The organism is Stutzerimonas sp. KH-1 (genome assembly GCF_054483855.1).
Genome location: NZ_CM137011.1, coordinates 1,686,977 through 1,743,891 on the forward strand (window position 1 = coordinate 1,686,977; position 56,915 = coordinate 1,743,891).

50 protein-coding genes (1 of these 50 cut by a window edge) are annotated in these 56,915 nt (G+C 63.2%); 25 read left to right on the top strand and 25 right to left on the bottom strand.

The features are described 5' to 3' along the window. The 5 genes from ACX1DW_RS08015 to ACX1DW_RS08035 all read right to left on the bottom strand — a co-directional run. Window positions 1–330, bottom strand: the 5' portion of a protein-coding gene (locus tag ACX1DW_RS08015; protein ID WP_125869188.1) for a crotonase/enoyl-CoA hydratase family protein. 483 nt of this gene lie to the left of the window's left edge; the window shows 330 of its 813 coding nt (coding positions 1–330); the start codon lies at window positions 328–330; its stop codon lies off the left edge, out of view. Window positions 331–507: 177 nt separating this feature from the next. Next, window positions 508–2,760 carry an Orn/Lys/Arg family decarboxylase gene (locus ACX1DW_RS08020; protein WP_125869187.1) on the bottom strand — a complete coding sequence of 751 codons (2,253 nt, stop codon included), beginning with the start codon at window positions 2,758–2,760 and terminating at the stop codon, window positions 508–510. 83 nt (window positions 2,761–2,843) lie between these two features. Further along, window positions 2,844–3,569: a DNA polymerase III subunit epsilon gene (gene dnaQ / locus ACX1DW_RS08025; protein WP_102841005.1), complete on the bottom strand. Its 726-nt coding sequence runs from the start codon at window positions 3,567–3,569 to the stop codon at window positions 2,844–2,846. Between the two features lie 14 nt (window positions 3,570–3,583). Continuing rightward, a complete protein-coding gene (gene rnhA, locus ACX1DW_RS08030; protein ID WP_063540624.1) occupies window positions 3,584–4,039 on the bottom strand; it encodes a ribonuclease HI in 456 nt (151 codons plus the stop codon). Window positions 4,040–4,073: 34 nt separating this feature from the next. Further along, the gene (locus ACX1DW_RS08035) at window positions 4,074–4,844 is read right to left on the bottom strand and encodes a class I SAM-dependent methyltransferase (protein ID WP_063540625.1); all 771 of its coding nucleotides are present in this window, start codon (window positions 4,842–4,844) and stop codon (window positions 4,074–4,076) included. A gap of 161 nt (window positions 4,845–5,005) precedes the next feature. Between ACX1DW_RS08035 and gloB the strand changes: the two genes are divergently transcribed. After that, a complete protein-coding gene (gene gloB, locus ACX1DW_RS08040; protein WP_133457258.1) occupies window positions 5,006–5,785 on the top strand; it encodes a hydroxyacylglutathione hydrolase in 780 nt (259 codons plus the stop codon). Between the two features lie 100 nt (window positions 5,786–5,885). Then, complete coding sequence (locus ACX1DW_RS08045) at window positions 5,886–7,448, top strand: LysM peptidoglycan-binding domain-containing protein (RefSeq protein ID WP_458993167.1); 1,563 nt, start codon at window positions 5,886–5,888, stop codon at window positions 7,446–7,448. Window positions 7,449–7,459: 11 nt separating this feature from the next. Here the strand turns inward: ACX1DW_RS08045 and ACX1DW_RS08050 are convergent, their stop codons facing one another. Further along, window positions 7,460–8,911 carry an HDOD domain-containing protein gene (locus ACX1DW_RS08050; protein WP_458993168.1) on the bottom strand — a complete coding sequence of 484 codons (1,452 nt, stop codon included), beginning with the start codon at window positions 8,909–8,911 and terminating at the stop codon, window positions 7,460–7,462. Between the two features lie 138 nt (window positions 8,912–9,049). Between ACX1DW_RS08050 and ACX1DW_RS08055 the strand changes: the two genes are divergently transcribed. Genes ACX1DW_RS08055 through fabI form a run of 6 tightly spaced genes read left to right on the top strand, consistent with a single transcriptional unit; the run spans window position 9,050 to window position 17,296 of the window. Further along, window positions 9,050–10,879, top strand: coding sequence for an extracellular solute-binding protein (locus ACX1DW_RS08055; protein ID WP_458993169.1), 1,830 nt, complete (start codon window positions 9,050–9,052; stop codon window positions 10,877–10,879). Further along, window positions 10,876–12,762, top strand: a complete 1,887-nt coding sequence (locus ACX1DW_RS08060; RefSeq protein ID WP_458993170.1) for an extracellular solute-binding protein — start codon at window positions 10,876–10,878, stop codon at window positions 12,760–12,762. Before ACX1DW_RS08055 ends, ACX1DW_RS08060 begins: the two co-directional genes overlap by 4 nt. Before the next feature lie 2 nt (window positions 12,763–12,764). Next, window positions 12,765–13,838: a microcin C ABC transporter permease YejB gene (locus ACX1DW_RS08065; RefSeq protein WP_063540630.1), complete on the top strand. Its 1,074-nt coding sequence runs from the start codon at window positions 12,765–12,767 to the stop codon at window positions 13,836–13,838. Next, entirely contained in the window at window positions 13,839–14,858 is a 1,020-nt protein-coding gene (locus ACX1DW_RS08070; RefSeq protein ID WP_011913386.1) for an ABC transporter permease, read from the top strand. 1 nt (window position 14,859) lies between these two features. After that, window positions 14,860–16,521: an ABC transporter ATP-binding protein gene (locus ACX1DW_RS08075; RefSeq protein WP_458993171.1), complete on the top strand. Its 1,662-nt coding sequence runs from the start codon at window positions 14,860–14,862 to the stop codon at window positions 16,519–16,521. Continuing rightward, window positions 16,502–17,296 (top strand): enoyl-ACP reductase FabI, encoded by a 795-nt coding sequence (fabI, locus tag ACX1DW_RS08080; RefSeq protein ID WP_458993172.1) that lies wholly within the window; start codon window positions 16,502–16,504, stop codon window positions 17,294–17,296. Before ACX1DW_RS08075 ends, fabI begins: the two co-directional genes overlap by 20 nt. A gap of 68 nt (window positions 17,297–17,364) precedes the next feature. On the opposite strand, the gene ACX1DW_RS08085 is transcribed toward fabI, so the two are convergent. Next, window positions 17,365–18,129 carry an SDR family NAD(P)-dependent oxidoreductase gene (locus tag ACX1DW_RS08085; protein WP_458993173.1) on the bottom strand — a complete coding sequence of 255 codons (765 nt, stop codon included), beginning with the start codon at window positions 18,127–18,129 and terminating at the stop codon, window positions 17,365–17,367. Between the two features lie 249 nt (window positions 18,130–18,378). On the opposite strand from ACX1DW_RS08085, the gene ACX1DW_RS08090 reads away from it, so the two are divergent. Then, complete coding sequence (locus ACX1DW_RS08090) at window positions 18,379–19,248, top strand: helix-turn-helix domain-containing protein (protein WP_458993174.1); 870 nt, start codon at window positions 18,379–18,381, stop codon at window positions 19,246–19,248. A gap of 102 nt (window positions 19,249–19,350) precedes the next feature. Here ACX1DW_RS08090 and ACX1DW_RS08095 read toward each other — a convergent pair whose 3' ends face one another. Further along, window positions 19,351–21,126: a PQQ-dependent methanol/ethanol family dehydrogenase gene (locus ACX1DW_RS08095; protein WP_102840997.1), complete on the bottom strand. Its 1,776-nt coding sequence runs from the start codon at window positions 21,124–21,126 to the stop codon at window positions 19,351–19,353. Between the two features lie 279 nt (window positions 21,127–21,405). Here ACX1DW_RS08095 and ACX1DW_RS08100 point away from each other — a divergent pair, with 279 nt between their 5' ends. Beyond that, window positions 21,406–22,644 carry a substrate-binding protein gene (locus ACX1DW_RS08100; RefSeq protein ID WP_458993175.1) on the top strand — a complete coding sequence of 413 codons (1,239 nt, stop codon included), beginning with the start codon at window positions 21,406–21,408 and terminating at the stop codon, window positions 22,642–22,644. A gap of 52 nt (window positions 22,645–22,696) precedes the next feature. Here the strand turns inward: ACX1DW_RS08100 and ACX1DW_RS08105 are convergent, their stop codons facing one another. The 4 genes from ACX1DW_RS08105 to pedF are packed head-to-tail and all read right to left on the bottom strand — an operon-like array spanning window position 22,697 to window position 25,828. Continuing rightward, window positions 22,697–23,626 carry a quinoprotein relay system zinc metallohydrolase 1 gene (locus tag ACX1DW_RS08105; protein WP_458993176.1) on the bottom strand — a complete coding sequence of 310 codons (930 nt, stop codon included), beginning with the start codon at window positions 23,624–23,626 and terminating at the stop codon, window positions 22,697–22,699. A gap of 53 nt (window positions 23,627–23,679) precedes the next feature. Continuing rightward, window positions 23,680–24,426: a quinoprotein dehydrogenase-associated SoxYZ-like carrier gene (locus ACX1DW_RS08110; protein ID WP_063540636.1), complete on the bottom strand. Its 747-nt coding sequence runs from the start codon at window positions 24,424–24,426 to the stop codon at window positions 23,680–23,682. Window positions 24,427–24,476: 50 nt separating this feature from the next. After that, a complete protein-coding gene (locus ACX1DW_RS08115) occupies window positions 24,477–25,391 on the bottom strand; it encodes a substrate-binding periplasmic protein (protein WP_458993177.1) in 915 nt (304 codons plus the stop codon). Then, a complete protein-coding gene (gene pedF / locus ACX1DW_RS08120; protein ID WP_046618948.1) occupies window positions 25,391–25,828 on the bottom strand; it encodes a cytochrome c-550 PedF in 438 nt (145 codons plus the stop codon). Before pedF ends, ACX1DW_RS08115 begins: the two co-directional genes overlap by 1 nt. Window positions 25,829–26,137: 309 nt before the next feature. Between pedF and exaA the strand changes: the two genes are divergently transcribed. The 4 genes from exaA (at window position 26,138) to ACX1DW_RS08140 (ending at window position 31,016) form a co-directional block, all read left to right on the top strand. Then, complete coding sequence (gene exaA / locus ACX1DW_RS08125) at window positions 26,138–28,009, top strand: quinoprotein ethanol dehydrogenase (RefSeq protein WP_267934474.1); 1,872 nt, start codon at window positions 26,138–26,140, stop codon at window positions 28,007–28,009. A gap of 165 nt (window positions 28,010–28,174) precedes the next feature. Next, entirely contained in the window at window positions 28,175–28,828 is a 654-nt protein-coding gene (locus ACX1DW_RS08130; protein ID WP_046618944.1) for a pentapeptide repeat-containing protein, read from the top strand. A gap of 126 nt (window positions 28,829–28,954) precedes the next feature. Then, window positions 28,955–30,271, top strand: a complete 1,317-nt coding sequence (locus tag ACX1DW_RS08135) for a methyl-accepting chemotaxis protein (protein WP_458993178.1) — start codon at window positions 28,955–28,957, stop codon at window positions 30,269–30,271. A gap of 109 nt (window positions 30,272–30,380) precedes the next feature. Then, window positions 30,381–31,016: a 3'-5' exonuclease gene (locus tag ACX1DW_RS08140; protein WP_458993179.1), complete on the top strand. Its 636-nt coding sequence runs from the start codon at window positions 30,381–30,383 to the stop codon at window positions 31,014–31,016. Between the two features lie 26 nt (window positions 31,017–31,042). Here ACX1DW_RS08140 and ACX1DW_RS08145 read toward each other — a convergent pair whose 3' ends face one another. The 5 genes from ACX1DW_RS08145 to ACX1DW_RS08165 all read right to left on the bottom strand — a co-directional run bounded on the left by ACX1DW_RS08145 (window position 31,043) and on the right by ACX1DW_RS08165 (window position 37,502). Next, entirely contained in the window at window positions 31,043–32,206 is a 1,164-nt protein-coding gene (locus tag ACX1DW_RS08145) for an MFS transporter (RefSeq protein WP_458993180.1), read from the bottom strand. Between the two features lie 237 nt (window positions 32,207–32,443). Then, on the bottom strand, window positions 32,444–34,744 hold the full coding sequence (locus tag ACX1DW_RS08150) for a TonB-dependent receptor (RefSeq protein WP_458993181.1): 2,301 nt from the start codon (window positions 34,742–34,744) through the stop codon (window positions 32,444–32,446). Window positions 34,745–35,101: 357 nt separating this feature from the next. Then, entirely contained in the window at window positions 35,102–35,761 is a 660-nt protein-coding gene (locus tag ACX1DW_RS08155; RefSeq protein WP_458993182.1) for a response regulator transcription factor, read from the bottom strand. Next, window positions 35,758–37,023, bottom strand: coding sequence for a HAMP domain-containing sensor histidine kinase (locus tag ACX1DW_RS08160; protein ID WP_458993183.1), 1,266 nt, complete (start codon window positions 37,021–37,023; stop codon window positions 35,758–35,760). The genes ACX1DW_RS08155 and ACX1DW_RS08160 overlap by 4 nt, the downstream gene beginning before the upstream one ends. Window positions 37,024–37,064: 41 nt before the next feature. Next, window positions 37,065–37,502 carry a cupredoxin domain-containing protein gene (locus ACX1DW_RS08165; RefSeq protein WP_102840986.1) on the bottom strand — a complete coding sequence of 146 codons (438 nt, stop codon included), beginning with the start codon at window positions 37,500–37,502 and terminating at the stop codon, window positions 37,065–37,067. Between the two features lie 155 nt (window positions 37,503–37,657). Here ACX1DW_RS08165 and ACX1DW_RS08170 point away from each other — a divergent pair, with 155 nt between their 5' ends. The 7 genes from ACX1DW_RS08170 to ACX1DW_RS08200 all read left to right on the top strand — a co-directional run bounded on the left by ACX1DW_RS08170 (window position 37,658) and on the right by ACX1DW_RS08200 (window position 43,363). Beyond that, window positions 37,658–38,845, top strand: coding sequence for an ABC transporter substrate-binding protein (locus ACX1DW_RS08170; protein ID WP_444815153.1), 1,188 nt, complete (start codon window positions 37,658–37,660; stop codon window positions 38,843–38,845). Further along, the gene (locus ACX1DW_RS08175) at window positions 38,842–39,330 is read left to right on the top strand and encodes a tetratricopeptide repeat protein (protein WP_458993184.1); all 489 of its coding nucleotides are present in this window, start codon (window positions 38,842–38,844) and stop codon (window positions 39,328–39,330) included. Before ACX1DW_RS08170 ends, ACX1DW_RS08175 begins: the two co-directional genes overlap by 4 nt. Window positions 39,331–39,348: 18 nt before the next feature. Beyond that, a complete protein-coding gene (locus ACX1DW_RS08180) occupies window positions 39,349–40,320 on the top strand; it encodes a YVTN family beta-propeller repeat protein (RefSeq protein ID WP_458993185.1) in 972 nt (323 codons plus the stop codon). Then, complete coding sequence (locus ACX1DW_RS08185) at window positions 40,317–41,189, top strand: ABC transporter ATP-binding protein (RefSeq protein WP_458993186.1); 873 nt, start codon at window positions 40,317–40,319, stop codon at window positions 41,187–41,189. Before ACX1DW_RS08180 ends, ACX1DW_RS08185 begins: the two co-directional genes overlap by 4 nt. Continuing rightward, window positions 41,186–41,977 (top strand): ABC transporter permease, encoded by a 792-nt coding sequence (locus tag ACX1DW_RS08190; protein WP_102840981.1) that lies wholly within the window; start codon window positions 41,186–41,188, stop codon window positions 41,975–41,977. The genes ACX1DW_RS08185 and ACX1DW_RS08190 overlap by 4 nt, the downstream gene beginning before the upstream one ends. 103 nt (window positions 41,978–42,080) lie before the next feature. Beyond that, window positions 42,081–42,644 (top strand): PQQ-dependent catabolism-associated CXXCW motif protein, encoded by a 564-nt coding sequence (locus tag ACX1DW_RS08195; RefSeq protein WP_458993187.1) that lies wholly within the window; start codon window positions 42,081–42,083, stop codon window positions 42,642–42,644. A 53-nt stretch (window positions 42,645–42,697) separates the two neighbouring features. Then, entirely contained in the window at window positions 42,698–43,363 is a 666-nt protein-coding gene (locus ACX1DW_RS08200) for a response regulator transcription factor (RefSeq protein ID WP_003298847.1), read from the top strand. A 27-nt stretch (window positions 43,364–43,390) separates the two neighbouring features. Here ACX1DW_RS08200 and cysG read toward each other — a convergent pair whose 3' ends face one another. The 6 genes from cysG to ftsK form a co-directional block, all read right to left on the bottom strand. Beyond that, window positions 43,391–44,785 carry a siroheme synthase CysG gene (gene cysG, locus ACX1DW_RS08205; protein WP_458993188.1) on the bottom strand — a complete coding sequence of 465 codons (1,395 nt, stop codon included), beginning with the start codon at window positions 44,783–44,785 and terminating at the stop codon, window positions 43,391–43,393. A gap of 120 nt (window positions 44,786–44,905) precedes the next feature. Further along, window positions 44,906–46,186: a serine--tRNA ligase gene (gene serS, locus ACX1DW_RS08210; protein WP_003298845.1), complete on the bottom strand. Its 1,281-nt coding sequence runs from the start codon at window positions 46,184–46,186 to the stop codon at window positions 44,906–44,908. Window positions 46,187–46,258: 72 nt separating this feature from the next. Continuing rightward, the gene (gene crcB, locus ACX1DW_RS08215; protein WP_458993189.1) at window positions 46,259–46,633 is read right to left on the bottom strand and encodes a fluoride efflux transporter CrcB; all 375 of its coding nucleotides are present in this window, start codon (window positions 46,631–46,633) and stop codon (window positions 46,259–46,261) included. Next, the gene (locus ACX1DW_RS08220; protein WP_458993190.1) at window positions 46,630–47,955 is read right to left on the bottom strand and encodes a replication-associated recombination protein A; all 1,326 of its coding nucleotides are present in this window, start codon (window positions 47,953–47,955) and stop codon (window positions 46,630–46,632) included. Before ACX1DW_RS08220 ends, crcB begins: the two co-directional genes overlap by 4 nt. 70 nt (window positions 47,956–48,025) lie before the next feature. After that, the gene (gene lolA, locus ACX1DW_RS08225; protein WP_458993191.1) at window positions 48,026–48,652 is read right to left on the bottom strand and encodes an outer membrane lipoprotein chaperone LolA; all 627 of its coding nucleotides are present in this window, start codon (window positions 48,650–48,652) and stop codon (window positions 48,026–48,028) included. A gap of 17 nt (window positions 48,653–48,669) precedes the next feature. Then, window positions 48,670–51,075 (bottom strand): DNA translocase FtsK, encoded by a 2,406-nt coding sequence (gene ftsK, locus ACX1DW_RS08230; protein WP_267930564.1) that lies wholly within the window; start codon window positions 51,073–51,075, stop codon window positions 48,670–48,672. Window positions 51,076–51,284: 209 nt separating this feature from the next. Between ftsK and trxB the strand changes: the two genes are divergently transcribed. From trxB to infA, 4 genes are all read left to right on the top strand, one after another. Beyond that, window positions 51,285–52,232: a thioredoxin-disulfide reductase gene (gene trxB, locus ACX1DW_RS08235; RefSeq protein ID WP_013982938.1), complete on the top strand. Its 948-nt coding sequence runs from the start codon at window positions 51,285–51,287 to the stop codon at window positions 52,230–52,232. A 45-nt stretch (window positions 52,233–52,277) separates the two neighbouring features. Next, complete coding sequence (gene aat, locus ACX1DW_RS08240; RefSeq protein ID WP_458993192.1) at window positions 52,278–52,958, top strand: leucyl/phenylalanyl-tRNA--protein transferase; 681 nt, start codon at window positions 52,278–52,280, stop codon at window positions 52,956–52,958. 52 nt (window positions 52,959–53,010) lie between these two features. Then, window positions 53,011–53,718, top strand: coding sequence for an arginyltransferase (locus ACX1DW_RS08245; protein ID WP_102840973.1), 708 nt, complete (start codon window positions 53,011–53,013; stop codon window positions 53,716–53,718). A 95-nt stretch (window positions 53,719–53,813) separates the two neighbouring features. After that, window positions 53,814–54,032, top strand: coding sequence for a translation initiation factor IF-1 (gene infA, locus ACX1DW_RS08250; RefSeq protein WP_002553999.1), 219 nt, complete (start codon window positions 53,814–53,816; stop codon window positions 54,030–54,032). A 125-nt stretch (window positions 54,033–54,157) separates the two neighbouring features. Here the strand turns inward: infA and clpA are convergent, their stop codons facing one another. Then, entirely contained in the window at window positions 54,158–56,428 is a 2,271-nt protein-coding gene (gene clpA, locus ACX1DW_RS08255; RefSeq protein WP_125869157.1) for an ATP-dependent Clp protease ATP-binding subunit ClpA, read from the bottom strand. 29 nt (window positions 56,429–56,457) lie between these two features. After that, a complete protein-coding gene (gene clpS, locus ACX1DW_RS08260; protein ID WP_063541749.1) occupies window positions 56,458–56,820 on the bottom strand; it encodes an ATP-dependent Clp protease adapter ClpS in 363 nt (120 codons plus the stop codon). Window positions 56,821–56,915 lie beyond the last annotated feature (95 nt).

Genomic DNA, 56,915 nt, shown 5'->3' on the forward strand with positions numbered 1-56,915 from the left:
GACAGGCTTTCGACAGTTGTCGACGGCGTTGAACGAGGCCTGCAGGGACAGGATCTTGCGGCGCAGCTGCTCGGCGTTGCGTCCGACATCACGGCCCAGCTGACTGCCGACCGAGGCCAGCAGCTGCAGGTCGATGCCCGACGAGAAATGGTCGCCGGCCCCGCTGAGGACCACGACGCGCACCTCGTCGGTAGCATCGACCCAGTTGAAGATATCGATGATTTCCGTCCAGAAGGCGGCATCCATCGCATTGATCTTCTCGGGCCGGTTGATCTCGACCCGGGCGATCTTGTCCGCCAACTCTACACGGAAGGCTTTGTATTCGGTCACGCTATCATCCTCGACAGCAAGGGCGCAGGGGCATCGTGTCGGAGGCAAGCCGCACGACGGTGGGCAACTATAACAACTGGCGTCACGACGAGTGAATGTGGTTGCAGACGATGTGATACAGACCACGCCGTTGAGCGACCTGTTCGTACCGTACTAGACGGGCCGCTCGACGGCCGCTCATTCCCGGCGAATACAGTCGACAGTATATTCGCTGCCGCTGGCCCCCACTTCGTGTTGCAAGCCATGGACATCCGCATCGAACCCAGGAAAGCGCTCGGCGAAATCGCGGGCGAAGACAAGGTAATCGAGAATCGAGCGAGTCTCGCCGGTGAAGCGCTCGCCCGGCATGATCAGCGGAATACCCGGCGGATACGGCACCAGCATCACCGCCGCGACGCGCCCTTCCAACTCATCGACCGGTACCGCCTCGACTTCGCCACGAACCAGCGCATCGTAGGCCTGCGCCGGCGTCATCGCCGGCTCCGGCAGCGCCGTGTACATCCGCCGCATGGCCCGCGCAGTCGCGTTCTCGCGATAGCAGCCATGCAACGCATCGCAGAGATCCCGCAACCCCATCCCAGCGTAAGTTGCCCCTCCACTACGAGCGATCGAAGGTAATGCATCAACCAGGGGGACATTGGCGTCGTAATGCCGCTTGAATTCGAGCAGTTCAGTTAGCAGCGTGCTCCATTTGCCCTTAGTGATGCCCATGGAGAACAGCACGAGCATCGAGTACAGGCCGGTCTTCTCGACGACCAGACCACGCTCCCAGAGGAATTTGCTGACCACCGCAGCCGGTATTCCGCTCTCGCCCAGCGAGCCGGATGCCGTGAGACCCGGCGTTACCAGGGTGACCTTGATCGGGTCGAGCAGCACGTAATCATCGGCGACATCGCCGAAACCGTGCCAGTCGGCGGTCGGCTCCAGCAGCCAGTCCCGCGTTACCAGTTCATCGGCGCCGTCGGCCCGCGGCGGCTGCCAGATACTGAACCACCAGTCGTCCGGATCGATGTGCTGGCGTAGATTGGCCAACGCACGACGGAAGCTCAGGGCTTCGTCGAAGGTTTCCTGAATCAGCGAGCGACCAGCCGGCCCTTCCATCATTGCCGAAGCCACGTCGAGCGAGGCCAGGATGCCGTACTGCGGCGAAGTGGAGATGTGCATCATGAAGGCTTCGTTGAAGCGATCACGGTCCAGCTGCCGGGTCTGGCTGTCGAGCACGTGAATCATCGAGGCCTGGCTAAAGGCGGCCAGCAGCTTGTGCGTCGAATGGGTGGTGAAGACCAGCGGCCCCTGCTCGCGGGTATCCATGCCGTAACGTCCATCGTAGAACTCATGGAATGCCGCGTAGGCGTACCAGGCCTCGTCGAAATGCAGCACCTCGACGTTGTCGGCCAGGGTGCGCTTGATCAGGTTGGCGTTGTAGCACAGGCCGTCGTAGGTGGAGTTGGTCACCACCGCCAGCTTGACCTTCGGCGGCCGGCCGCGAGCCAATGGGTTTGCGGCGATCTTCGCCTGGATCGACTCGCGGGTGAATTCTTCCAGCGGAATCGGCCCGATGATGCCCAGCTCGTTACGCGTGGGGCTCATGTATAACGGTATCGCCCCGGTCATGATGATCGCGTGGAGGATCGACTTGTGACAGTTGCGATCGACCAGTACCAGGTCGTCACGCGCCACCATCGAATGCCAGACGATCTTGTTCGCCGTCGAGGTGCCGTTGATCACGAAAAATGTATGGTCAGCGCCGAAATTACGCGCGGCACGCGCCTCCGCGGCGGCCAGCGGCCCGGTGTGATCGAGCAGCGAACCGAGCTCCGGCACCGACACGGAGAGATCCGAGCGCAGCGTGTTCTCGCCGAAGAACTGATGGAACGCCTGCCCGACCGGGCTCTTGCGATAGGCCACCCCGCCGCCATGGCCAGGTGTGTGCCAGGAGTAGTTGGACTCGCCGGTGTGCTGCACCAACGCGCGGAAAAATGGCGGCAACAGATCCTCGAGATAGTTGCGCGCCGCCCGGGCGACCTGCCGAGCCAGAAACGGCACGGTGTCTTCATAGAGGTAGAGCAGTCCGCGCAGCTCGTTGAGATCGGCCATGGCCTCGGCGGGCGCATTTTCGATCGTCACTTGCTCGCCCAACGCGAAGATCGGCAGGCGCGGCGCGCGGCGCCGGGCGACACGAATCAGCTCAACGACGTCATGCAGCAGGCGCTGATTGTCTCCCGCCCCCTCGGCCGCCACCAGGATGCAGGCCAACCCGTGATGGGTCGATGCCACGATGCGCCCCTCGCTGGAGCTGGCGGTGGGCAGGATGTTGAAGCCGTCGCGCTCCAGCTCCGAGGCGATGCCCCTGACGCGTTCGCCGGCAACGGTGTCGGCCTTGATGTCGCGATGGACGATGAGGATGGGGAATTTCAGATCTTTATACATGCGCACTCTCTGCGGACAGTCTTCCTACAGGGTAGAAGTGTCCGCAGCAAAGGAACAGCGCATGAAACCGAGCGGGAAGGCGATCAGCCGTCCAGTTGCGTCCAAAGCGGCGTGGCGCCCGCGGCCTTTTCGATCGCCGCCATGCGCGCCAGGTGTGCAGCGATCTCGTCATCGCTGGCCCGCAGCACGGGCGTGCGCGGCCGATCAGCCGGCAGGCGACGGATCGGAGTGGGCTGCGGCCGGCCACCATCGGCACTTTCGCCATCGCCAGCCAGGGACAGATTGGTCTGCCCACCGGTCATGGTCAGCCAGACGTCGGCGAGGATCTCGGCATCAAGCAGTGCGCCGTGCAGATCGCGCCCCGAGTTGTCCACGCCGTAGCGCTTGCACAGGGCGTCAAGGCTGTTGCGCTGACCAGGATGCCGCTCGCGCGCCATCAGCAGCGTATCGAGCACCGTGCAGTGGTCGGTGATCTCGGCGCGATCCTGCTGACCAAGCAGGGCGAACTCGTTATTGATGAAGCCAAGGTCGAACGCCGCGTTATGGATGACCAGCTGCGCGTCCTTGATGAACTCGAAGAACTCGTCAGCGATGTCACGAAAACGCGGCTTGTCGGTGAGGAACTCGTTGGTAATGCCGTGAACCGCTATCGCCCCCTCGTCCACCTCGCGATCGGGCTGCAGATAGACATGGTAATGACGCCCGGTCAGACGGCGGCCGATGACCTCGACACAACCGATCTCGATGATCCGGTGCCCATCGGCAACCGGCATACCGGTGGTTTCGGTGTCGAGTACTACGCTGCGCATGTCATTTCGCTCACTTACACAATAGGTTGTCGTTTGGCCTGAACCACACCGCGGTTGGCCAGCAGGTCGGCCTGCTCGTTACCTGGGTGCCCGGTATGCCCGCGAACCCACTGCCAGCTCACTTCATGACGACTGACCTGCTCGTCGAGCTGCTGCCAGAGGTCGGCATTCTTCACCGGCTGCTTGCTCGCCGTCTTCCAGCCGCGCTTCTTCCAGTTGGGCATCCAGTCGTTGATGCCCTGCATGACGTATTGCGAATCCGTCACCAGCCGCACCTTGCACGGGCGTTTCAGCTCGGCGAGCGCGCGAATGGCGGCCATGAGTTCCATGCGATTGTTGGTGGTGTCCGGCTCACCGCCCCAGAGTTCCCGTTTGACGCCCTTGTACACAAGCAGCGCGCCCCAGCCACCGGGCCCAGGATTACCCTTGCAGGCACCGTCGGTATAAATCTCGACCCAATCGTCGCTCATGTAGATTGTTTACTCATTCTGGCGGCGACAGGCATTACGGCAGCCGATGGTGCTCGGCATCGCGGCGACTGATCTTGGCTACCGGCATCGGCAGCAACTTGCCCATCCGCTCGCGACGTTCCTGGCGCAATGGCCGCAGGCCTATCATCAGTTTGCGCGCCACCAGCAGATAGAAGCCGCCGGTTGGCGCCTGCAGCTGTTGCCCAACGGTTTCCAGACGCGACAATCGCGCCTGCCAGTCGCTCGAGGAAAGCGGCGGACAATAGCATCCAAAGCGGCGTTTCTCCAGCGCGAACCCCAGCAGGTTCAACCAGTCACCAACCCGCGACGGGCGAATGCAGCGGGCCTGGCGAAAGCCCTCGCGCGACACCAGATGACGCAGCCCCCAGGCGCTCCAGGGATTGATGCCGACGATCAACAGGTGCCCACCGGGACGCACGCCACGCGCTGCTTCACGCAACAGGCCGTGTGGCGAAAGGCTGAAATCCAGCGCGTGCTGCAAGACCACCACGTCGGCGGCATGCTCGCCGAGCGGCCAGGCCTGTTCCTCGCAGTGGATTTCCACACCCGGCAGCGGTGCGCCGAGGCGAACGCTACGTTTGATGTTTTGCGGCTGCACCGGTTCGCCGGCAAATGGGCCGTTGTGCACCAGATAGCTGCCGAAACAACGGGCCAGCTCGTCGGTCAGGACCTGCTTTTCCTGTACTAGAAGCTGCTGGCCCAGGGGACCGGCAAACCAGTCGGACGCCTGGTTGATCATCGACAGCCAATGGTCGCTGGCTTGAGTGGAGGGTCGCTCGTTCATCGCTCGGCTCCGTTTGCCCGCGGGCTCGCAGGGCGCTGGGTTCGATCAGGGTCAAGATTTCCTTGGGACTGCCAGAGCCCGCCCCCGTTTCCGGCGCGGCTTGCGACTCGGCGGGAACAGGTCCTAGGATGCGCCTTTGTGATCCGCTTGGCGACCCATCCATGTTCAAGATCGAAGCCCTGCCCGCCTTCACCGACAACTACATCTGGTTGCTCCAGGACGACGCCAGCCGGCGCTGCGTAGCGGTCGACCCTGGTGACGCCGCGCCCGTGCTGGACTGGCTGTCGGCCCATCCCGGCTGGCAGCTGAGCGACGTTCTGGTGACCCACCACCACCACGACCATGTCGGCGGCGTCGAACGGCTCAAGGCACACACCGGCGCACGTGTTCACGGACCGGCCGCCGAGAAGATCCCGGCACGTGACGAATCGCTAAGTGACGGCCAGCACATCGAGGTGCTCGGCAAGCGCCTGGAGGTCATTGCCGTCCCCGGACATACGCTTGGACACATTGCCTACTTTCATGCCGATCCAGAACAGCCCTGGCTGCTCAGTGGCGATACGCTGTTCGCAGCCGGTTGCGGCCGGCTGTTCGAAGGTACGCCCGAGCAGATGTTCGAGTCGCTGAAGCGACTGGCCAGCGCCCCCGATCACACGCTGATCTATTGCACGCATGAGTACACGCTGAGCAATCTGCGTTTCGCCCAGGCGGTAGAGCCGAACAATGCGGATATCGCCAAGCGCATCAGCGAGGTGACCCAGCTGCGCGAAGCCGGTTGCTTCAGCCTGCCCAGTCGACTGGAGATCGAGCGCCGGACCAATCCGTTTCTGCGCAGCGATATCGAGACGGTACGGCAGGCGGCGATCCAGCACAGCGGCAGCCAGCTGGACGGCGAAGTCGCGGTTTTCGCCGCTTTGCGCGCGTGGAAGGATCGTTTCTGACAAGGTCGACAAGTTCCCGAAACGGGGCGTGTCAGCTTGACCCCATCAGGACGCATTCCTAGAATCCCCCGAATTTTGTTTCCGGGGAAGATTCCAGCCAATGCCGCCAGCTCCCAAGAAACGCCACGAAACGGACGCCTTGGCAGCCTCTGGTCGTGCGTTGGCCCTCGCCGTCTGCGTAGCCCTAGCCGGCTGTCAAAGCAACTCCGCACGCGATGATGATGCGTTCGATCAGTCGAGGCGTGCGAGCGGACCGGCGGTACAGGAGCCCATCTGGCTGAGCGATACCAGCACCATCGTCGAACACGAGGACCTCTGGGCGCGCATCCGCGAAGGCTACAAACTGCAGGAGCATCTGGACAGCAACCCGCGCATCGAGCAGCAGCGCCTGCTCTTCGCCAGCCGCCCCCGCTCCATCGAAATCGCCAGCGAACGCGGCAGCCCCTATATCCACTACATCGTCGAGCGCCTGGAAGAGCGCGACATGCCTCTGGAGCTGGCACTGCTGCCAATCATCGAAAGCTCGTACGATCCGTTCGCCTACTCTCCAGCCCATGCGGTCGGGCTCTGGCAGTTCATTCCTTCCACCGGTCGTCATTTCAATTTGCGCCAGACCAGCTGGTACGACGGCCGCAGGGACATTACCGCCTCGACGAATGCCGCGTTGCGCTACCTGAGCTATTTGCATGGTCTGTTCAACGGTGACTGGCTGCTCGCCCTGGCCGCATACAACGCTGGCGAGGGTACGGTCAGCCGCGCCATCGAGCGCAATCAGAAACTGGGCTTGCCAACCGATTATTGGAACCTGCCCCTGCCACGCGAAACTCGCGACTATGTACCGAAGCTGCTGGCGTTGTCGCAACTGATCGAAGCGCCTGAGGCCTATGGCATCAACCTCAACCCGATCGCCAATGAACCTTACTTCGAGGTCATCGCCCTCAAGCAGCGCATGGACCTGGCGCGGGTAGCCAAGCTGGCCGACCTTGACGAAGACGAGCTGTACCAACTGAACCCCGCCTTCACCCGCCGCATCACGCTGGACGGCCCGCAGCAACTGCTGGTGCCGCTGGAGAAGGCCGAGATGCTGGCAGCCAACCTGGCGTTGATGAAACCGCAGGAACTGGTGGACTGGAAGCAGTACACCGTCCGCCCAGGCGATACTCTGGGAACGATCGCCAACCGGCATCACCTGACCGTCAACATCATTCGCGACATCAACCGCCTGAACAGCGACTCCCTGCGTATCGGCCAGGTGCTGAGCATTCCAGCCAGCAGCGACGCCGGTGCATCCAGAGAATTACTGCACGCGGTAGCGCGTCAGCCAGACACCACACCCCGCAGCTACCGGGTCAGATCCGGTGACAACCTCTGGGATATCGCCAAGGCGCAGCGCGTATCGGTACGCGACCTGCAGCGCTGGAACAATCTGTCCGGCAGCCAGCTGAAAGTAGGCCAGGCGCTCTTCCTGCAGGGGCCTGCGCCTGCCGCCAAGAGCAAGGACAATGCTGACGCCCCGACTTACTACAAGGTTCGTAAGGGGGATTCGCTGTATCAGATTGCCAAGCGTTTCAATGTGCAGCTGACCAATCTCAAGACCTGGAACCCGAAAAGCACCGAAGTGCTCCGTCCGGGCCAGCTGCTCACCCTCTACCTCCCAAGGTGAGCGCCCGACCGTCAACCCGCTGAACGCTTGCTCAGAGCTTCCAGACAACGGCCGGTCAGCTGGGTGAAACGCTGAAAGGCGATGAACTGCTCATGCTTGAGCGCACGCCCGGACAAGCGACAATCGCCGTACAGCACACCGATCTCCCGCGCTCCCGCCATCAGCGGCGCAATGAAGAACATGCCGTTGCCGAGCCATTGCCGCAGCGGCTGCGTCACCAGGTCCGCCAGGTTGTAGCTTGCCGGCACCCCCATCCACAGCGACTGCCGATGTCGCAACGCATAGCTGAATATATGCGGCTGCTCGGGTTGGTCGACCGGCAGCGTAAAATTCTGAAGCCAGGCTTCGGCCCCCTCTCCAACGGCACAACGCACCTTGAAACGCGTCTGCTGGTCGGCCAGGACCGCCACCATTACCCGCTCCAATCCAACGCCTCGATGCAGCCCCTTGAGCAGCGTCTCCAGAATCAGGCTGGCATCGCCGCCGCCCGACGCCATCAGCCCAAGATCCTGCAGCGACTGTTGCATCAACAGCAGATCGGGCTGCAGCAAGGCAGCCTGGCGCTCTGCCTGCTGCAGCCTGATCTGCTCCGGATCGGTGCTGGGGATCAGCCGGCCCAACCGACTGGCGCCAAAGGTGGTCGCAACCGTGACCGCTTCGTCAGCACTGGCGAGGATCTGCTGCAATGCATCGGCCTCAGTCACGCCTGTGAACTCCGCCACCGCGCTGGTCAGGGCCTGCATCTTTTCGCATTCCCAGCCATCCAGTGCGGCTTCGCTGATCCTCACCCCCAACGCCACCGCACGCGCAGCCGGGTCATTGCTTACGGCCTGACTGTGAGCCAGGCTGGTCAGCTCGCCCAGATTCCAGCTTTTCACCAGCCCCAGCGTGAGCTGACGGAAGCTGGTGCCGAGAATGGCCTGTACCACTTCCTCAGGCTTGATGCCCGGCTGTTTCAGTTGCACGGCGAGCTCGTCGGCCTGCTCGCCGCCGCAGCCCCAGAACGCCAGCTCACCGACGTGATAGAGCAACGCCGCGATGAACACCTCTTCCTCATGCCGCGAAAGGACATAGCCGGCGATATTGCGCGCCTGCACGGCCGCATGAAAGGAGCGGGCCAGCAGCTCGAGCAGTTGCTCCCGCGGAGCCTTCTCCAGCAGGCTGTCGATCAGCGTCACCGACAGGCTGATCAGTCGGACATTGTCGAAGCCGATCATCACGATCGCCCGCGAGATGGTCTTGATGGTTTCCTGAGAGGGGTTGTAGTAGCTGCTATTGCCGACCCGGAGCACCTTGGAAGTCAGCGACGCATCGCGCAGCAGAACGTCGGCAAGCTGCTGGACCGAAGCGTGCTGGTGCTCGGCCAGACGCTGGATATCCTTGACCACCGATGCCAGCGCCGGCAGTTCGGATTGGTTCAGGCGATCGATCCACGCCTGCAGACCCTGGGCACGTACATCCAAGAGGTCACACTCCACAATGCCAGTACGGGAAATGAGTGGCAGTTTGCCCGAGGTGGCCGGCCTTTTTCCAGCGCATACAAGCTGTTACTGTACCGGCCCGAGAAGCCCTTAAGCGCCAAGGATCGGATCCCCCGTCTGATGCGACCCCTGCTACTGTTATTGACCTGCCTGGCCTTGAGCTTTCCCGCCCTCGCCACCATCAGCGAAAGCCATGGTTATGCGCAGTTCGGCACTCTTAAGTACCCAGCCAATTTCACCCACTTCGACTGGGTGAATCCGCGCGCGCCCAAGGGCGGCAGGATCAAGCTGATGGCGTCGGGTACGTTCGATACGCTGAACCCCTATACATTCAAGGGCACCAGCCCAAGTGCGACCCCCGGATTCCTGCAGTACGGCTTCAGCGAGCTGAACGAACCGCTGATGGTCGGTACCGGCGTCTACGACCCTTCGGGCGACGAACCGGCGTCCAGCTACGGGCTGATCGCCGAATCGGTGGAGTACAGCGACAACAATAGCTGGGTCGTTTTCAACTTGCGCAAGGAAGCTCGCTTCCATGATGGCAAGCCGATCACCGCCTATGACGTGGCATTCTCCTACCGGCTGCTGCTCAAGGACGGGCATCCGCGCTACCGCACCAACCTGCAAGGGGTGAAGCGCGTCGACATTCTCAACCGGCACCGCATCCGCTTCGTCTTCGAGCAGCCAGACAATCCATTGCTGATCATGCGTCTCGGTGAACTGCCGGTCCTGCCGCAGCATTACTGGAAGAATCGCGACTTCAAGGTCACCACCTTCGATCCCCCGCTGGGCAGCGGCCCCTACCGCATCACCCAGGTGCAACCCGGGCGGCAGGTGGTGTTCGAGCGCGTGCGCAACTGGTGGGGCGCCAAGCTCCCGGTCAATCGGGGCAAGTACAACTTCAATCGCATCGATGTCGAGTTCTACCGCGACAACGTGGTGGCGTTCGAAGCGTTCAAGGTCGGCGAGTTCGACTTCTTCATCGAGCATCAGGCGAAAAACTGGGCCAACGGTTACCAGTTCCCGGCCGTGATGCGTGGCGACATCATTCGCGCAGAGATCCCACATCAGATCCCGACTCAGACCCAGGCACTTTTCATGAACGGCCGGCGTTCGACTTTTGCCGATAGCCGCGTTCGCGAGGCGCTCGGTCTGATGTTCGATTTCGAATGGACCAACCGTGCGCTGTTCTACGGCGCATACCGCCGCAGCGAAAGCTACTACCCCAACAGTGACTTCAGTGCCACCGGCAAGCCTGAAGGCGGAGAATGGCTGCTACTTTCGCCCTACCGCAAGCAGCTCCCTGGTGAGCTGTTCACCGAACCATTCGAGTTACCAGAAACCGATGGTCGTGGCATCCCGAGGGAAACCCTGCGTCGCGCCCTGGGGCTGCTTGCCGAAGCCGGCTGGAAGCTGTCCGATGCCGGACTGCTGAACAGCGCCGGGCAACCGCTGAGCTTCGAGATACTGCTGGTCAACCCACGGCTGGAACGGATCCTCCAGCCCTACGTCGAGAACCTGGCGCGCATTGGCGTTCAGGCCAACCTGCGCACCGTGGACAGTGCGCAGTACAAGCAACGACTCGACCATTACGACTACGACATGATCCTGATGACGCTGGCCCAGAGCCTCAGTCCGGGCATCGAGCAGTACCTTTATTTCCATTCCAGCCAGGTCGGCGTCAAAGGCGGCCGCAACTATGCGGGAATCGCCAACCCGATCATCGATGATCTGATCGGCAAGCTGCTCGCCGCACAGACCCGCGACGAACAGGTGTCGGCCGCCCGCGCAATCGACCGCGTACTGCTGTGGAACCACTACACCATTCCGAACTGGTTCATCAGTAACCACCGCCTGGCGTACCGCAATCGGTTCGCCCATGTCACCACGCCGCCCTATACGCTGGGTTTGCGCGCCTGGTGGCTGAAGAGCCTGGAGAAGAGCAAATGAACAATCGCGTGAGCCATTCGCTGTTTCGCGCCGGCCTGCTGAGTCTGCTCTGCATGGCCGCCCTGTCCGAGGCCGCTCCCCGCCATGCCCTGACGCTGTATGGCGAGAAGCCCAAGTACCCGGCCGACTTTCAGCATTTCGAGTACGTCAATCCCGAGGCGCCCAAGGGCGGCACGCTGCGTCAGGCCGGTTTCGGCAGCTTCGACTCACTCAACCCCTTCATCAACAAGGGCGTCGCGGCCGACGACATCGGCCTGATCTACGACACCCTGACCACCAACAGCCTGGACGAGCCGTTCACCGTATACGGTCTGCTGGCGGAAAAGATCGAGAAAGGCCCGAACAACGACTGGGTGCGCTTCCACCTTCGCCCGCAGGCCCGCTTTCATGATGGCGAGCCAGTCAAGGCAGAAGACGTCGTCTTCACCTTCGAGACGCTGATGAGCCAGGGTGCTCCGCAATACCGTGCCTATTACGCCGATGTGGAAAAAGTGACGGCGGAAAGTGAGAGACGTGTGCGCTTCGATTTCAAGCATGCCGGCAATCGCGAGCTGCCGATGATTCTCGGGCAGCTGCCAGTCCTTCCGAAGCACTGGTGGGAAGGCAAAGACTTCACCTCGGGCAACCTCGAGCCGCCTCTGGGTAGCGGTCCGTACCGCGTCGAGAAAGTCCAGGCCGGCCGCTCGATCCGCTATGAACGCGTCGAGGACTATTGGGGCAAGGATCTACCCGTGAATCGCGGTTTCTATAACTTCGATCACATCAACTTCGATTACTACCGGGATAACACCGTAGCACTGCAGGCCTTCAAGGCCGGGCATTTCGACTACTGGTTCGAAACCAGTGCGAAGAACTGGGCCACCGCCTACGACATCGATGCAGTCCGGGATGGACGCATCCTCAAGGAGGAGATCCGCAACTACAACCCAACCGGCATGCAGGGTTTCATCTTCAATATCCGCCGCCCGCTGCTGCAGGACCGTCGCGTGCGCGAGGCGCTTGGGTTGCTATTCGACTACGAGTGGACTAATCGCCAGCTGTTCAACGGCGCCTACACCCGCACCCGCAGCTATTTCGACAATTCCGAACTGGCCTCCTCCGGATTGCCGAGCGAAGACGAACTGAAGATTCTCGAGCCCCTTCGCGGCAAGGTTCCGGACGAGGTATTCGACAAGGCCTTCGAACTGCCGCAAACCCAGGGCAACGGCGTGATTCGCGAACAGCAACGCCAGGCCTATCGGCTGCTGACGGAAGCGGGCTGGAAAGTCGAGAACGACAAGATGCTGGACGCCCAGGGCAAGCCGGTGAAGCTGGAGTTCCTGCTGGTGCAGGCCGAGTTCGAGCGCGTGTTACTGCCCTACAAGCGCAACCTGGCCGACCTGGGCATCGAGCTGGAGATCCGCCGAGTCGACGTCTCGCAGTACATCAACCGGCTGCGCTCGCGCGACTACGACATGATCGTCAGTGGCTTCGGTCAGTCCAACTCGCCCGGCAACGAACAGCGTGAATTCTGGCATTCGGCGAGTGCGGACAATCCCGGCAGCCGCAACTTCATCGGCTTGAAGGAACCGGCCATCGACATACTGGTCGAGGGGCTGATCGGCGCCGACTCGCGCAAGGAACTGGTCGCCCATACTCGTGCGCTGGATCGCGTGCTGCTCTGGGGTCACTACGTGGTGCCGAACTGGCACATCAAGACCTGGCGCGTCGCCTACTGGAACCACCTGGCGCATCCGCAGGTAACGCCAGAACAGGACATCGGCCTGATGACCTGGTGGCGCATACCGGATGCGAAGGCTCCGGTCGCCGATCCGGTGGAAGCGAAGAAAGCCGCGGAAGCTGGTGCGAGCACGCCAGTCGATAACGGCGAGGCGGAGCGCTAAGCATGCTGGCTTACATTGTTCGCCGATTGCTGCTGATCATCCCCACGTTGTTCGGCATCCTGCTGATCAACTTCATCATCATCCAGGCGGCGCCCGGTGGCCCAGTGGAACAGGCAATCGCCAAGCTGGAGGGCTTCGAGGGCGCCACCAGCCGTATCGCCGGTGGCGGTTCGGAGGTTGCGGTGGGTGGCACCAGCTATCGCGGCGCGCAGGGCCTGGACCCCGAGCTGATCGCCGAGATCGAACGACTCTACGGCTTCGACAAGCCGCCGGCCGAGCGCTTCTGGATCATGCTCAGCAACTACCTGCGGCTGGACTTCGGCGAGAGCTTCTTCCGCGACGCCAAGGTCACCGACCTGATCATCGAGAAGATGCCGGTATCCATCTCGCTGGGCCTGTGGAGCACGCTGATCATGTACCTGGCCTCAATCCCGCTGGGGATCGCCAAGGCCACCCGTCACGGCAGCAAGTTCGACGTCTGGACCAGCTCGGCGATCATCGTCGGCTACGCCATCCCGGCGTTTCTCTTCGCCATCCTGCTTATCGTGCTGTTCGCTGGCGGCAGCTACTGGAACTGGTTCCCCCTGCGCGGCCTGACCTCGGGCAACTTCGACGACCTGACCCTGGGCGGCAAGATCATCGACTACTTCTGGCACCTGGCCCTGCCCGTCACCGCTCTGGTGATCGGCAACTTCGCCACCCTGACGCTGCTGACCAAGAACAGCTTCCTCGACGAGATCAACAAGCAGTACGTGATCACGGCACGAGCGAAGGGTCTGAGCAAGAATCGCGTGCTCTACGGCCACGTGTTCCGCAATGCCATGCTGATCATCATCGCCGGTTTTCCGGCCGCCTTCATTGGTATGTTCTTCACCGGCTCGCTGCTGATCGAGGTGATCTTCTCCCTCGACGGACTCGGCCTGCTCAGCTTCGAGGCGGCGATCAACCGCGACTATCCGGTGGTGTTCGGTACCCTCTTCCTCTTCACCCTGCTCGGCCTGGTGGTGAAGCTGATTGGCGACCTGACTTACACCCTGGTCGACCCGCGCATCGATTTCGAAAGCAGGGAGGCCTGAATGCAGTTGTCCCCCCTCAATCAGCGCCGGCTGGCCCTGTTCAAGGCGCACAAGCGTGGCTGGTGGTCACTGTGGATCTTCCTTGCGCTGTTCGTGCTCAGCCTGGGCGCGGAGATCATCGCCAACGACAAGCCGATCGTGGTGCGCTACGACGGCGAATGGTTCTTCCCGGTGTTCAAGCGTTATCCGGAAACGGCCTTCGGCGGCGAGTTTCCGCTGCAGGCGAACTACAAGAGCCCGTACATCCAGGAACTGATCGCCGAGAAAGATGGCTGGATGATCTGGCCGGTCATCCCCTTCAACTATTCGAGCATCAACTACGAACTGCAGGTGCCGGCGCCCGCGCCGCCTTCGCTGGAGAACTGGCTGGGCACCGATGATCAGGGCCGCGATGTGCTCGCCCGGGTGATCTACGGTTTCCGCATTTCGGTGCTGTTCGCCATCACGCTGACCCTGATCAGCTCCGTGATCGGTGTGATCGCCGGGGCGCTGCAGGGCTTCTATGGCGGCTGGGTGGACCTGGTCGGGCAACGCCTGTTGGAGATCTGGTCGGGCCTGCCGGTGCTCTACCTGCTGATCATTCTGGCGAGCTTCGTGCAGCCCAACTTCTGGTGGCTGCTGGGCATCATGCTGCTGTTCTCCTGGATGAGTCTGGTGGACGTCGTGCGTGCCGAATTCCTGCGCGGACGCAACCTGGAGTACGTGCGCGCCGCTCGCGCGCTGGGCATGCAGAACGGCGCGATCATGTTCCGCCACATCCTGCCCAACGCCATGGTCTCCACCATGACCTTCATGCCATTCATTCTCACCGGCGCCATCGGAACCCTCACCGCACTGGACTTCCTCGGTTTCGGCCTGCCGGCAGGCTCGCCGTCGCTGGGCGAGCTGGTCGCCCAGGGCAAGGCCAACCTGCAGGCGCCCTGGCTCGGCATCAGCGCCTTCATGGTGCTGGCGATCATGCTGACCCTGTTGGTGTTCATCGGGGAGGCGGCGCGCGATGCCTTCGACCCAAGGAAATAAGATGTCCGAAGTTTCGATTGGCGAGAACCTGGTCGAGGTCCGCAACCTGGCCGTCGAGTTCGTCACCGGCGATCAGGTCCAGCGCGTGGTAGAAGGCGTCTCCTTCGACATCCGCAAGGGCGAAACCCTGGCCCTGGTGGGCGAAAGCGGCTCGGGCAAGTCGGTCACCGCCCATTCCATCCTGCGCCTGCTGCCGTACCCGCTGGCCCGCCACCCGCAGGGGCAGATTCATTTCCACGGACAGGACCTGATCAAGGCCGACGAGAAGGCGATGCGCAAGATCCGTGGCAACCGTATCGCCATGGTCTTCCAGGAACCCATGACTTCGCTCAACCCGCTGCATACCGTGGGCAAGCAGATCAACGAGGTACTGGAGATCCACAAGGGCCTGCGTGGCAAGGCCGCCAGTGCCCGCACGCTGGAATTGCTCGAGCTGGTGGGCATACCGGAACCGCGCAAGCGCATCCGCGCCTACCCGCACGAACTGTCCGGCGGCCAGCGCCAGCGCGTGATGATCGCCATGGCCCTGGCCAACGAGCCGGAGCTGCTGATCGCCGATGAACCAACCACGGCGCTGGACGTCACCGTGCAGCTGAAGATCCTCGAACTGCTCAAGGAACTGCAGGCGCGGCTGGGCATGGCGTTGCTGCTGATCAGCCACGACCTCAACCTGGTTCGGCGGGTCGCCCATCGCGTATGTGTCATGCAGCGCGGTCGTGTCGTCGAACAGGCGTTGTGTGAAGAACTGTTCCGTTCACCCAAGCATCCGTACACCCAGGAATTGCTCGCGGCCGAGCCCAGCGGTGGGCCGGTGGAGGTCGAGCAGGCGGCACCGCTGCTGGAGGTCGAGGATCTGCGCGTCTGGTTCCCGATCAAGAAGGGCCTGCTGCGGCGCACCGTCGATCACGTCAAGGCGGTCGACGGTGTGAACTTCAGCCTGCCCAAGGGGCAGACGCTGGGGATCGTCGGCGAAAGCGGCTCAGGCAAGTCGACCCTGGGGTTGGCTATCCTTCGTCTGTTGGCCAGTCGCGGCGAGATCCGCTTCCAGAGTCAGCAGCTGCAGGGCATGTCACAGGGCGCCGTGCGGCCGTTGCGCCGGCAGATGCAGGTGGTCTTCCAGGACCCGTATGGGAGCCTGAGCCCGCGGATGTCGGTCGGGCAGATCATCGGCGAAGGGCTGCGCATTCACCACATGGGCAATGCGCAGGAGCAGGAACAGGCAATCATTGACGCGCTCGTGGAGGTTGGTCTCGATCCGGAAACCCGGCATCGCTATCCCCACGAGTTTTCCGGCGGACAACGGCAACGCATTGCCATTGCCCGGGCTCTGGTGTTGAAACCGGCGCTGATACTGCTCGACGAGCCGACCTCGGCTCTCGATCGCACGGTCCAGCGCCAGGTGGTGGAGCTTCTGCGCTCGTTGCAGACCAAGTACAACCTGACCTACCTGTTCATCAGCCATGACCTGGCGGTGGTCAGGGCACTCAGCCACCAGATGATGGTGGTCAAGCAGGGCCAGGTGGTGGAACAGGGTACGGCTGCCGAGATATTCGCGGCGCCGCAACATCCGTATACACAGCAGCTGCTGGAATCCGCCTTCATGGCACCCGGCGCTGCCGAACAACCAGAAGAGGGACAAGCACATGGGTTTTCTCACCGGTAAGCGCATACTGATCGTCGGCGTTGCCAGCAAACTGTCGATTGCCTCGGGCATCGCCGCCGCCATGCATCGCGAAGGTGCAGAACTGGCTTTCACCTACCAGAACGACAAGCTCAAGGGCCGCGTCGAGGAATTCGCCGCCGGCTGGGGCTCGGGCCCGGAGCTGTGCTTCCCCTGCGACGTCGCCAATGACGAAGACATCGCCCGCGTGTTCGAGGAACTGGGCAAGAAGTGGGACGGCCTGGATTGCATCGTGCATTCGGTCGGCTTCGCTCCCGGCGACCAGCTCAACGGCGACTTCACCGAAGTCACCACCCGTGAAGGCTTCAAGATCGCCCACGACATCAGCGCCTACAGCTTCGTCGCCCTGGCCAAGGCCGGTCGCGAAATGATGAAGGGCCGCAACGGCAGCCTGCTGACCCTCTCCTACCTGGGCGCCGAGCGCACCATGCCGAACTACAACGTCATGGGCATGGCCAAGGCCAGTCTGGAAGCCGGTGTTCGCTACCTGGCCGGCAGCCTCGGCCCGGAAGGCACCCGCGTCAACTGCATCTCCGCCGGTCCGATCCGTACCCTCGCCGCCTCCGGCATCGCCAGCTTCCGCAAGATGCTCGCTGCCAACGAGAAGCAGACCCCGCTGCGCCGCAACGTCACCATCGACGAAGTCGGCAACGCCGGTGCCTTCCTCTGCTCGGACCTGGCTTCCGGCATCAGCGGTGAGATCCTCTACGTCGACGGCGGCTTCAACACCACCGCGATGGGCTCGCTGGAAGACTGATCCCGCGCCCGTCTACAAAAGCACCGAACCCCGCCTGCTGGCGGGGTTCGTGTTTCTGCGCAGCGGGCTCAGCCGGCCGTAACCGTCATGCCGCCATCGGCCATGACCACCGAACCCACCACGAAGCTGGCCCGCTCCGAGGCGAGAAAGGCGACGATCTCGGCGATCTCCTCCGGTTGCGCCGCGCGCCCGATGGGTGCGGCTTCGCCATGCTGAGCAAGAAAGCCCGGGCCGTCCTCGACCACGTCGTTGAGGATGTTGGTCACCACATCGCCGACGCCGATGGCGTTGACACGAATGCGATGCTCGATCGCCTCCAGCGCCAGGGTGCGGGTCAGCTGCGCCAGCGCGCCTTTGGATGCCGTATAGGCGGCAATGGTCGGAAAGGCAAAGTAGGACGCGTAAGACGCGATGTTGACGATCGCCCCCGAGCGGTTGGGCATCATCGCCTTGACCGCTTCGCGGCAATGCAGGAACGCCGCCGTAGCGTTGACCGCCTGAATGCGCTCCCAGTCCTCGCGGGTCATGTCTACCACCTGCTTGTTGATGATGATCCCGGCGTTGTTGACCAGGATGTCGAGCCGGCCGAAATGCTCGATAGCCAGCGCGACAGCACGCTCGGCGGCGCCATCTTCGGTGATATCCGCCTGCAGCGGCACCAGCCCCGGCCGAGCGAGCTCCTCGATCGCCGGGTTGATGTCTTCGGCGATGACCTTGGCGCCCCGATCGTGCAGCAACAAGGCGATCGCCCTGCCGATGCCGCTGGCGGCGCCGGTGACCAGCGCGACCTTGCCTGCAACTTCCTGAACGACGGTGTGATTCGAATCAGTCATGGTGCTCTTCTCTCTTTTGGGCTGCGCCACGAGGCGCGATGGGCTAACTGTCGCCCATCGCAGCAGGCCGGGCTTTCGCACGCTTACGCTGGCTGTCGCGGTTTTGCGCGCAGCAGGGATCTGCCGAGGCGCAGGGTCTGCGCTAACCTTCGGCGCTGAGCGCTTTCGAATGTCTGCCAGGAGCAAACCATGCCGCGGCCATCACAAGCCCCGCCACGGCCCCATACGGGGCAAACCAGTCCGCAGTCGATGAGCGATTACCTGCCTTGTGAAGCGCGAGTGACCACACAGCAGCCGCCGATGCAGGACGTGGTGGTGCAGCTGTTCAGCCATCGCACGATCGTCGAGCCGATACAGGTACCGGCAGTGTTGGAGCCGCTGCTGGTGCTGGTACTGGCCGGTGCGGCACGAGTCGAGGAACGTGCACTGGCTGGGCAATGGAGCGCGGCCACCGTCAGGGCCGGCGATTTCTTCCTGACCGATACCCACGAGCCCTACGAGATGCGCTGGCAGACGCTGGAAGGTGAGCGCTTCGAGGTGATGCACCTGTATCTCGGCCTGCCGCTCATCGACCAGGCCGCCCGGGAACTGCTCGGGTCGCAGAGCACAGCGGTTGCCTTGCGGGATGTCTCCGGCGCTCAGGACGACACGGTTCGCTGGTTGATGGAGAAGCTGCACCACGAGCTGATCGACCAGCGCCACCCCAGCCTGCTATACGTTCGCGGCCTGGCCCAGGCACTTGCCGTGCATCTCGTGCGTCACTATCGGGATCGGCAAGAGGTCGTCCGCCGCAGCAACGCCTTGCCGGCTTACAAGCTGCGCCGGGTCATCGAGGCGATGGATGCGCAGCTGGCCGACGATTTCAGCCTTGCACAGCTGGCCCGAGCCGCCGAGCTGAGCGAGTACCACTTCAGCCGGATGTTCAAGCGCGCGACCGGGCTTTCGCCGTCGCAGTATTTCATCGGCCTGCGCATGGCGCGGGCGCGTCGGCTGCTGATCGAAACGCAGCGCAGCGTCATCGATATCGGGCTGGAAGTAGGCTATTCGAGCCCGAGCCACTTCTCCCAGGTGTTCCGCCGCGAGGTGGGCGTCACGCCCAGCGCCTATCGCCAGGCATGAACTGCCTTTGCCTGGCGCCAGAACGACAAAACCCCGACCATGACGACCGGGGTTCTGTTCTGGCAAACCCGACGACCGCCGGGTTTGCGTAACGCAGGCTGATCAGCGCTTGGCGACCAGATCCTTCGGCAGCTTGAAGGTCCAGACCATACCGCCCTGGTTGAAGTCCTTCACGCGCTTGGCGACCTCGCCGCCCCACAGCGGTACCGCACCACCCCAACCGGAGAGAACGGAGACGTACTGCTCGCCATCCATTTCCCAAGTGACCGGAGAACCGATTACGCCCGAGCCGGTGTTGAACTCGTAGACTTTCTTGCCGGTCTTGGCATCGAAAGCCATCAGGTAGCCCTCGGGGTTGCCGGTGAACACCAGGTTGCCCTTGGTCGCCAGTACGCCGCCCCACAGCGGAGCGTAGTTGTTGTAGCGCCACACTTCCTTGCCGGTCTTCGGATCGATGGCGCGCAGCACACCGATGAAGTCTTCGTTCAGCGGCTTGATAGTGAAGCCGGCACCCAGGTAGGCGGCGCCCTTCTTGTAGGCTACGCCTTCGTTCCAGATGTCCATGCCCCACTCGTTGGACGGCACGTAGAACAGGCCGGTGTCCTGGCTGTAGGCCATGGGCATCCAGTTCTTGCCACCCAGGAAGGACGGTGCGACGAACACCGACTTTCCCTTGTCCGCGTCGGCAGGATTGCCCGGGCGGTGGGTTTCGTCGTAGAGCGGACGGCCGTTCTTGTCCAGGCCCTTGGCCCAGGTGATCTTGTCGACAAACGGGAAACCACGGATGAACTTGCCGTTGGTGCGGTCGAGCACATAGAAGAAGCCGTTGCGGTCGGCCGTGCCGGCAGCCTTGATAGTCTTGCCGCCTTCCTTGTAGTCGAAGGAGATCAGCTCGTTGACGCCGTCGAAGTCCCAACCGTCATGCGGGGTGGACTGGAAGTGCCATTTGATCGAGCCGTCGTTCGGGTCCAGAGCCAGACGCGAGGACGAATACAGGTTGTCGCCAGGGCGCAGGTGCGAGTTCCACGGCGCCGGGTTACCGGTACCGAACAGCAGCGAGTCGGTGTCCGGATCGTAGTAGCCGCCCAGCCACGGAGCTGCACCGCCGGTCTTCCACAGGTCGCCCGGCCAGGTCTTGCCCGCTTCGCCACCGGAGATGCCAGCCTCGACCTTCTTGCCGTCCTTCCAGACGTAACCCATGTGGCCTTCCACGGTCGGACGGGTCCACAGCAGCTCGCCATTCTTCGCGTCGTAGGCCTCGATCTTGCCGACCACGCCGAACTCACCACCGGAAACGCCGGTGATCAGCTTGCCGTTCACCACCAGCGGTGCGGCGGTCAGCGAGTAGCCAGCCTTGTAGTCGGCGACGGTCTTCTTCCAGACCACCTTGCCGGTGTCCTTGTTCAGGGCGACCAACTTGGCGTCCAGCGTGCCGAAGATCACCAGGTCGCCATACAGCGCCACACCGCGGTTGATCACGTCACAGCACGGCATGATGCCGTCGGGCAGGCGGGCGTCGTACTGCCACAGTTCCTTGCCGGTCCGGGCATCCAGTGCGTACACGCGCGAGTAGGAACCGGTGATGTACATCACGCCGTCCTTGATCAGCGGCTGCGCTTCCTGACCGCGCTGCTTTTCACCGCCGAGAGAGAAGCCCCAAACCGGTCGCAACTGATTGATGTTATTGGTGTTCAACGTGTCCAGCGTGCTATAGCGCTGGCCCTGCAAACCCAGACCGTTGGTGACGATCTGATCGGTGGATTTGGCGTCGTTGAGGATTTCCTGGTCGGTTACGGCCCAGGCGTGCAGGCTGGACATCGCCACCGCGGCGCATAGCGCCGTCACGGCGAAGGGCTTGCGAAGACCGGTGTGCTTCATTGCGGCTACCTCTGCGGGTTCATTGTTATGCCGGGAAATTTTCCCGGTCTGTGGGTGATTCTTGGTTTGCACCGCCTCGCCAACAATTGCCCGCAGTACCGATTTTCCTCCTCCCTTGGTAGCAATACGCCTCCGCAGGCCACGAAAGACGCGCGATTCGGCCCGCCGTCAATGCCGGGCGGCACCGAAAGTCGCACCCATATGGCCGGAAAAGACTATTCCGCTGAGCCCACCCCACGCCCTACAACGGACGTCCCCTCGCTCAGAAGGATAAGAGCCATGCTTCGCCCGAAATTGGTCATCGCCCTCATCGTCTTCACCTTGCAAAGCGCCCACGCGTCCGAACCGATCCGCCTGGGTCTCAACTACCCGAGCACCGGCAACTACAAGTCAGAAGGTCTGGAGCTGCGCCGTGGCGCCCTGCTCGCCGTCGACCAGATCAACCAGGATGGCGGCTTGCTGGGCCGGCGTCTGGAGCTGGTCAGCCTGAATTCGGCGGCTCGCGCGGAAAAGGCGCGTGCCAACGTCGACCGTTTCGCCAAACAGGGCGCAGCGATGATCTTCGGCGGCGCTAACAGCGAAGAGGCGCTGAGCGCCGGCCAGCGCGCCCGCGAACTTGGACTGCTGTACTTCCCCACCCTCGGCTACGCGAACGAGATCACCGGGCGGGACGGCCATCGCCACCTGTTCCGCGAGTCCAACAGTGCCTGGATGAGCGCCCGGGTACTCGGCGAATACCTGAGCTGGCACATGCCCAATCGCCGCTACCACTACATCAGCCTCGACGATGCCTGGGGCCACAGCATGGAGCAGGCCCTGCGTGAAGCGACCAAGAGCCGCGACCGCGCACGCCACGGCTACTCGAAGATCGCCGCACGAGGTGCCCGTCGCGACGACTACCTGAGCGCGTTGCAGAAGGCTGCCGCCAGCGACGCGGATGTGCTGGTGATCGTCCTGCTCGGCCAGGATCTGGTACAGACCATGCGCCTGGCGCACACCCTGGAACTGGGCAAGCGCATGCAGATCATCGTGCCCAACCTCACCCAGAGCATCGTCGAGCAGGCCGGACCGCTGGTGATGGAAAACGTGATCGGCACCGAAGCCTGGACCTGGCGGGTACCGCAGCGAGAGAAAAGCGAAACCGGCCAGGCGTTCGTCGAGCGCTACATCGCGTTGCACCAGGCTTATCCCGGCAGCACCGCAGCGTCAGCCTACGGCATCGTCCGGCAGTGGGCCGACGCCGTGGGGCGGGCCGGCCGACTGGATAGCGAAGCCGTCATCGCCGAGCTGGAGAACCATCGCTATAGCCTGTTGAAGGACGAGCAGTACTGGCGCGACTTCGACCACCAGAACGTCCAGAGCATCTACGCGGTAAAGGTTCGCGATCGCAGCGAGATCATGCAGGATCGCTTCAAGCAGGACTACTTCACCATCATCCATCGCATGGATGGCGAGGAAGCCGCGCCTAGCCTGGACGACTGGCAGCAGGAGCGCGGTGATCAGCTACAGCTGCAGTGATTGAAGGCAGCGTCTGGAGTGGAACATCAACCGGCGCGCCGCGGGCACGCCTTCACTCGTCGACGCGCTGCAGCGCCATCGCTTCGTAACGCGGATACAGATGACTGACGCTGCGGATCAGCTCATAGCGGGTCAGGCTGATGCCGGCGAAGCGCTCGGGGATCGGGCTCTGGATCACCTCGTTCATGTCCGCCCCGCCATTGGCGGCTTCTCGCAGCAAGCCGTCCAGCCAGCCGAGGTAGTCGCGCATCTGCAGGAACGGCGCGGCATCATCGGCGACAGGGCCGTGGCCAGCGACCAGGCGCTTCCAGGGCAACGCCTCGAGCGTATCCAGATCTTCCAGCCAGACATCCAGGCCAGGACTGTTCGGCGTGGTCAGCGCGCGCTGGTAGAACAGGATGTCACCGGCGAAGAGCACGCCGCTGCGTTCGTCGAGAATGGCCAGATCGGCACCGGTGTGACCGCGCAGAGCGAGCAGACGCAGGGAGCGACCTCCGATATCCAGCGTGCCGGGTGCCAGAGTCTCGGTCGGCAACACCACCTCGGTACCGCGCATCCAGTCACCAACCAGGCGGTACATGTTCTCGGCCATGGCGTTGCCCTGCTCGCGCAACAGCTCGGTCGTGCCGGCGAGCGCGGCGATGGGCACATCGGTAAATGCCTGGTTGCCGAGGACGTGATCAGGATGATGATGCGTCAGCAACAGCTTGATGACCGGGCGATCGGTAACGCTCGCGATGGCCGCGCGCATCGCCTCGCCGTAACGCCGCGACGGGCCGCTGTCGATCACCACCACACCGGCGTCGGTGACGATGAAGCCGGTGTTGACGATATTGCCGCCGTTGGCCTTGTCGAAGTTGTCCGTCGAGCCTTCCAGCAGCCACACATCATCGGCGATCTGCCGCGGCTGCAGGGTGTAACGCAGCTCGGCGTGTGCGGGCAGGGTCAGACAGAACGCGAACATCAGAAGCAACAGGCGCATGACGCCTCCTTGGCTTGGTTGCTGGCTCTCGGAGAAAACGCGGGCTGGTCAGCTCAGAGCGCGGCTTCGAACTCGTTGCCGTTGTTGTCACGCAGCCACAGGCGAGTGTCCTGCGCGCCCTTCACTTCCAGGCTCAGACTCGGGTTTTCGGCGACCGCCGGATACAGTTCCAGCTCCGCCAGGACCTGACCGTCGGCATCGCGCAGCTCAGCCTGGTTGAGAAAGAACTCGGGAATGCCGCCGACCAGGCCGTTATCCATCGGATGGGAGACCTGCAGGCGCAAACGACTGAAATCGCCGCGGGCGAAGCGCCCACCGATGACCTCACCGAGGCGGTCTTCCCAGCCTGGCTGGGCACGCACCACGCTCGGCGCCGTACAGCCGCCACCGGCAGCATCGACCTTGGCCGAGCCGATGTGCCAGACACCGTCACGGGTCAGCACCGCCGCGCGGATCGGTGTCGCCTGTTCCACACGTATGCGGATGGCGACCAGCGGCACGACCTGCTCGCCAGGCGTGAAGGTAAAAATCCGTGGGATGGGATTGAGGTCGGCCCAGGCCTCGATACGCACCACCTCGTCACCGAGGGCCCTGGCATCGATGTGCACCGGCACCTGCCGCGAATCCTCGGCGAATGGCGGTACCTGGACCTTTACGCGCTCGTCGAACACGTAGGGCTCGCTGTTGAGCAAGCCCTTGTGGTGGTACTCCCACATCACCGACTGCAGTGGGTCGGCCTCGGCCGCCAGGGCGCCCGAGGCGTGAAGGACCATCATCAGCAGCAAGATTCGGACGCTCATGTCGACTCCTCGAACGGCGATCCGCAGCGGGATCGGCATGGCGCAACCGGTCAGCGCCCGGCCACGTCGCTCTCCACATCCTGATACAACCCGGGCAACTCGTAGCTCAAGCCGTAGCTGGCGTAGAGTTTTTCCAGCTCGCCTTCAAGAATCAGCGGCTCCAGCACCCCTTCCAGCGCATAGGCCAGCTGGCGGTTGGATTCATGCACCGCCATGCCGAGATCCCATACCTGCTTGCCCATGTTCGGGTAAGCGTTCTCGGCGAGCTTCAGGTGCTCGTCGTCGGCCTGGTCGAGTAGCCACTCGATCTCCGCGCGCATGGCCATGGCCGCATCCACCTCGCCGTCCTGAAGCGCAGCGAACGCCTCGCGGATGCTCGGGTAATGATGGGTGTGCTTCGCCAGCCGGCCCTCGAATACCGAAGACAGGTAGAACGAGGGCACGCTGTCCACTTCGACGCCAATCGGGTGGTATTGAAAGACCGCCACGCTCGGCACCTCGTCGATCCGGCGATCGTCATATGCGGTCTGCCAGCGCTCGCGCTGATAGGGCGCGAACATCACCACCAGCTCGTTGATCATTTCACCCAGCTCGTTGCGCTTGTAGGCGAACTCGCGGTCGTACGGCACACGCAGCATCACGTCAGCCAGCACGCCAGGCCGCAGGTAGTGGCCCTTCCAGATGAAGTTGCGCAGGTCGTCGTCGAGGGTTTCGTCCGGCGTCACCCACAGCACTTCCAGCTTCAGGCCCAGCCCTTCGGCGAGCTTGCGCGCCAGCTCCACATCGACACCGCGTGGCTGGCCATCCTGCTGGTAGCTGTACGGCGGGAAGTTCTCGTACATCGCCACCTTGAGCACGCCGGATTCGATGATGTCATCGAAGGCGCGTACCTTGACCACGTCCGCCTGCGCCAGTGCGCAGCACAGAACCAGCCACAGCGACAGAACCAGCCGGACGGCGTTCATCACTGCTTGGCCGCTTCGCTTTCAATATAGGTGCGAATCGCCCACAGCGCTTCCTGGCTGAGGGTGTCGGCCATACGCGGCATGTACACGGCACCGTCACGGACCGCGCCATTGATCACGCGCTCCTTGTACCACTCGTCGCCGTCGTAGCTGGCTTCAAGCTCACGCAGATCGGGCGCGATACCGCCAGAAATGGCTTCCAGACCGTGGCAACGTGCGCAGTTCTGGTTGTAGGCGGAAGAACCGATTTCCACGGCCAGGTCGTGGTGCTCGCTGGGCGCACGATAGGGGTTCTCGTCCAGCCATTCTTCACCGAGATCCGGCAGGCCCTTGGTGTTGACCGCCTGCGGCGTCACGTCACCATGCGCCAGAACCAGGCCGGACATACCGAGAACACCCGCTGCCAGCAGTGAGCGCAAAAAGATCTTGTTATTCATGACTACCACCCTCTATTCGAGAACCTGTGCAAGGCAGCCCCATCGGAGCGCATGGTGGTCATGTTGGCGGCGAGGACGGATTGGCAGAATCCTGCTTTGGGTGCCTGCATCTCCTCCCTTGGTACTAGGTTTTACTACCACCTTCGGCACTCCACTGGTAGCAAGGCCAAATCAGTGGGGCTTGGGAAGTATTCCCGGCATTCGCGGGACGTTTTCCGTGTCCGCACCCGTAGCGCGCTTCCAATAATCGAATCGCCAGGCCAGCCGGATGCGGCGGCCTCGTTCGAATCGACCAAGGGAATCGCAACCATGACAACAAGATCGCACCCCGGCACACCCCGTCCGCTCGCCCTCGCTGTGCAATGCCTGACACTGGCTGGCAGCCTGGCGCTGGCCGCTGCCGCCCAGGCCAAGCCGGTCAGCTGGGAAGACATCGCCAAGGATCATCTGTCCACCGAGAACGTCCTGCAGTACGGCATGGGCACCAATGCACAGCGCTGGAGCCCCCTGGCGCAGGTCAACGAGAGCAACGTATTCAAGCTGACCCCGGCTTGGTCGTTCTCCTTCGGCGACGAGAAGCAGCGCGGCCAGGAATCCCAGGCCATCGTCCATGACGGCGTGATCTACGTGACCGGCTCCTACTCGCGCGTCTTCGCCCTCGATGCCAAGACCGGCAAGCGCCTGTGGAGCTACTCCCATCGCCTGCCCGACGACATCCGCCCGTGCTGCGACGTGGTCAACCGCGGCGCGGCCATCTATGGCGACAAGATCTACTTCGGCACCCTCGACGCCCGTGTCGTGGCGCTGAACAAGGACACCGGCAAGGTCGTCTGGAACAAGAAGTTCGGCGATCACGGCGCCGGCTACACCATGACCGGCGCACCGACGCTGGTCAAAGATGCCAAGACCGGCAAGGTGCTGCTGGTGCACGGCAGCTCCGGTGACGAATTCGGCGTCGTCGGCAAGCTGTTCGCCCGCGACCCGGATACCGGCGAAGAAGTCTGGATGCGCCCCTTCGTCGAGGGCCACATGGGCCGTCTCAACGGCAAGGACAGCACGCCGACCGGCGACATCAAGGCGCCGTCCTGGCCGGACGATCCCAACCACCCGACCGGCAAGAAGGAAGCCTGGAGTCAGGGCGGCGGCGCGCCATGGCAGAGTGCGAGCTTCGATCCGGAAACCAACACCATCATCGTCGGCGCCGGCAACCCCGCCCCGTGGAACGGCTGGGAGCGCACCAGCGATGGCGGCGACCCGAAGGACTACGACAGCCTCTACACCTCCGGGCAGGTCGGCGTCGATCCGAGCACCGGCGAGGTGAAGTGGTTCTACCAGCACACCCCGAACGATGCCTGGGACTTCTCCGGCAACAACGAGCTGGTGCTGTTCGACTACAAGGACAAGAACGGCAAGACCGTCAAGGCCACGGCCCACGCCGACCGCAACGGCTTCTTCTATGTCGTCGACCGCAAGGACGGCAAGCTGCAGAACGCCTTCCCCTTCGTCGACGGCATCACCTGGGCCAGCCATATCGACCTGAAAACCGGTCGGCCGGTGGAGAACGAGGGCCAGCGCCCACCCAAACCGGAGCCGGGCGAGAAGCATGGCAAGTCGGTCGAAGTCTCCCCACCCTTCCTCGGTGGCAAGAACTGGAACCCCATGGCCTACAGCCAGGACACCGGCCTGTTCTACGTACCGGCCAACCACTGGAAGGAGGACTACTGGACCGAGGAAGTCAGCTACAAGAAAGGCTCCGCCTATCTCGGCCAGGGCTTCCGCATCAAGCGCATGTACGACGACCACGTCGGCATCCTGCGCGCCATGGACCCGACCACCGGCAAGGTGGCCTGGGAACACAAGGAGAAACTGCCATTGTGGGCTGGCGTGCTGGCGACCAAGGGCAATCTCGTCTTCACCGGCACCAGCGACGGCTACTTCAAGGCCTTCAACGCGAAGACCGGTGACGAGCTGTGGAAATTCCAGACCGGCAGCGGCGTGATTTCCCCGCCGATCACCTGGGAACAGGACGGCGAGCAGTACATCGGCGTGACGGTCGGTTACGGCGGTGCCGTGCCGCTGTGGGGCGGCGACATGGCCGTACTGACCAAGCCGGTCGCTCAGGGTGGTTCGTTCTGGGTATTCAAACTGCCGGAATGGGAGAAGAAGACCGCCAAGCGATGAGTCGAGCCGTGCCCGCCATCGCGCGGGCACGCCTCATGTTCTGAAGATACAGCGGTTCGCGCGGCGCGCCTGGCCTGGTCGGCTGCGGGTTGGCGCTCTCGTCGACAGGCCCAGGAACGCCGCGCGACCGCTTTTTCTCCCCCGCCCTGCCCCAGGTGACCTCCCATGAACACCGCTAACCGCTTGCTTCTGCCACTGCTCCTGTTGGCCAGCGCGTCCGCCATCGCCGCAGACGACGCTCCTCTGACGATCAACGGCTGCGTACTCCAGCCCGAGAGCCAGTGTGCCAACGCCGACCTGCGCGGCGCCGACCTGAGCAATCAGGATTTGCGCCGTATCAATCTCGCCGGTGCCAACCTGTCCGGAGCCAACCTGCGCCACGCCAACCTCGACCTGGCCAATCTGGAAAAAGCCGACCTCAGCGGTGCCACGCTTAACCGCGCCAGCCTGCAACAGGCCAACCTGCGTCTGGCCAATTTCACCGATGCCCGGCTGATCGCCATCCAGGGCTGGGGCCTGTTCGCCCAGGCCGCCCAGTTCGAGAGGGCCGACCTCACCGGCGCCTACCTCGAGTTCGCCCGCATGAGCGGCGCCCAGATGCACGACAGCACGCTGCACGCCGCCGACCTGGAAATGACCTGGCTGAGCAAGGCCGACCTTCTGGGCGCCGATCTCACCGATGCCAACCTGCAGGAAGCCAAGCTCAACGACGCCAACCTCGGCAACGCCGTGCTGACCGGCGCACGCCGGCATTACGCGACCTTCCAGGGCACCAACATGGAAGGCTGCAAGGACTGCCCGGTCGATTGGGAGAAATGAAAAACGCCGGCGATAGGCCAGTTCAATCGCCGGTATAGAACAAACCATTGGCCTTCGACCTCAGGAAAAGGACTCCTGCGCCGATCAAGTGACTGGGCGGCCTTGCCCTTCACTGGATGCCAATAAATGTTCAACAAGAACCTGAAACGAGAACTGGCTGAATTGCGCGAGGAAGCCGCAATCAATAAGCAGATCAAGAACTCGTTGTACAGGGAGATGATGGTCCTGGAATTGGACCCGCAAGGACGCATTCAGCACGCCAACGAGCTGTTCCTCAGCGAAATGGGTTATCGCCGCGACGATCTGATCGGCCGCTCCGTCGACGACTTCTTCAGCCAGCAGTTTCGTACCGAACCAAACTACGCACGCCTCAAGACCGCCATGCAGCGTGCCGAGCATCTCAGCGGTGCCTATCGACTGCTGCGGGCCGACGGCAAGGAAGCCTGGCTGCGTTCGATCTGGCAGCCGATCAAGGGCTCGGATGGCACGTTGCACCACTACACCCTGTGCGCCACCAACCTGACCCGTACCATCGAAACCTCGCGCGAGCACGAGAGCGTGGTCAACGCGCTGCTGCGCTCCACCGCGGTGATCGAATTCGACCTCGGCGGGCATGTCATCACCGCCAACCAGCGCTTTCTCGACGGCATGGGCTACCGCCTCGAGCAGATCAAGGGCAAGCACCACCGCATGTTCTGTGAACGTGAGGAAAGCGAGTCGCCGGCCTATCGCGAATTCTGGGCTAGCCTCAACCGTGGCGAGTACATCGCCGAACGCTTCAAGCGTATCGATGCCCACGGTCAGACCGTCTGGCTCGAGGCGTCCTACAACCCGGTGCTCGATGCCTACGGCAAGCTGTACAAGGTGATCAAGTTCGCCACCGTCATCACCGATCAGGTCAACCGGGAGATGGCCGTGGCCGACGCCGCAACGATTGCCTACGACACCTCCCAGCACACCGACCTCAGTGCCCAGCGCGGCGCGCAAGTGGTCCAGCAGACGGTCGAGGTGATGCATCGCATCGCCCAGCAGATGCAGGAAGCCTCCGACGGTATCGAGGCGCTGGACAAGCAGTCGCAGCTGATCGGCGCGATCCTCAAGACCATCAGCGGTATTGCCGATCAGACCAACCTGCTGGCCCTCAACGCCGCCATCGAAGCCGCACGGGCTGGTGATCAGGGCCGTGGCTTCGCCGTGGTGGCCGACGAGGTTCGCCAGCTGGCGGCCCGCACCAGCAAGGCCGCCGAGGAAATCGTCGGTGTCGTGCAGAAAAACCAGGACCTGGCGCAAGCCGCTGTGCACAGCATGAGCGCGAGCCGTGACCAGGCCGAGCAGGGACTGGAATTCGCCAACCAGGCCGGCGCGGTGATCGTCGAGATCCAGGACGGCGCGCAGCGCGTGGTCAGCGCGGTCGGGCAGTTCGCCAGCCAGTTGAAGAACTGATGGCGAGCCTGTCCACAGCAGATCGGCATATGAAGGGTGGCCGCGCTACAGCCGAGTCGGCACCGCTGCCTCAGGCTGACTCGATCATCAGCGTTCGGAGGACGCCAGCTTGACGCAGAAGCTGATCATTCATATCCGCCAGCATCCGAATGTCGACGGGCTGCCGCGCTTCGACGGGCTGACGTCGGCGAGCATCGTCACCCCCGCGACGGCGGACGAGTTTCGCGCGGCGGTGGAGGAAATCATGGGCTTTGCCTGCATCGGTTTCGATACCGAATCCAAACCGACCTTCAAGGTGGGCGAAGTCTCCAGCGGTCCGCACCTGATCCAGTTCGCTACCCCGGCAAAGGCCTACCTGTTCAGGATCGGCGTGCCCGGCTGCATCGAAGCGGCCAGCGCAATCCTGCAAGCGCCCGCGCTGGCGAAGATCGGTTTCGGGCTGAAGTCGGATCGCTCCAGACTGCACGGCAAGCTGGGCATCCGGCCGGCCAGCCTGCTGGACCTGGGCTCGGTGCTTCGCTATCAGGGCAAGAAGGGTCAGGTCGGCCTGCGCGGTGCGGTGGCCGCGGTGCTCGACGCGCGGATCGAAAAATCCCGCAGCGTGGCCACCTCGAACTGGGCGAACCCCGCGCTGACCGAGGCACAGCAGGCCTACGCGGCCAACGATGCCTACGCCGCGCTGCGCGTGTTCCTCGGTCTGAGCGCAGAGCAGCAGGCGATGCTGCTCGCGGCGCTACCGCGCTGACAAGGCTTCGGCGGCGCTCGACGGAGTCAGGCCAGCCCATGCGTCCGACGTTGCAGGAAGGTCAGCGCGGCATACGCCAGCACCCCCAGTCCCGCCGACAGCCACAGCGCCCGCGTACCGAAGTCGTCGATCAGCAATGCGAACACCAGCGGTGAAAACGCCTGGGCGAAGCGTGCCGGCACCATCAGCAGACCCTGGCGCAGGCCATAGCCATGGGGACCGAATATCGCCAGCGGCAAGGTCCCTTTGGCAATGGTCAGAATGCCGTTGCCGCCGCCATGCAGAAGCACGAATGCGGTGGTCGCAGGCGCACCCGCCAGCATCACGCCAGCCGCACCGATGGGATGGGCAATGGCGGCGAGGCGGGCCGAGATCAGTGGATGGAAGCGCTGCAGCAGGACGAACTCCAGGCAGCGCGCCCCGACCTGGGCCGGTCCGACCAGCGCCGCGATCGCGATAGCGGCGGCCGGTGACAGTCCGGACTCCTGCAGCAGACGCGGCAGGTGCGCCGCCATCGCCGTGCTGGTGAACCAGGTGGCAGCGAAGACGAAGGCCAGCAACGCCATGGTCAATCCCGCACCGGAACGTCCGTCTGTCTGCGCTTGCTCTGCCGCGGTTGGGGCCGGCTGAACGCCAACCGGAATCAGCAGCCGGTTCAATGGCAGCCCGAGCAGCAGATGCGCTCCGGCCCATGTGAGGCAGGTCGCGCGCCAGCCAAGTTCGGCGTTCAGCCAGCCGCTGATCGGCCAGCACACCGTACTGGCGAAGCCGGCGAGCAAGGTGATGCCGGTGATCGTGCCGCGCGCATCGCGACCGTAGATGCCGGCAAGCGTGGAGAAGGCCGACTCGTAAAGGCCGAGCGCCATGCCGATTCCGATCACCAACCAGCCGAGCCAGAGCATCAGCGGCCCGTTTGCCAGGCCGAGCACGGCCAGGCCGAGGGCAAAAACGACACTGGAAAGCGCCAGCACATCGCGCCCGCCGTGATGGTCGATACGCTTGCCGGACAACGGCCCGAGGATGGCGGTGACGATCAGTGCCAGGGAAAACGCAGCGAATACATTGCCGGTGGAGATGCCCAATTCGCTCGCCATCGGTTCGGCGAGAATGGCCGGCAGGTAGTAGGTCGAACCCCAGGCCAGGGTCTGTGCACTGCCGAGTGCGAGAACGATGCGCAGACGTGACGGCATGCTCAGCGACACCCGTCAGCGGCACGGTGCGAGACAAGGGGGTAATGAAGGACGCGGTTCATCCGTGCTCCTGTGTTGCCATCAACCAATCGGCCAAGCTCGCCAGGATACGCAATCGGCCGTGACGATTTCGCGTCAGATAGCTTGAATCGGGCAAGCCGAACACTGCCGTGAGGCCGAATGCGAACACGCCGGGCGCAAAGGCCCGGCAGGTTCGATGCTGCTGCGACTGATCGGTTATAGCGCATCCCAGCGATAACGCACGCCCACCCAACCCGCCCGCGGCGCGCCAGGGGCGATGAACTGCTCGTGACGCCATTCGTCCGGGTCCGATTCGAAGGCGTTGCCGGCGCCAACAAAGGGATTCTCGGCCAGCGCGCCGCCGGTGGCGTAACGCTTGTCGAAGAGGTTGTCGACCCGGCCGAACAGCGTCCAGTCACGAGCTAAGCGGTAATCGGCCGTTAGGTTGACCACCGCGTAACCCGGCAGCTTGCCGCTGCCCTCTACCTCGTCGTTGGGCTGATGACGGTTGTTCTCGTTGCCGCGCACGTACTGCGATGAGTACGCCAGGACACTGGTGCCGACTCGCAGCCGCTCGTTGAGATTCCAGTTCAGCCCCAGCTTGAGGTTGTGCTTCGGCAGGCCTGGCAGATAGTCGCCGCTGGACACGCGAATCTCGTCGTCCGGGCAGCCGCCCTCGCCTTCGGTGCTGTTGTTTTCGGCGAGGATGCAGGCCGCGGAGCGGAAGGTCGCATGCAGATAGGTGTAGTCCACTCGCCAGTCGAACGGCCCTTGCGTGCCGGCCAGCCCCAGCTCGATGCCCTGGCGGCGGGTGCGGCCGAAGTTGGTGAAGTAGCCCATGCTGCCGCCGGTGCCAACGAACAGCAGATCATCATGGTTCACGCTGCGAAAGGCCCCGAGGTTCCAGCGGGTGCCGCCCGCCAGTTCGCCACGTACACCGAACTCCAGCGTGCGGGTGACCACCTGCTCAAGGAAGGGATCGGCCGCCATGGCGTTCGGCAGACTGCACGGGTTCGCTGGATCGGCGCAGCCCAGCTCGATTGGCGTCGGCGCGCGATTGCCCTGGGAGAAGCCGCCGTAGAAGGTGACCGCCGGTTGCAGCTGCCAGGCAAAACCCAGCGCGGGATTGAGCTTGCGATAGGTGAAGTCGCCATTCAGCGCATCGCCCATGCGATCGGTGTTGACCACGCGCGTGCGGTTGTAGCGCAGCGAGCCGGTCAGCTGCAGTGCGTCGGTCAGCGCCCAGGTATCGGTGGCATAGAGACTGGAAGTACGGGTGCGCCCCAGCAAGCTGTTGGCCTGCTCCTCCTCTTCGCTGGCGACGATGCCGCGCTCGTCGGTCAGCTCGCCGCCCTGTTCGCTCTGGTGGAAGCTGGCGCGGGTGTTGTCGTGGGACAGTCCGAAGGCGAACTGATGCGCGCCGACATTCCGCGCCCACTGCAGGGCCAGACCATAGGCTCGTTGCGCCGTGCGGGTACGGTTCAACACACCGCTCTCGGGCCCTTCGCCGATGAAGCCGCCGTCTTCCCACACCTCGTATTCGTCCTCGTACTCATCGTTGCCGTCGCCATTGAGCGTTGCGGTACGGGTGCGGCGCAGATAGACCGTGCCGGACAGCCGATCGTTGTCGTTCAGCCAGTGGCTCGCGGACAGCGCCATCAGGTGGTTGCGGTTCTCGGTCTGGTCGGGGTGGGTGAAGATCGCCTCGCGCCGCTGGTCGTACATGCTTTCAGGAATCAAGCCGTTGCCGATCAGGTCGTTGTCGGCGTGTGCCAGCGTCAGTGCCAAATCAGTGGTGTCGGTGGTCCAGGCGAACTTGCCGAACAGCTGGCGGACCTCGGACGGCGAATGGTCACGCCAACCGTCCTCGTCCATGCCCTCGGCGGCCAGGTACCAAGAGAGTTCTTCGTGGCTGCCACCCTGTTCAATGGCACCGCCCTGGCGTCCGAACGAACCGCCGTAGACCTCCGCCGAGCCACCTGGATGGGTATCGCCACGCTTGGTCTGCAGCGCCAGCGCGCCGCCCAGGGTGTTCAGGCCGTACAGCGGGTTCGAGCCCGGCACCAGGGCCATGTTGGCAATGGCAGTGTTCGGGATCAGGTCCCAGTGCACCACATCGCCGAACGCTTCATTGACCCGCACGCCGTCGAGAAAAACCGAAAGGCCCTGCGGCGTACCGAGCAGCGGCGAGGCGGTGAAGCCACGATAGTTGAGGTCCGCCTGGTAAGGATTGCCCTGGATCTCGTTGACGTTGACGCTGGGCAGCCCGCGCTGCAGCTTCTCTGCCAGTGACTGGCCGCCGAGCCGCCGCAGGTCCTCGTCATCCAGCGACTGGATGTTGGACGGCACCTGATCCTTTGGCAGCTCGATGCCCGGCAGCGGCGTGGTACCGACCACCTCCTGGCTGCCGAGATCGAGCGTCTGCTCGGCATGAACGGACGCCGGCAACAGCGCGGCGATGGCGAGGGACAGCAGCGTACGGCGGGGCATCGCGCTGCAACAGAGCTGATACGGCATGGGTGGTCCTTGTTCTTGTTGGCCAATCGGTCTGGCCAGGCCACCGGCATTCGCGACGCGGCGAGAACCGCGGGCAACCGCATGCTGGCAACCTGCCAGATTCGATTATCGAGAGCCGTGGCGCAGTGCCGACAGGGAAGAATTCCCGGCTCTGGCGGGAAAAATTCCCGGCCGCGTGGAGATTGGTCTTACGACCAGCGCACTAACTCGGGCCCACGACTTTCGCAAAACACAAGCGCCCCGCTCGCCTGGTACAGGCGCGCGGGGGCTGTTCTGGAAAAAATTGGAGAGGCGCTTTGGACTCAGCGCACAGTCATGTCGCGTCGCATCGAAGCAGGAGAGAAGGAAAGAGGCCGATCAGACCTCGCACAACATGCGGTCACCGACGCGGAGCAAACCCTGATCGATGGCCAGGTGCACGAGTTCGGCCTGGGAGCTGACCTCCAGCTTGCTTTTCAGCAGGGCCATATGGTTCGAAACGGTCTTGCTGCTGATGCACAGCCGCTCGGCGATCTCCCGATTGCCGATGCCACGCGCGAGCATGATGAAGATTTCCATCTCGCGCGGCGTCATCTCGGCCAGTCGCCCCTTGATTGGCGACTGCGACGGCCGCTGGCACGCCAGCTCGGTCGCCAGCGGCTGCTCGATGAAGGTCTGCCCGGCAAGCACCTTGCGCACCGCCTCCACCAATACGTCCGGCGCGCAGCGCTTGGTCAGATAGCCGGAAGCGCCAGCATCCAGTGCCTGCCGGACCAGTGCCAGCTCGTCATGCATGCTGAACACCAGCACCGGCAACAACGGCAACCGCTGACGCAGGCGTCGACAGGTTTCCAGACCGCTGATGCCCGGCAGGCCGAGGTCGAGCACGACCAGGCTGGGAATCGATTCCTGCACCTGCTCCAGCGCCTGCTCACCGCTGGCGGCTTCACTGACTGTCACCTCGGGAAGCAGAGCCTTGAGCAGGCTCGCGTAGCCCTGACGCACTACTGCGTGGTCATCCACCAGCAGAATCTTCATGACGTGGCTCCTTGCAAAGGCAACTTGAGATAGAGCGCCCAGCCCTTTCCGGCGCGGTGGCGCATACGCAGCCGGGCACCCAGGCAGCGCGCGTGCTCGACCATCGAACGCAGGCCGACCCCCGGCCGTTCTGGCGGCAACCCATGGCCATCGTCCCGCAGCAGCAGGCGCAGCCCGTTGTGACCGCCACACAGATGCAGGCACACGCGAGTCGCGCGCGCATGCCGCGCCACGTTGGTCAGCGCCTCCTGCACCATGCGATAGAGATGCACCTTGGCGTCCATCGACAGCGCTGGAATCGGTCCGCGCAGCCGGAGCTCGCACTCGATGCCCTGGGTGCTCTGCCACTGCTCGGCGAGTTGCCCGATGGCGTCTTCCAGGTTCAGGTGATCGAGCATCACCGGATACAGGTCTCGCACTAGCGTGCGAAAACCGTTCTGCAGATCGAGGCTGTGTTGCTCGAGGTGCGCCGCGGTTTCGCGAACGGCGTCGGGTTGCTCTGCCTGGACGCGCAGCAGGCAGGCCCGCGCGCGGATACCGGCCAGATACTGGCCAAGGTCGTCATGCAGCGCCTGCGCCAGCCGGGTGCGCTCACGTTCCTGCAGCGCCAGCAGCGCCTGGGTCAGCTGCTCGTTGTCGGCCCGCGCATCTTCGAGTGCAGCGGCCATGTGATTGAAGCGCTCGGCGAGCTTGCGCGACTCGGCGAAGCGATGCGATGGCAGACGGGTATCGAGGCGGCCATCAGCGATACGCACAAGTGCGCCCAGCAATTCGCCGAGCACACGCATGCCTGGGCGCACGGCCCAGCGGATCGCCAGCAGGCAGAGCAGCAGCGCCAGGCCGAACAGCACCAGCAGCTGCAGCAACGAATCCCTGACCTCCTCGACTTCATCATACGGATCGACACTGATGTGCAGCCGCTGGCCATTGGACAGCTGAAGGACGCTGGGCGACGACAGCTCGGCGGGGTACAACCAGGCCCCGAGCCAGTGGTCGAGCGCCGGATCGCCCCCAACGGGCATCGATTCGGTGGCGTCCAGCCAGCGCACGCGAATGTGGCGCAGGCTATCGGTCAGGCCCGGGCTGAGGGAGTCGGGATCACGCTCGGCCATCTCGCCGAGATAGCCAACCACCGCCGCGGCGGCATCGAGCTCGCGCTGTACATCGTGGGCGGCCTGGCGCAGCAACACGGCCAGACAGACCACGGTCACAACGGCAAAGAACAGCGTGACCAGCAGATTGATTCGCCAGAGTGCGGACATATCGGCAACTCCCGGTGATCAGCGCCGAGCGCCAGTCCGCTTCACTTGACCACGAACCGGCCTTCCATGCCCTTGTTCTGCAGCCCCTTGCAGTAGAACGGGTAGCTGCCCGGCTTGACGGGGAGGAAGAAGATTTCCGCCTCTCCGGCGTCCTCGAATTCCAGTTCGACCAGCGTGATCGCCTTGATCTCCACGCCACCGGCCTCGACCTTGCGCAAGAAGATCGACTTGGCGAACTCGGGCGCCTGGAACGCACACTCCTTCTGGCCATCGGAGCTGACCTTGAGCTGATAGGCGACGCCGGTCTCCAGCTGATATTCCTTCTGCGACACGGCGTAATCGCTCTGCTCGGAACCGAACTTCAGATCCGGCAAGGCCTGCGTACGACGGGTTAGGTCGCCGGCGGCGTGGCTGTGATCGAACCCGACCAGGCTGCCAACGAACAGCAGGTTGAGCAGCAGAGCTTTATATGTGGGCATAGGGATGGCCTCGTTATTGTTATCGGACGGACTCATGCTAGGGGTAGCCGTCGTTCGCTTACCTACTACCTTGGTACCGCCCGAGCGGTACTTTCTGCATATTCCCCCGCTCTGCCATGGTTCCTATGCTGCCTGCAACGTCACAGGAGCTGCCCATGAGCCACGCATTACGACGAGCCGGTTTCCTGATCGCCCTCACCTGCTGCACGCAGTTCGCTGCAGCGGCACCCAGCCAGGAGCTGGCGATACGCATCGGTTATCTCGGTTATCGCCCAGACACCGGCCCTGTGCTCTCCAACGTCATTCCCGAGCCTGAAGACGCCGGCCTGCGCGGCGCCGAGCTGGCGATCACCGACAGCAACAGCACGGGGCGTTTTCTCAAGCACAGCTATGTGCTCGAAGCGGCCACCAGCGAAACGCCGGAAGAACTCTTGGAACAGGCCGGCAAGCAGTACGCCGACGGCCTGCGCCTGTTCGTGGTCAACGCGCCGGGCGAGTCCCTGCGCCAGCTGTCGGACGCCATGCCGGAAGCGCTGCTGATCAACGCCGGCAGTGCCGACGATGCACTGCGCAGCCAGCGTTGCCTGGCAAATGTCCTGCACACCCTGCCGAGCCGCAGCATGCTCGCCGATGCGCTCGGCCAGTTTCTCGCGGCGCGCCGCTGGAATCGCTGGATGCTGATCGTCGGCCCTACGGCTGATGATCAAGCCTATGCCGAGGCTTTGCGTCGCGCGGCCAAACGCTTCGGTCACCGCATCGTGGAGGAGAAGCCCTGGAGTTTCGATAACGACCAGCGCCGCAGTGCCCAGGCCGAGATGCCGCTGTTCACCCAGGGCGCCGAATACGATGTGGTGCTGGTGGCGGACGAGCGTGGCGACTTCGGTGAGTACGTGCCGTATCACACCTGGTTGCCGCGCCCGGTGGCCGGCACCCAGGGCCTGACCGCCACCGGCTGGCACAAGACGGTGGAAACCTACGGCGCCGCCCAATTGCAGAAACGCTTCGAGGCGCATGCCAAGCGCTGGATGAACGACCGCGATTTCGCCGCCTGGATGGGCGTGCGCAGCCTCGCGGCGGCGGTCACCCGCCTGCGCAGCACAGACGCTGCAGCAATCCGTCAGCTGTCGCTCAGCGGTGAGCTGCCGCTGGATGGTTTCAAGGGTCGCAAGCTGAGCTTCCGCCCCTGGAATGGCCAGCTGCGCCAGCCGATCCCGCTGGTACACCCGCGTGCACTGGTATCGAACTCGCCACAGGACGGCTTTCTGCATCCCACCAGCGAACTGGACACCCTCGGCTTCGACGCACCGGAAAGCAGCTGCCGCCTGAACGAGGCCCGCCCATGAGTCGTCTCGCTGCAGCCGCGCTGCTCGGCCTTGCCACCCTGCCCGCCAGCGCCGACGAAATGGGCTATGAGGCCTATGTCGACAGCCCCAAGCGCATCAAATGCCTCTACGGCTATGTGACGGCGAAGACCGGCAACTTCGATGCAGCCAAGGCGATCTTCGAGGACTGCGTGGCGCGCTGGAACGACGTCTACTCGATGATCTCGCTGGCACAAATGTACGAGAGCGGCAGCGGCATGGAGCCGGACCTGCGCAGATCCGCCGAGCTGCTGAAGCAAGGCGCGGAGCAACCGGACGACGCCAGCTACGTCAGCCTGGCGCGCTACCACTGGGGTGTCGCGCTGGCCGAGGGTCGTGGCGTCGAAGCCGATCAGGACGCTGCACGCCACTGGCTGCAACGCGCCGCCGCCGGCGGCCAGGAAGAAGCCGAAGACTATCTGCGTAAGCTGGACAGCAGCGACGCTAATGCCCCCATCACACAATAACGACAAGAGAATCCAACCATGCCCAGAACTGCCCTTACCTCTGCCATCGCCATTGCACTCAGCCTTGCCGCAAGCTCTGCTGTCGCCGCCACCGCCTACGTCTCCAACGAGAAAGACGACAGCATCAGCGTGATCAACCTGGACACGATGGAAACCGTCGAGACGCTGGAAGTCGGCATGCGCCCGCGCGGCCTCACGCTCTCCCATGACAACAAGCTGCTGTACATCTGCGCCAGCGACTCGGACACCGTGCAGGTGATGGACCTGGCCACGCGGCAGATCATCAAGCAGCTGCCGTCGGGCGCCGATCCCGAGCAGTTCGCGCTGCACCCGAACAACAAGTGGCTGTACATCTCCAACGAAGACGACGCACTGGTAACCGTGGTCGACGTGGACAAGGAAGAAGTGCTGGCGCAGATCGACGTCGGCGTCGAGCCCGAGGGCATGGGGGTGAGCCCGGACGGCAAGTGGGCGGTCAACACCAGCGAAACCACCAACATGCTGCACTGGATCGATACCAGCACCAACGAACTGGTCGACAACACCCTGGTCGACCAGCGCCCTCGCCACGTCGAATTCACCAAGGACAGCAAGCTGCTCTGGGCCTCGGCCGAGATCGGCGGCACGGTCAGCGTGGTGGACGTGGATAAACGCGAGATCCTCAAGACGCTGACCTTCAAGATCAAGGGCGTGCACCCGGACAAGGTTCAACCGGTGGGCGTCAAGCTCACCTCCGACGGCAAGTACGCCTTCGTCGCGCTCGGCCCGGCCAACCACATCGCCGTAGTGGATGCGAAAACCTACGAGGTGCTCGACTACCTGCTGGTGGGTCGCCGCGTCTGGCACATGGCATTCAACCCTGACGAAAGCCTGCTGCTGACCACCAACGGCGTCAGCGGCGACGTTTCGGTGATCGACGTGGACAAGCTCAAGGTGACCAAGTCAATCAAGGTCGGCCGCTATCCGTGGGGCGTGGTGGTCGCCCCATGAACGCGCTGGAGGTGGGCGACATCGCGTTCGCCTACGGTGAGCGGCGCGCGCTGGACGGAGTGAGCTTTACCGCAGCGCAGGGACGTTTCACGGCATTGCTCGGGCCGAACGGAGCGGGTAAGTCGACCCTGATCGCACTCTTGACCCGGCTGTACGACTTGCAGCAGGGGCAGATCCGTATCGCCGGCTTCGATCTGCGCGAAACACCGCGCAAGGCCCTTGCGCGCTTGGGCGTGGTGTTCCAGCAGAGCACACTGGACCTGGACCTTACGGTCGAACAGAACCTGCGCTACCACGCGGCGCTGCATGGCATGCCGCGGATCGTGGCAAACGAACGTATCGAGCTGGAACTGCAGCGCCAGCAACTCGGCGAGCGGCGACGCAACAAGGTGCGCGAACTCAACGGTGGTCACCGTCGCCGAGTGGAAATCGCCCGTGCCCTGCTGCACCGACCCGAGCTGCTGTTGCTCGATGAGGCCAGCGCCGGCCTCGATCCCGCCAGCCGCCAGGCGCTCAACCAGCATGTGCGAGCGCTCTGCCGTGACGAGGGCATGAGCGTGCTCTGGACCACGCATCTGCTGGATGAGGTCCAGGCCGATGACGATCTGCTGGTGCTCAATCGCGGCCGTCTGGTGGCTCAGGGCCGTGCTGCGGAGCTGGCTACCGAGGGCGAAGACCTGGCCGCGAGCTTTGCGCGGCTGACCGGCAACGATACCCACGGGGCCGGTAGCAGCCTCGGCAACCGGCCTGCGGTGCTAGACGGTACGCCGCGTGCAATCGAGCCCCAACACGAGGCGGTGGCGCCTGCTTCCAACCCAGAGGCTCGCAGCGCGCGTACGTCCCTCGAGTCCGGGCGGAGGAGCTCATGATCATCTACTGGGAATGCCTGCGCGGTATCGTTCTGCGTGAATGGCTGCGCTTCGTGCAGCAGCGTTCGCGCTTCTTCAGCGCCCTGGTGCGGCCGCTGCTCTGGCTGGTGGTGTTTGCCGCAGGCTTTCGCGCGGCGCTCGGCATCGCCATCATCGAGCCGTACGACACCTACATCACCTACGAAACGTACATCGTGCCGGGGCTGGCCTGCATGATCCTGCTGTTCAACGGCATGCAGGGCTCACTGTCGATGGTCTACGACCGCGAGATGGGCAGCATGCGCGTGTTGCTGACCAGCCCGCTGCCGCGCAGCTTTCTGCTGGCCAGCAAACTCGTCGCTACGGCGTTGATCTCCTTGCTGCAGGTCTATGCCTTTCTCGCCATCGCCTGGTTCTACGGCGTGCAGCCTCCAGCGCTGGGACTGATCGTCGCCCTGCCCGCCCTGCTGCTGGTGGCATTGCTGCTCAGCGCCCTGGGCTTGCTGCTATCCAACGGCATTCGGCAGCTGGAGAATTTTGCCGGGGTGATGAATTTCGTGATCTTTCCGATGTTCTTCCTCTCCTCGGCGCTCTACCCGCTGTGGAAGATGCGCGAGGCGAGCGAGTGGTTGTACTGGATCTGTGCCCTGAACCCCTTCACCCACGCCGTGGAGCTGGTCCGTCATGCGCTTTATCTGCGCCTGGCACCAACCGCGTTGATGGTCTGCATCGGGCTGACCCTGCTGTTCAGCCTTCTGGCGGTGCTCAGTTTCAACCCACAGCACGCAGCCTTGCGCCGCTCAGCCTGAGCGATCTACTACTTTGGTACCGGTTTTCCCCTCCATCGTAGGATTTAAAAGACAGGCCCATTGCTCTGTAATCGAGCCATCGAAACGCCATGGGATACAGACTATGTTCAGGTCGCTACTGCCCCTGCTGATTGCCGCGCTGCCTGGGTTCTGTATACCCACGGTTGCCGCGGCCGAACAACAGCTCGCGCTGTTCTCGCCTGAAGGCTATCGCCAGACGCAGTACCGCAGCCCGACACCTGCGTCGGCGGAAGGTGCGCAGACCCTGGACACCGCGGCTCTGCAGGCGCTGATCGCACAAGAACCGGACCTTGTACTGGTGGATGTCTATCGGAGCCAGTGGCTCGCCGGCCGGTTCATCGACAGCGAACCCCATGCAAACCTGCCCGGCAGCATCTGGCTGGCGAACACCGGCGATGGCAATCTGCAACCCGAATGGGCAAGCTACTTCAGCGACAACCTTGCCCGCGTCAGCCAGGGCAACATGCAGCGGCCACTGGTCTTCTACTGCCGCTCGGACTGCTGGCTCGGCTGGAACGCCACCAAGCGCGCCCATGGACTGGGCTACACACGACTGTACTGGTATCGAGATGGGGTGGACGGTTGGGAACAGGCGGGCCTGCCCTTGCACCCTGCTACTCCGGAACCGCTGCCTGGCGACGAGTAGCATCACCTGACCAGCATGCCCCCACCATAATCACAACAAAGAGGTGACCGGCCTTGTACAAGATCCTGATTGCGGACGACCATCCGCTGTTCCGTGAAGCCATTCATAACGTCATTCGCGACGGCTTCCCCGACAGCGAAATTCTCGAAACTGCCGACCTCGACAGCGCCCTTGCCTTGACGCTGGAGCACGACGATCTCGATCTGGTGCTGCTGGACCTGAACATGCCTGGGATGCACGGCCTCAACGGCCTGATCAACCTGCGCAACGAGGCGCCAACGATTCCGGTGGTGATCGTCTCGGCGGAGCAGGACAAGCAGATCGTGCTGCAGGCCATTACCTATGGCGCGGTCGGCTTCATCACCAAATCCTCGCCGCGGGCGCAGATGACCGACGCCATCGAGCAGATCCTCAACGGCAACGTCTACCTGCCTTCGGACATCATCCGCAGCCAGAAGCCCAGCAGCCGCCACTCCCATCACAACGAGCCATCGATCCCGCCGGAACTGTTGCAGGCGCTGACCCGCAAGCAGCTGCTGGTGCTCGAGCGCATGACCAAGGGTGAATCCAACAAGCAGATCGCCTACAACCTCGACATCGCCGAGACCACCGTGAAGGCACATGTCTCGGCGATTCTGCGCAAGCTCAACGTGCACAACCGCGTCCAGGCGATCCTTTCTGCCGGGGACATCGATTTCACCGCCTATCTGCGCCGCTGAAACGGCGCAGATAGCGTCGAACTTTTGCTAGGCGCTCGCCTGGGCGCCCTCGAACCAGGCCAGTTTCTCGCGTAGCTGGACCACTTCACCGACGATCAGCAAGGTCGGTGCCTGCACCTGCTCTTGGGCGATACGCTGGGCGAGGGTTTCCAGCGTCCCGGTGAATACACGCTGATTGGTGGTGGTGCCCTGCTGCACCAGCGCCGCCGGCGTATCCGCCGAACGCCCATGGGCTATCAGTTGCTGGCAGATCACCGGCAAGCCCACCAGGCCCATGTAGAACACCAGCGTCTGTGCCGGCGCGGCGAGTTCCGCCCAGGGCAGATCGCAGCTGCCGTCTTTCAGATGACCGGTGACGAAACGCACCGATTGCGCATGATCGCGGTGGGTGAGCGGAATGCCGGCATAAGCGGCACAGCCACTGGCGGCAGTAATACCCGGCACGACCTGGAACGGCACACCGTTGGCTGCCAGTTCCTCGATCTCCTCACCACCGCGGCCAAAGATGAACGGGTCACCGCCCTTGAGCCGCAGCACGCGCTTGCCTTCCTTGGCCAGGGTCACCAGTTTCTGGTTGATCTGCTCCTGCGGCACCGCGTGTTCCGAACGCTGCTTGCCAACGTAGATGCGGTCGGCATCGCGCCGGCACAGGTCGATGATCGCTGGCGCTACCAAGCGATCGTAGAGCACGACATCAGCCTGCTGCATCAGGCGCAAGGCACGGAAAGTCAGCAGGTCAGGATCGCCCGGGCCAGCGCCTACCAAATAAACCTCGCCCAGCGCGCGCGGCGCTGCACCGGCAAGCTTCTCCGCCAGCAGGCGCTCGGCTTCGGCGCTGCACCCAGCCAACGCCTGTTCGGCGATCGGTCCTTGGAAGGTTTCCTCCCAGAACACCCGCCGCTGCTGAACGTTGGCAAACTTGGCTTTGACCTGAGCGCGGAACTGCTTGGCCAGACCGGCCAGCTGGCCGTAGGCCGCGGGAATCCAGGTCTCGATGCGCGCGCGGATCAACCGCGCCAGCACCGGTGCATCGCCACCACTGGAAACCGCAATCACCAGCGGCGAGCGGTCGACGATCGCCGGAAAGATCACGCTGCACAGCTGCGGCGAGTCGACCACGTTGACCGGCATGCCCAGCGCGTTGGCGTGCTGCGAAACCGCGGCATTCAGCGGCTCGTCATCGGTGGCGGCGATGGCCAGCACACAACCTTGCAGGTCTTGCGGGTCATAGCCACGATCGAGGCATTCGCCATCGCCTGCCTCTACCAGTTCGGCCAGTTGCGGCTCGATGCTCGGCGCCACCACCCGCAGCCGAGCTCCGGCTTCGCTCAGCAGCCGCGCCTTGCGCAGCGCGATCTCGCCACCCCCGACAATCAGTACCGTGCGGCCTTTGAGGTTGTGGAACAGCGGGAGGTATTCCATGGGCGAATCCTGGAGGGTCGTTGGTGGTAAGGGCATCACAGCCATTACGGCCGCGATGCCCCTTGTCGAATATCAAGGATCCGGCCTGATGCCGAACCGCGATGACGCAGCGCCGCAGCCTCAGCCGATGACTTCGATACCACCCATGTATGGTTTCAGCACGTCGGGTACCACAACGCTTCCGTCGGCCTGCTGGTAGTTCTCCAGTACGGCGACCAGGGTACGACCGACCGCCAGGCCCGAACCATTGAGGGTGTGCACGAGCTCCGGCTTGCCGGTTTCCGGATTGCGATAACGCGCCTGCATGCGCCGCGCCTGGAAATCACCGCAGTTGGAGCAGGAAGAAATCTCGCGATACTTGTCCTGGCTCGGCACCCAGACTTCCAGGTCATAGGTCTTGGTCGCGCCGAAGCCCATGTCGCCGGTGCACAGCGACAACACGCGGTAAGGCAGTTCCAGCAGCTGCAGCACCTTCTCGGCATTGCCGGTCAGCTCTTCCAGCGCCTCGAAGGACCTGGACGGCTCGACGATCTGCACCATCTCGACCTTGTCGAACTGGTGCTGACGGATCATGCCGCGGGTATCGCGTCCGGAGGCGCCGGCCTCGCTGCGGAAACAGGGCGTGTGGGCGACGAACTTCAGCGGCAGCTCTTTGGCATCGAGAATCTCGCCGGCCACGATGTTGGTCAGCGACACCTCGGCGGTCGGGATCAGGTAGAAGTCCGCCTCGCCTTCGCGGCTGATCTTGAACAGATCTTCTTCGAACTTCGGCAGCTGACCGGTTCCCTGCAGCGCCGGGGCCTGTACCAGATACGGCGTGTAGGCCTCTTCGTAGCCATGCTCACGGGTGTGCAGGTCGATCATGAACTGCGCCAGCGCGCGATGCAGGCGGGCGATCGGGCCGCGCATCAGGGCGAAGCGGGCGCCGGACAGCTTGGCCGCGGTCTCGAAGTCCAGCCAGCCATGCTGCTCGCCCAGGGCGACGTGATCCTGAACGGCGAAGTCGAAGGTCTTCGGCGTACCCCAGCGGCGAACCTCGACGTTCTCGTCCTCATCCGCACCGACCGGCACCGACTCGTGCGGCAGGTTGGGAATGCTCAGCATCAGCTGGTCGAGTTCGGTCTGGATGCGGTCCAGCTCCTGCTTGCCGGATTCGAGTTCCGAGCCCATGCGATCCACGTCGGCGAGCAACGGCGCGATGTCCTCACCGCGCTGCTTGGCCTGGCCGATGGATTTGGAGCGCGCGTTGCGCTCGGCCTGGAGTTGTTCGGTGCGGGTCTGCACGGTCTTGCGCTGAGCTTCCAGCGCTTCGATGCGCGCCACGTCCAGCTGGTAGCCACGGGTGGCCAGGCGGGCCGCCACGTCCTGTAGCTGAGTGCGTACCAGTTTCGAATCAAGCATGGTGGGTCTCGTCTGTGAAAGCTTGGATGAAGGGCGAAGAGGGAGCGAAGTTTACTGTGAACGGCCGTCGGTTCATAACCTGGCGAGCGCCAGACCGGCCCAGGCCGCGAGCAGGCCACCGAGCACACTGCCGCCGACGTAGGCGAAGGCAGTCGCCAGCTGACCGCTTTCAAGCAGGCGCAGTGCGTCAAGTGAGAAGCTGGAGAAAGTCGTCAGTGCGCCAAGAAAGCCGATGATCAGTGCGCCACGCAGCTCGGGTGAAATGTCCGGTCGGGCGAGAAAGGTTGCATAGAGATAGCCGATCAGCAGGCACCCCAGCAGGTTCACGGCCAGCGTGGCCAGATAGAAATGCCGTGGCCATTGATTGCTGACCCAGGTCGCCAGGGCAAAGCGCAACAGGGTCCCGATCACGCCGCCACAGGCGACGGCGAAGGCCATGCGGATCATTCCTTTCTCCGTTGTTTCGGGCTTTCGCGGTCGAGCCGGGCAAGGTGCTCGAGCTTGTCGCGGATCTTGCTTTCCAGCCCGCGCGGGGCCGGATGGTAGTAACGCCGCGGCTCCATCGCTTCGGGAAAATAATCCTCGCCTGCAGCATAGGCATCCGGTTCGTCGTGGGCGTAGCGGTATTCGTTGCCGTAGCCGAGTTCTTTCATCAGCTTGGTCGGTGCATTACGCAAATGCAGCGGCACTTCCTGCGAGCCGTTCTCGGCGGCATCACGCATCGCCGCCTTGAACGCGGTGTAGACGGCGTTGCTCTTCGGCGCGCAGGCGAGATAGACGATCGCCTGCGCCACGGCCAGCTCCCCTTCCGGGCTGCCCAGGCGCTCCTGCACATCCCAGGCGTTCAGACACAGCGGCAGCGCCCGTGGGTCGGCATTGCCGATCTCCTCGCTGGCCATGCGCACGACGCGCCGGGCGATGTACAGCGGGTCGCAGCCACCATCGAGCATGCGCGCGAACCAGTACAGCGCGGCATCCGGATTCGAGCCGCGCACGGACTTGTGCAGCGCCGATATCTGGTCGTAGAAGGCCTCGCCGCCCTTGTCGAAGCGTCGGCGACTGTCGCCCAGCAGATCCTGCAGCAGGTCGGTGCTGATGCTGCCGCCCTCTTCAGCCAGGTCCGATGCGTTCTCCAGCAGGTTGAGCAGCCGACGACCGTCACCATCGGCTGCCGCCAGCAGCATCTGGAAGCTCTCCTCCGGCAGCGTGAGATTGAGCTCGCCCAGGCCCTTGGGCTCGGTCAGCGCGCGCGTCACCAGTTTGCGCAAGGCCGCTTCGTCCAGGCTTTTCAGCACATAAACGCGAGCCCGCGAGAGCAAGGCATTGTTGAGTTCGAAAGAGGGGTTTTCGGTGGTGGCGCCGATAAAGATCAGCGTGCCGTCTTCGACGTAAGGCAGGAAGGCGTCCTGCTGGGACTTGTTGAAACGATGCACTTCGTCGACGAACAGAATGGTCCGCCGGCCGTACTGCGCCGCCTGCTGCTTGGCGATCTCCACCGCCTGGCGAATCTCCTTGACCCCGGCGAGCACGGCGGAAACCGTCTCGAAATGGGCATCGGAGACTTTTGCCAGGAGCCGCGCCAGAGTGGTCTTGCCGACACCGGGCGGCCCCCAGAACACCATGGAGTGCAACGCGCCCTGCTCAAGCGCCTCGCGCAACGGCTTGCCGCGCGCGAGCAGGTGCTCCTGCCCGACGTATTCATCGAGGCTGGCTGCGCGCAGACGCGCGGCAAGTGGCTGGGCGACAGGTTCGCGGCTGAACAGGTCCATTGCGGACGGTTACCTCGATTGCAGCGGCCCGCCGCTGCGCAGGCCGCCTGATACGAATGTCAGATTAGGCTCACTCGGAAATGACGTCGGCACCCTCGGGAATCTCGAAGGTGAACAGGTCGGCCTTGAGCGGCTGATTCATCTTCACCCCCATGAAGAGGATATTGGTGCGCTGACCGACACTGTCGATCAGCTGCATGTCATTGATCACGCCGCCGCGGAAGGACAGCCGCAGGTTGTCGAACAGGGTGTCCTTGGCCTTGGGCTTGAGGGTGAAGTCCACCACGTCCCCGGCCTCCTTGTGCGAGACCTCGAAATTCTCGCTGATGGTGGAGACATCACCGGAAAGCAAAAGCGCGGGGGTGTGCGTCAGACGCTGATCGAGCTGCTGAACGGTGACCTGCTCGAGGTCTGGGTCATACAACCAGACCTTTTCGCCGTTGGACACCAGCAGCTGCTCCATCGGTGCATCGGTATGCCAGCGAAACTGCCCGGGACGCTTGAGCGCCAGCTCGCCGGACGTTTCCTGCAACTGGGTGCCGCTGCCATCGAGCGACAGTTGCGAGAAACGACCGGTGAGCGTTTCAGCCTGGTTGAGCAGATCGGTCAGTCGTTTGGTGGACGCAGCCTGGTCGGCATGTGCCGGAGCCAGGGCGACCATCAGGACAGATGCACACAGCAAACGGATCAATTGCATGTAGCCCTCGAAGCGATTCAATCGCGCATGGGTGGCGGCGCGATGACCTCGCGCGAGCCGTTGGTATTCATGGATGTCACCACGCCGGCCATTTCCATGGCCTCGATCATGCGTGCGGCGCGGTTGTAGCCGATCTTCAGCTTGCGCTGCACGGCGGAGATCGACGCGCGGCGGCTTTCGGTAACGAAGCGAACGGCCTCGTCGTACAAGGGGTCTTCTTCGCTACCTTCGCCGCTGCCTTCGCCACCACCGCCCTCGAAGCCGCTACCAGCCTCTTCCACGCCGGCGAGGATGTCCTCGATGTAGTCGGGCGCTCCGCGAGCCTTCCAGGCTTCGACCACACGATGCACCTCGTCATCGGAGACGAACGCACCATGCACGCGGATCGGCAGGCCGGTGCCCGGCGGCAAGTAGAGCATGTCACCGTGACCGAGCAGCTGCTCGGCGCCGCCCTGGTCGAGGATAGTGCGCGAGTCGATCTTGCTCGACACCTGGAACGCCATGCGGGTCGGGATGTTGGCCTTGATTAGACCGGTGATCACGTCCACCGACGGCCGCTGGGTGGCAAGAATCAGATGGATGCCCGCCGCACGTGCCTTCTGCGCGATACGGGCAATCAGCTCTTCGACCTTCTTGCCGACGATCATCATCATGTCGGCGAATTCATCGACGACCACCACGATGGTCGGCAGGCTCTTCAGATACGGCGGCTCGTCATCCATCGACTCGCGCTTGTACAGCGGGTCGTGCAGCGGCGTGCCGGCCTCTTCCGCCTCCTTGATCTTGCGGTTGAAGCCCGCCAGGTTGCGCACGCCCATGGCCGCCATCAGCTTGTAGCGACGCTCCATCTCGGCGACGCTCCAGCGCAGTGCGTTGGCCGCCTCCTTCATGTCGGTGACCACCGGGCAGAGCAGGTGCGGAATGCCTTCGTAGATCGACAGTTCGAGCATCTTCGGGTCGATCATGATCAGCCGCGCCTCTTCCGGCGTCGACTTGAACAGGATCGACAGGATCATCGCGTTGACCCCCACCGACTTACCGGAACCGGTGGTACCGGCCACCAGCAGGTGCGGCATCTTCGCCAGGTCGGCGATGACCGGTTTGCCGCCGATATCGTGGCCGAGCGCCAGGGTGACCGGCGACTTGGCGTCGTCATAAGGCGCCGACGACAGCACCTCGGAGAAACGGACGATCTGCCGATCCTCGTTGGGAATCTCGATACCCACGGTGGTCTTGCCCGGAATGACCTCGACCACGCGCACGCTGACCATGGCCATCGAACGCGCCAGGTCCTTGGCCAGATTGGAGATGCGGCTGACCTTGACGCCGGCCGCAGGCTGAATCTCGAAACGGGTGATCACCGGGCCTGGGTGAACCGACTCGACCACCACCTCGACGCCGAACTCCTTGAGCTTGATCTCCAGCAGCCGCGACATGGCCTCGAGGGACTCGGGCGAATACTGCTTCTGCTGCTTTTCCGCGACGTCGAGGATGGAAATCGGCGGCAGGCTGCCTTCGACCGCGGTATCGACGAACAACGGCGCCTGCTTCTCCTTGAGCACGCGCTTGCTCGGCTCTGCCGGCTTTGCCGGTGCGGGCGGGGTGATCACAGGAGCCTGGCGCTTCCCCAGCTCGCTCATGTGCTTGGCCAGTGCCTCGTCGCGCTCGATGATGCGCTCCTTGACCTTGGCCTGCTCGCGGCGATCGCGCACCATTGGCGCGGCCACCTCGCTTACCACATCGTCCGCCTCGCGCAGCTGCGCAACCAGCTGCTTGCGTTCGGCGCGGGCATTCCACCAGCGGCTGAAAAAGCTCTGGATCAGTTCCAGCAGGTCGAGCGTGATCTTGCCGGTGATATCCATCACCTTGAACCAGGACAGGTCGGTAAAGACCGTCAGCCCGAACAGAAAGAACGCCAGCAACGCGAGCGTGCTGCCCTGCACGTTGAGCGTCTGCACCGCCAGCTGGCCAAGGCTCTCGCCCAGCGCACCGCCCGCGGATGCCGGCAAGGCTTCGCCGCCCTGGAAATGGATATAGGCCAACGCCGAACCGGACAGCACCAGGAACACCAGGCCGATCAGCCGCCAGGAGAACAACCAGCCATTCCACACCCAGGGCTGGTGACGCGCACGGAATACCTGCCAGGTCTTGACGCCCAGCAGTAGCGGGAAGAGGTACGCGAAGTAACCCAGCGCCATGAACAGCACATCGGCGAACCAGGCGCCCGCGCGGCCCGCGGCGTTGCGCACCTGATCGACGTTGCTCGTGTGGGTCCAGCCCGGATCGCCCGGATCGTAGGTCAATAGCGCCATCCACAGGTAGACGCAGAGCGCACCGAGCGCTATCAACGCGCCTTCCTTGAGGCGATAGTGCAATTGTTGTCGCCAGACGGTTGCCGGCGCGGTAGATGAGGAATTCTTCAAAACGCTTTCTTTCCTGCGCCTGCGGCGCGATGAACCGTAGTCAGCCAGAACCCCGGCATTGTACGGGTTTGTCGATTCGATGGCATGCGGGTTCCGCGGCGGCTTGGGCTTTTGCCGATGCTTCGGTGTAGCATAAACGCCCGATTTCCCGGCGCGGCTCGACTGGAGCACGCTTCTCTATTTGCAACAAAGGCTTATGAGGGCTTTTTATGAGTGAAGTCAAGCATTCGCGTCTGATCATCCTCGGCTCCGGCCCGGCCGGTTATACCGCTGCGGTATACGCTGCCCGCGCCAACCTGAAGCCGCTGATGATCACCGGCATCCAGCCCGGCGGCCAGCTGACCACCACCACCGAGGTCGACAACTGGCCTGGCGACGTCGAAGGCCTGACCGGCCCGGATCTGATGGTGCGCATGCAGAAACACGCCGAGCGCTTCGACACCGAGATCGTCTTCGATCACATCCATACCGCCGAGTTGCAGCAGCGCCCGTTCACCCTTCGCGGCGACAGCGGTGTCTATACCTGCGATGCGCTGATCATCGCCACGGGCGCTTCAGCGCAGTATCTCGGCCTGCCCTCCGAAGAAGCGTTCGCCGGTCGCGGCGTATCCGCCTGCGCCACCTGTGACGGCTTCTTCTACCGCAACCAGGTGGTGGCGGTGATCGGTGGCGGCAATACCGCGGTCGAGGAGGCGCTGTACCTGTCCAACATCGCCAAGGAAGTCCACCTGATCCACCGCCGCGACAAGCTCCGTTCGGAGAAGATCCTGCAGGACAAGATCATGGACAAGGCGACCAACGGCAACATTCGCCTGCACTGGAACCACACCCTCGAGGAAGTCCTCGGCGACGCCAGTGGCGTGACCGGCGTTCGCCTCAAGAGCACCCTTACCGGTGAAGAGAACACGCTGGACCTGGCCGGCGTATTCATCGCCATCGGTCACAAGCCGAACACCGACCTGTTCCAGGGCCAGCTGGAGATGAAAGATGGCTACCTGAAGATCCGCGGCGGCGGTGAAGGCGATGCCACCTGCACCAGCATTCCTGGCGTGTTCGCCGCAGGCGATGTGGCCGACCACGTCTATCGCCAGGCCATCACCTCGGCAGGCGCCGGCTGCATGGCGGCACTGGATGCCGAGAAGTACCTGGACAACTGATCCCAGGCGGGCTTCGGCCCGCCCTCCCCTACCCTGCGTGCAGACATGCTGACCTGGCTAAAGCGCGACGACTTCAGCTTTCCTCCCCTCGAAACGGCTCTGCGCGAACCCAACGGCCTCCTTGCTGCTGGCGGCGACTTGCGGCCCGAGCGACTCCTGGCGGCCTACCGCCACGGCTGTTTCCCCTGGTATCAGGAAGGCCAACCGCTGCTGTGGTGGTCGCCCGATCCGCGCACGGTGCTCTTTCCTGACGAGCTGCATGTTTCGCGCAGCCTGCGCAAGCGCATGCGCCACGGCGACTACCAGGTGACCTTCGACAAGGCCTTTGCCGAGGTCATCCAGGGATGCGCCGGCCCGCGGAGCTATGCAGACGGCACCTGGATCACGACACCGATGCAAGACGCCTATATCAGGCTGCACGAGATAGGCGTCGCGCACTCGGTGGAAATCTGGCAGCAAGGGCAACTCGTCGGCGGACTCTACGGCCTCGCGATGGGTGAGCTATTTTTCGGCGAGTCGATGTTCAGCCGCGCCACCGATGCCTCCAAGGTCGGCTTCGTCACCTTGGTGGAACGGCTGCGCGAATGGGGCTTTGCGCTGATCGACTGCCAGATGCCGACCCGTCATCTGGAGAGCTTCGGCGCTCGCAGCATCCCACGCGCGGCGTTCGCCGACGCACTCGCAACGCATCTGGACCACCCCAGCGCAGCCGACTGGCGCGCCTAGTCGACCTCGGCAAGCTGGCCTACACTGGGTTCATGATTTCTGAGAGTTGACCATGACTTCACTGGCTCGCCTCAAGTTCTACGCCACCCAGCCTCACGCTTGCAGCTACCTGCCCGATGAACAGGCCACCACCTTGTTCCTCGATCCAAGCCAACCGATGGACGTGCAGGTGTATGCGGAGCTTTCGGAGATGGGCTTTCGCCGCAGCGGGGATCATCTCTATCGCCCCCACTGCCAGCGCTGCTCGGCCTGCATTCCGGCACGCATCCCGGTAAGCGCACCGGAACTCAATCGCCAACAGAAGCGAATCCTCAAGCGCAACGCCGACCTGCAGGTCCGCGGCGTACGCCCGGCATTCAGCGAAGAACTGTACGCGCTCTACGCCAACTACATCGAGAAACGCCACGCCGATGGCGACATGTATCCACCCAGCCGTGAGCAGTTCAACACCTTCCTCGTGCGCGACCTGCCATTCTCGCGCTTTTATGAATTCCGGCTCGACGGCAGGCTGCTGGCCGTCGCCGTTACCGACGTCCTGCCCAATGGCTTGTCTGCTGTTTACACCTTCTACGATCCGGACGAAGAGCGCCGCAGCCTAGGGCGCTACGCGATTCTCTGGCAGATGGGCGAAGCCGCGCGCCTTGGCCTGAAGGCCGTCTATCTCGGTTATTGGATCAAGAACTGCCGGAAGATGAACTACAAGACCGAATATCGGCCCATCGAACTCTTGGTCAACCAGCGCTGGGTAACGCTCAGCTGAAGTCCTTGGCTCATCGACCCATTTCGGGCACAATGCTTGCCGCTTTTGCCCGTGCATCTACGGGCCAATTACCTGAATACCGAGGACTTTACTGAATGTCGAAAGAAGACAGCTTCGAAATGGAAGGTACTGTCGTCGACACCCTGCCCAACACCATGTTTCGCGTGGAGTTGGAAAACGGGCACGTCGTTACTGCGCACATCTCCGGAAAGATGCGCAAGAACTACATCCGGATTCTTACCGGTGACAAGGTTCGCGTGGAGCTGACCCCTTACGATCTGAGCAAGGGTCGCATCACCTACCGCGCCCGCTAAGCGAGTCGCGAGAAAAAACGCCCGGTCTTACCGGGCTTTTTTGTTTGTGCCAGCCATTGCGCACCGCCAGCAATCCGCACAAACGAAAACGCCCGACAGAGGCCGGGCGCTCGTCTCAATGGCCGTCAGGCCAGCTCTGCAGTGGTTTCGAATTCGAAGAACGGCTCGCCGTCACGAATATCGATATGCACCACACCGCCGTGTTCGGCCAGCTCTCCGAACAGGATTTCTTCGGCCAGCGGCCGCTTGATCTTGTCCTGGATCAGCCTGGCCATCGGCCGGGCGCCCATCTGTGCATCATAGCCGTGCTCCGCCAGCCAGCCGCGGGCGGCATCCGACACCTCCAGCGTCACGTGCTTGTCCTCGAGCTGCGCCTGCAGTTCGATCAGGAACTTGTCGACGATGCTCTTGATGACATCATGGCTCAGACGGCCGAACTGGATGATGGTGTCCAGACGGTTGCGGAACTCTGGCGTGAAGCTCTTCTTGATGACTTCCATGGCATCGGACGCGTGATCCTGCAGGGTGAAGCCAATGGACGCCCGCGCCGCGGTTTCCGCCCCCGCATTGGTGGTCATGATGATGATCACGTTGCGGAAGTCCGCCTTGCGACCGTTGTTGTCGGTGAGCGTGCCGTGGTCCATCACCTGCAGCAGCAAATTGAAGACTTCCGGATGGGCTTTTTCGATCTCATCCAGCAACAACACGCAATGTGGCTGCTTGGTGATCGCTTCGGTCAACAGACCGCCCTGATCAAATCCGACATATCCCGGAGGTGCACCGATCAGGCGCGAGACCGTATGGCGCTCCATGTACTCGGACATGTCGAAGCGAATCAGCTCGACCCCCAACGCACGAGCCAACTGGCGTGCCGCTTCGGTCTTGCCAACCCCGGTCGGGCCGGCGAAGAGGAAGGAACCCACCGGCTTGTCCGGTGCCTTCAGTCCAGCACGAGACAGCTTGATGGCAGTCGCCAGCGAGTCGATCGCATCGTCCTGCCCGAACACGGTGAGCTTCAGGTCGCGCTCAAGGTTACGCAGCAATTCCTTGTCGGAACTGCTGACGTGCTTCGGAGGAATTCGCGCAATCTTCGCTACGATATCCTCAACCTGCTCGACGTCGATGCACTTGACCCGCTGCCCTTCCGGTTGCAGACGCTGATAGGCACCAGCCTCGTCGATTACATCGATGGCCTTGTCCGGCATATGGCGATCATTGATATAGCGCGAAGCCAGCTCCGCCGCCGCACGCAACGCCTCGTCACTGTACTCGATCTTGTGATGCTGCTCGAAACGCCCCTTGAGCCCGCGCAGGATACCGATGGTATCTTCGACCGAAGGCTCGGTGACGTCGACCTTCTGGAAACGGCGCGCCAAGGCGCGATCCTTCTCGAAGATGCCGCGAAACTCCTGGAATGTAGTGGAACCGATGCAGCGGATCTCGCCCGACGACAGCAGCGGCTTGAGCAGATTGGACGCATCCATCACACCGCCAGATGCCGCACCGGCGCCGATGATCGTGTGGATCTCATCGATGAACAGGATGGCATGAGGCCGCTTGCGCAGCTCCCCGAGCAGCGCCTTGAAGCGCTTCTCGAAATCGCCGCGGTACTTGGTGCCAGCCAGCAGTGCACCAAGATCCAGCGAATACACAACGCTATCACCCAGCAGATCGGGCACCTGGTTATCTACGATCCGCTTCGCCAGCCCCTCGGCAATGGCCGTCTTGCCGACACCGGCCTCGCCGACCAGTAAGGGATTGTTCTTGCGCCGACGCGCCAGGATCTGCGCAACTCGCTCGACTTCGTGCTCGCGCCCGACCAGCGGATCGATCCGTCCCTGGCGTGCCAACTCGTTCAGGTTGCTGGCATAGGCATCCAGCGGATTGCTGGAAGCACCCGTCTCGCCACCATCCTCGTCCTGCATGTCGGCATCGTTCTCGGGGCTGCCGGAACTTCCCGGAACCTTGGAGATGCCGTGGGCGATGTAATTGACGACATCGATACGCGCCACGTTCTGCTGCTTGAGCAGAAAGACCGCCTGGCTTTCCTGTTCGCTGAAGATGGCGACCAGAACATTGGCACCGGTCACTTCACGCTTGCCGGAGCTCTGCACATGAAATACGGCACGCTGCAGAACGCGCTGAAAACCCAAGGTTGGCTGGGTTTCGCGCTCTTCATCGTGCTGTGGAATGAGTGGTGTGGTGGAGTCAATGAATTCCTGCAGGTCGTGCCGGAGCTTATCCAGGCTCGCACCACAGGCGCGCAGTACGGTAGCAGCCGCTTCATTGTCTAATAGGGCCAACAGGAGGTGTTCAACCGTCATGAACTCATGACGCTTGGTACGTGCCTCTTTGAAAGCCAGATTCAGAGTGACTTCGAGTTCACGGTTCAACATAGCTTTCACCTCATCCCCAGCAGTCGGAGTTAACCGTCCTTCTCGATCTCACAAAGCAGCGGGTGCTGGCATTCCCTTGCATATTGATTCACTTGCATCGCTTTGGTTTCGGCCACGTCGCGGGTATATATCCCACAGACGGCCTGCCCCTCGGTATGAACGGCGAGCATGATCTTGGTCGCCTGCTCCCTGCCATGATTGAAAATGCCTTCCAGTACCTCGACGACGAAATCCATCGGCGTGTAGTCGTCATTGAACATGACAACTTTATACATCGGTGGTGCCTTGAGTTCCGGCTTGGCCTCTTGAACCGCCAGGCCAGAGGCGTCGTCTTCGTCCCCCAAGGGGCGATCCTGATTGAATGTTAGTCGAATCTGAGCAAATGCATGCATGCGCATAACGGTTCTAGGTCGTGGCGCGGGGGCCAGATAAATATGGACAGCTTCGCAGCCAGCTGACGAGTCGCCTTGACTATCGGCAAAACGGT

What these genes read in the sequence shown, in the direction of transcription:
- ACX1DW_RS08090 (WP_458993174.1), top strand. Translation starts at nt 18,379, where the DNA reads ATGAGCGATTACCTGCCTTGTGAAGCGCGAGTGACCACACAGCAGCCG.
- ACX1DW_RS08130 (WP_046618944.1), top strand. Translation starts at nt 28,175, where the DNA reads ATGAACACCGCTAACCGCTTGCTTCTGCCACTGCTCCTGTTGGCCAGC.
- pedF (WP_046618948.1), bottom strand. Translation starts at nt 25,828, where the DNA reads ATGAATAACAAGATCTTTTTGCGCTCACTGCTGGCAGCGGGTGTTCTC.
- exaA (WP_267934474.1), top strand. Translation starts at nt 26,138, where the DNA reads ATGACAACAAGATCGCACCCCGGCACACCCCGTCCGCTCGCCCTCGCT.
- ACX1DW_RS08170 (WP_444815153.1), top strand. Translation starts at nt 37,658, where the DNA reads ATGAGCCACGCATTACGACGAGCCGGTTTCCTGATCGCCCTCACCTGC.
- ACX1DW_RS08165 (WP_102840986.1), bottom strand. Translation starts at nt 37,502, where the DNA reads ATGCCCACATATAAAGCTCTGCTGCTCAACCTGCTGTTCGTTGGCAGC.
- ACX1DW_RS08060 (WP_458993170.1), top strand. Translation starts at nt 10,876, where the DNA reads ATGAACAATCGCGTGAGCCATTCGCTGTTTCGCGCCGGCCTGCTGAGT.
- ACX1DW_RS08185 (WP_458993186.1), top strand. Translation starts at nt 40,317, where the DNA reads ATGAACGCGCTGGAGGTGGGCGACATCGCGTTCGCCTACGGTGAGCGG.
- rnhA (WP_063540624.1), bottom strand. Translation starts at nt 4,039, where the DNA reads ATGAGCGACGATTGGGTCGAGATTTATACCGACGGTGCCTGCAAGGGT.
- ACX1DW_RS08055 (WP_458993169.1), top strand. Translation starts at nt 9,050, where the DNA reads ATGCGACCCCTGCTACTGTTATTGACCTGCCTGGCCTTGAGCTTTCCC.
- ACX1DW_RS08135 (WP_458993178.1), top strand. Translation starts at nt 28,955, where the DNA reads ATGTTCAACAAGAACCTGAAACGAGAACTGGCTGAATTGCGCGAGGAA.
- serS (WP_003298845.1), bottom strand. Translation starts at nt 46,186, where the DNA reads ATGCTTGATTCGAAACTGGTACGCACTCAGCTACAGGACGTGGCGGCC.
- ACX1DW_RS08145 (WP_458993180.1), bottom strand. Translation starts at nt 32,206, where the DNA reads ATGCCGTCACGTCTGCGCATCGTTCTCGCACTCGGCAGTGCACAGACC.
- aat (WP_458993192.1), top strand. Translation starts at nt 52,278, where the DNA reads ATGCTGACCTGGCTAAAGCGCGACGACTTCAGCTTTCCTCCCCTCGAA.
- trxB (WP_013982938.1), top strand. Translation starts at nt 51,285, where the DNA reads ATGAGTGAAGTCAAGCATTCGCGTCTGATCATCCTCGGCTCCGGCCCG.
- ACX1DW_RS08180 (WP_458993185.1), top strand. Translation starts at nt 39,349, where the DNA reads ATGCCCAGAACTGCCCTTACCTCTGCCATCGCCATTGCACTCAGCCTT.
- ACX1DW_RS08065 (WP_063540630.1), top strand. Translation starts at nt 12,765, where the DNA reads ATGCTGGCTTACATTGTTCGCCGATTGCTGCTGATCATCCCCACGTTG.
- ACX1DW_RS08085 (WP_458993173.1), bottom strand. Translation starts at nt 18,129, where the DNA reads ATGACTGATTCGAATCACACCGTCGTTCAGGAAGTTGCAGGCAAGGTC.
- gloB (WP_133457258.1), top strand. Translation starts at nt 5,006, where the DNA reads ATGTTCAAGATCGAAGCCCTGCCCGCCTTCACCGACAACTACATCTGG.
- ACX1DW_RS08095 (WP_102840997.1), bottom strand. Translation starts at nt 21,126, where the DNA reads ATGAAGCACACCGGTCTTCGCAAGCCCTTCGCCGTGACGGCGCTATGC.
- ACX1DW_RS08155 (WP_458993182.1), bottom strand. Translation starts at nt 35,761, where the DNA reads ATGAAGATTCTGCTGGTGGATGACCACGCAGTAGTGCGTCAGGGCTAC.
- fabI (WP_458993172.1), top strand. Translation starts at nt 16,502, where the DNA reads ATGGGTTTTCTCACCGGTAAGCGCATACTGATCGTCGGCGTTGCCAGC.
- ACX1DW_RS08110 (WP_063540636.1), bottom strand. Translation starts at nt 24,426, where the DNA reads ATGAGCGTCCGAATCTTGCTGCTGATGATGGTCCTTCACGCCTCGGGC.
- ACX1DW_RS08105 (WP_458993176.1), bottom strand. Translation starts at nt 23,626, where the DNA reads ATGCGCCTGTTGCTTCTGATGTTCGCGTTCTGTCTGACCCTGCCCGCA.
- ACX1DW_RS08035 (WP_063540625.1), bottom strand. Translation starts at nt 4,844, where the DNA reads ATGAACGAGCGACCCTCCACTCAAGCCAGCGACCATTGGCTGTCGATG.
- cysG (WP_458993188.1), bottom strand. Translation starts at nt 44,785, where the DNA reads ATGGAATACCTCCCGCTGTTCCACAACCTCAAAGGCCGCACGGTACTG.
- crcB (WP_458993189.1), bottom strand. Translation starts at nt 46,633, where the DNA reads ATGATCCGCATGGCCTTCGCCGTCGCCTGTGGCGGCGTGATCGGGACC.
- ACX1DW_RS08175 (WP_458993184.1), top strand. Translation starts at nt 38,842, where the DNA reads ATGAGTCGTCTCGCTGCAGCCGCGCTGCTCGGCCTTGCCACCCTGCCC.
- ACX1DW_RS08220 (WP_458993190.1), bottom strand. Translation starts at nt 47,955, where the DNA reads ATGGACCTGTTCAGCCGCGAACCTGTCGCCCAGCCACTTGCCGCGCGT.
- ACX1DW_RS08190 (WP_102840981.1), top strand. Translation starts at nt 41,186, where the DNA reads ATGATCATCTACTGGGAATGCCTGCGCGGTATCGTTCTGCGTGAATGG.
- ACX1DW_RS08150 (WP_458993181.1), bottom strand. Translation starts at nt 34,744, where the DNA reads ATGCCGTATCAGCTCTGTTGCAGCGCGATGCCCCGCCGTACGCTGCTG.
- ACX1DW_RS08100 (WP_458993175.1), top strand. Translation starts at nt 21,406, where the DNA reads ATGCTTCGCCCGAAATTGGTCATCGCCCTCATCGTCTTCACCTTGCAA.
- lolA (WP_458993191.1), bottom strand. Translation starts at nt 48,652, where the DNA reads ATGCAATTGATCCGTTTGCTGTGTGCATCTGTCCTGATGGTCGCCCTG.
- infA (WP_002553999.1), top strand. Translation starts at nt 53,814, where the DNA reads ATGTCGAAAGAAGACAGCTTCGAAATGGAAGGTACTGTCGTCGACACC.
- clpA (WP_125869157.1), bottom strand. Translation starts at nt 56,428, where the DNA reads ATGTTGAACCGTGAACTCGAAGTCACTCTGAATCTGGCTTTCAAAGAG.
- clpS (WP_063541749.1), bottom strand. Translation starts at nt 56,820, where the DNA reads ATGCATGCATTTGCTCAGATTCGACTAACATTCAATCAGGATCGCCCC.
- ACX1DW_RS08195 (WP_458993187.1), top strand. Translation starts at nt 42,081, where the DNA reads ATGTTCAGGTCGCTACTGCCCCTGCTGATTGCCGCGCTGCCTGGGTTC.
- ACX1DW_RS08070 (WP_011913386.1), top strand. Translation starts at nt 13,839, where the DNA reads ATGCAGTTGTCCCCCCTCAATCAGCGCCGGCTGGCCCTGTTCAAGGCG.
- ACX1DW_RS08160 (WP_458993183.1), bottom strand. Translation starts at nt 37,023, where the DNA reads ATGTCCGCACTCTGGCGAATCAATCTGCTGGTCACGCTGTTCTTTGCC.
- ACX1DW_RS08115 (WP_458993177.1), bottom strand. Translation starts at nt 25,391, where the DNA reads ATGAACGCCGTCCGGCTGGTTCTGTCGCTGTGGCTGGTTCTGTGCTGC.
- ACX1DW_RS08245 (WP_102840973.1), top strand. Translation starts at nt 53,011, where the DNA reads ATGACTTCACTGGCTCGCCTCAAGTTCTACGCCACCCAGCCTCACGCT.
- ACX1DW_RS08045 (WP_458993167.1), top strand. Translation starts at nt 5,886, where the DNA reads ATGCCGCCAGCTCCCAAGAAACGCCACGAAACGGACGCCTTGGCAGCC.
- ACX1DW_RS08075 (WP_458993171.1), top strand. Translation starts at nt 14,860, where the DNA reads ATGTCCGAAGTTTCGATTGGCGAGAACCTGGTCGAGGTCCGCAACCTG.
- ACX1DW_RS08020 (WP_125869187.1), bottom strand. Translation starts at nt 2,760, where the DNA reads ATGTATAAAGATCTGAAATTCCCCATCCTCATCGTCCATCGCGACATC.
- dnaQ (WP_102841005.1), bottom strand. Translation starts at nt 3,569, where the DNA reads ATGCGCAGCGTAGTACTCGACACCGAAACCACCGGTATGCCGGTTGCC.